The organism is Microbacterium alcoholitolerans (assembly GCF_050408615.1).
Classification (GTDB): domain Bacteria; phylum Actinomycetota; class Actinomycetes; order Actinomycetales; family Microbacteriaceae; genus Microbacterium.
In genome coordinates this window covers 1415908-1472222 of sequence record NZ_JBNTKD010000001.1, presented here as the reverse complement: position 1 = coordinate 1472222, position 56315 = coordinate 1415908, and the positions used below count along the sequence as shown (strand labels likewise).

Sequence of the window (56315 nt, the reverse complement as noted above, 5' to 3'; positions counted from 1 at the left end):
ATCGCCATCGTCGGCGGAGGGCTCGCAGCCGCCACCGCCGCCACAGAACTGCGTGCTCAGGGCTACGACGGGGACATGGTGATCTACGCGGCTGAGGACCATCTGCCGTACGAGCGACCGCCGCTGTCGAAGGCGGTCCTGCTCGGCGATGAGGAGGTCGCCTCGGCACAGGTGCACGACGCCGACTGGTACGCCGAGAACAGGGTCCGTCTGCAGCGGGGCGTGAAGGTCGTCTCGATCGACCCTGTCGCCCACACTCTGCGCGCTGAACCGGCCGGCGGAGGGGAGAGCGTCGAGCACCCTTACGACAAGCTGCTGCTGGCGACCGGCTCGGCAGCGCGGCACTTTCCGCTGGCCGATCGCGCTGCCGACCCGCTCTATCTGCGCACCATCGAGGACAGCACCCGACTGCGCGCGGCGCTCCGGCCGGGCGCGAAGATCGTGATCGTCGGGGCAGGCTGGATCGGACTCGAAGTGGCATCCGCCGCCCGACACCACGGCGCCGACGTGACGGTCTACGAAGTCTCCGACCTGCCGCTGGTGAACGTGCTCGGCCCCGAGGTGGCGCAGCTGTTCGCCGACCTGCACCGCGCCCACGGTGTCGATCTGCGGCTGAACACCCCGGTCGATGAGGCGGCGCTGGCGGCCGCGGATGTCATCGTGGTCGGTATCGGCGCGATCCCGTCGACCGAGCTGGCGGAGGCCGCGGGCCTCGACGTCGACAACGGCGTGCTCGTCGACGAGACGCTGCGGACCTCGGATCCGGACATATACGCCATCGGCGACATCGCGTCGCAGTGGCATCCGGTGCTCGGTCGGCGCATCCGCGTCGAGCACTGGGACACCGCGATCGAGCAGGGCAAGGTCGCCGCGTACAACCTTGTCGGCGGGCACGAGCAGTACGCGCACCTGCCGTACTTCTTCACCGATCAGTACGATCTCGGCATGGAGTACTTCGGCAGCGTCGGCCCCGAAGGCTACGACCGCGTCGACGTCGAGGGAGACACCCACGTCGCGAACGGCGGTGCCTTCCGGGCGTACTGGATGAAGGACGGCATCGTGCAGGCTGCGATGCACGCCAACGACTGGGATGCGTCCGACGCCGTCCGCGACAGCGTCGGGACGGTGCGATGACAGTGGACGCCGGGACGGTGGATGCCGGGATGCTGCGCCGCATCGGCGCGCGCGAGTTCGACTTCACCCGGCAGGTCGCCGTGATGGCCGTGGTCAACCGCACACCCGACTCGTTCTACGACCGCGGCGCCACCTTCGCCCTCGACCGCGCGGTCGACAGCGCGCTGCGCGCGGCCGACCTGGGTGCCGACTGGGTGGACGTCGGAGGCGTCCCGTTCGGGCGAGGGCCGGCCGTGTCGGTCGGCGAGGAGCTCGATCGGGTGGTGCCGGCCGTGGATGCCATCGCCGCCGCCCGCGCAGACCTGGTCATCTCGGTCGACACGAACAACGCCGAGGTCGCGGCCGCCGCGACCGCCGCGGGCGCCGCCATCATCAACGACACCAGCGGACTCGGCGATCCGTGCATGGCCGAAGTCGTCGCCGGCAGCGATGCGCACATCGTGCTCACCCACAGCGTCGGACCGCCCCGGGTCGAGAAGCCCGCAGCGCACTTCGATGACGTGATCGCAGAGGTGCGCGGATTCCTCGTCGAGCGGATGGCGCGCGCCGAGGCCGCGGGCATTCCGCGCTCACGGCTGATCGTCGATCCAGGGCACGACCTCGACAAGAACACGCAGCACTCGCTCGAGATCACCCGGTGCATCGCCGAGTTCGCCGACCTCGGGGCGCCGCTGCTGGTCGCGGTGTCGAACAAGGACTTCATCGGCGAGTCGATCGACCGCCCGCAGGGGGAGCGGCTGGCCGCATCGCTCGCGGCGATGACCGCCTGCATCCTCGGCGGCGCACGCATCGTGCGGATGCACGACATCGCCGAGACGGTGGACGCCGTGCGGATGACAGAAGCCATCCTCGGCATGCGCCAACCCGCCCGCCTCGAGCACAACACGCACCCGACGCACAATGTCTGAGGAGACCGCCGCCATGTCCGAACACGCTGTCATCGATCGGGTCTGGCCGAACCCGGCATCCGACCTCTCCGACGCGGACCTGCTCGAGAACGTGCGGTTCCCCGCAGACGGCACCTGGCTGCGCGCCAACTTCATCGTCAGCATCGACGGCGCGGCCACGAGGGACGGCCTCTCGGGAGGCCTCGGCGACACGGCCGATCGTCGGATGTTCGATCTGCTGCGCTACGAGGCCGACGTGGTGCTGGTCGGCGCGGGAACCCTGCGCGACGAGGCGTACGGCGGGCTCCGCGTCTCTTCCGAGGCGGCGGACTGGCGGGTGGCGCGCGGTGAGCCTGCGCAACCCGCGCTCGCACTGGTGAGCCGCAGCCTGGATCTCGACCCGGCGTCGCCGTTGTTCGCGGACGCCCCGGTGCGTCCGATCGTGTACACCGTGGCATCCGCCCCCGCCGACCGGCGCGCGGCGCTGGAGCCGGTCGCCGACGTCGTGACGATGGGGGAGTCGGATGCCGACCTCCGGCGCGTTCGGGAGGATCTGGCCGGCCGGGGAATGCGGCGGATCCATTCGGAGGGCGGGCCGCACCTGTTCGGCGCGCTGCTCGCCGCCGGCGTCGTCGACGCGCTGCACCTCACTCTCGCGCCGTCGCTGGAATCCGGGGCTGCGGGGCGCATCGTCCGCGGAGCCGAGGCGGTGCCGATGGGCGCGAGCCTGGCATCCGTCCTCCGCTCCGGCGACGAGCTGGTGCTTCAGTACCGGGTTCTGGGTTCCTGAGCCGGGTCCACGCGACCATCCCCGCGTTCGGGCGGGTGCGCTGCACTCTTCTGCATCTGCTGCATCGATCGATGGCGCGGATGCAGGAACCTGCAGCGCCAGCGTTCGGGCGGGCGCCGGGAAGCAGTCGTTCAGACCCCGAGAAGCGCGAGCGCCTCGTCGGCGACGAGCTGCGGTTCGGTGAACGGGATCAGGTGCTCGGAGTGCGCTGCGCCGACGAACCGCACCGACGGATGCTGCTTCGCGGTCACCTGGTGCGCGGCGATGAGCTCGGCGCGCTGCCGAGCTCCATGCTTGGGGCGGGTCAGCCCGGAGAGCACCGTGATCGGTGTGTCTCCCAGATCGACGGGGTCCTCGCGCAATGCGGTGAGCCCGGCGACGACGTGCCGGTACTCCTCCGCGGTCTCGCGCGCTGCGTCGACGGTCGTGCTCGCCTGCAGCACCGCCGCGCGCAGCGGCTCGTCCAGGTCGTCGACAAGACTGCCCATCACCGGGGCGAGCATCCGCAACCGGGCGAGCATCGGCAGCAGGCTTCGCTGCATCCCCACGCCGAACCGGAAGGTCCCGCCGAAGTACAGCGACGCGTTCTCGTCGCTCTGGTCGACCAGCAGGAGACCGGCGGGCACGTCGCCCTCGCCCTCTGCGCGCAGCGCCGCAGCCGCTCGGCGCACGATCGCCCCGCCCCAGCTGTGTCCGACGAGCACGAGCCGGCGATGCGGCACCGCGCGGATGACGGTCAGCAGGTCCGCCGTGAGCCGGTCGATGTCGCGCGTCTCCGCGTCGGGCGTGCTTGCACCGTAGCCTGCGCGCTCATATGAGACGACGCGCGCGTGCGCGCCGATCCGGTCGTGCACCGGCCCCCAGCTCAGACCGCTCACGCCGAGGCCCGCCTCGAGCACCACCAGGTCGTCGCCCCTTCCCCGGGTCATACAGCGCAGCATCCGACCGTCGTCCGTCTCGGCGAAGAAGTCGCGGCCGAGCAGGCCGGCGCCGGGCAGGGCGATGTCTGGTGCGTCGTGGGTCATGCGGCTCCTCGGGTCTGCGCCTCCATCCGACCACACATCCCGACGCGATGTCGTCGACGGCGGGTATGTTCGCCCTATGGTCGGCTTCTGGGAGTCCGGATCGCTGCGGCGCCAGCATCCGGTCGTCGCGGTGCGTCCGAACGACGACGCTCCCGCACCGGGCGGAGCGTGGCCGACGAGCATCCCGGCGGTCGCGCAGGTGCTGCAAGAGGGACTCGATTTCTCGCCGGGAGTGACGTTCCTCGTCGGCGAGAACGGCAGCGGCAAGTCGACGATCGTCGAGGGGATCGCGCTCGCCTATGGCCTGTCGCCCGAGGGCGGCTCACGTCACGCGCAGCACCGGACCAGGCCGTCGGAGTCGCCGCTGTCGGAATGGCTGCGCATCCAGCGCGGCGTCGGGGCGAATTCCTGGGGGTTCTTCCTCCGGGCCGAGACGATGCACTCGTTCTACACGTACCTCGAGCACAATCCGTCGCCGATGGGCGACGTCTCGTTCCACGAGATGAGTCATGGCGAGTCGTTCCTCGCGCTGCTCGACACCCGCTTCGACGAGCCCGGGTTCTACTGTCTCGACGAGCCGGAGGCGGCGCTGTCGTTCAACTCGACGCTCGCACTGATCTCGGTGCTGCGGCGGATCTCCGACGAGGGCGGCCAGGTGCTCTGCGCCACCCACTCGCCGGTGCTCGCCGCGCTGCCCGGCGCCACGATCCTTGAGGTCGGGGAGTGGGGGCTGAGGCCTGCGGAATGGGACGACCTGGAGATCGTGCGCCACTGGCGCTCGTTCCTCGGCGAACCGGATCGATACCTGCGGCACCTGCTCGACTGAGACGTGCCCGGAGCTGTGCGACTGGCTTCATTCCTCGTCAGGCTGATCGACGATCAGCAGGATTCGCTGCAGGTGCATCGCCGTGAGCACCCCGGGGCCGAGGATCGAATCGACGTCGATGCTGCGCTGGTGCACGGCCCTGATCAGTCGGTCGACGGCTTCGGATGCCTCCGTTCCGCGTCGTTCAGCCTCCTCGTCGTCGTCGGGCTTGTCATCGAGGTACTCGGCAACGGCATGACACGCCTCCGAGAGCGGCGCGACGATCTCGCCGTCGAGCGGGAGGGCGCCGCGGCGATCCCAGATCGTGTCCCCCAGGCATCCGGAGATGTCACGGATCTGGTACGCGACCTCGCCCAGCATCTCGAGCTGGGCGTGCTGCCCCTGACGATCGGCGGCGCGCCGCCACGCCCGCGGGTTGCCGCGCCTGCTCTCATCGGCCTCGGCGAGGGCGTCGCGCAGGTTCCGGGTCGTCTCGGCCAGCGCACCCGCATCCCTGTCCCATTCATCGTGCTCGGGGGGCCACGATTCGGCGACGGCGTCGCCGATGTCGTGCAGGTGGTTCGCCAGCCGCCGCTGAAACGCGTCGATCCTGCCGCCGGCGTCGATCGGCGCCGGCGGGATGAGCAGATTGATGAGCAGTCCGACCGCGATGCCCACCGCCATCTGCGTCATGTACCCGAGCGAGTAGTCGTCGGCGTCGGCGCCGCCGATGATGAGGACGAACAGTGCGGCGATCGGGACGTACTCCTGGCCGATGCCGAACCATCCGGTGCCCGAGATCAGGGTTCCCACGCCGACCGCGATGGCGATGGACCAGATGCTCGGCCCGACGGTGAGCAGGACGGCCGCTGCGATGCCGACGCCGACGACGAGCCCGAACAGGGTCTGCAGCCCCGAGCGCACCGACGACATCAGCGTCGGATACATGCTGATCAGCGCGCCCAGCGGCGCGTAGTACGGATAATCGTCGGCGACCCCTGGCATCAGCGGCGCGACGAGCCAGGCGATGCCGACCGCGAGCGCGGTCTTCGCCGCCAGCAGCAGGCGCGTCGGGCGCACAGCATCCCGCAGTGCCGTGCGCGCAGAGCGCGCGATCTGCGCCGGGCCCATCATGCTCCTGTCATCGGGTGCGTTCGAGCCGCGTCGCGCGGGCGAACGAAGTTCACGGTACGTCGGCGGCCGTGGTGCGGCACCGGGGTTGACAGCGGCATGCGTCATCCGGCCTGACCTGACGTCGGATCCTGCGAGAATGGGAGCCACCCCGAGCGACGATCCGAGGAGTCCACTGTGCGGTACATCTCCACCCGCGGCGGCATGCAGCCGCAGCCGTTCAGCGAGACGCTGCTCGAGGGGCTCGCCCCCGATGGGGGACTCGCGGTGCCCGAGCAGCTTCCGCACGTTGATGCCGAGACGCTCGAGCGCTGGCGCGCCCTCACCTACCCGCAGCTCGCCACCGAGGTGCTCTCGCTGTTCGCCACCGACATCCCGCGCGAGGACCTGGCGCGCATGACCGCCGCAGCCTACGCCGATTTCCCCGACGAGGTCGTGCCGTTGCGCTCCATCGGCGGCGGAATCACGCTGGTGGGGCTCTCGGAGGGTCCGACTCTCGCCTTCAAGGACATGGCGATGCAGTTCCTCGGCCAAGTGCTCGAGTACGTGCTCGAGAAGAAGGACCGCGTGCTGAACATCGTCGGCGCGACCTCGGGCGACACCGGCTCGGCGGCTGAGCACGCCCTGCGCGGCAAGGAGCGCGTGTCGGTCTTCATGCTCTCGCCGCAGGGTCGGATGAGCGCGTTCCAGCGGGCGCAGATGTACTCGCTGCAGGATGCCAACGTGCACAACATCGCCGTCGAGGGCGTGTTCGACGACTGCCAGCACCTGGTGAAGAGCCTCGCCGGCGACCTGGAGTTCAAGCGCGCCCAGAACCTCGGCGCCGTGAACTCGATCAACCTGGGCCGCATCGCAGCTCAGGTCGTCTACTACTTCTGGGCATGGCTGCGCGTGACGGATGGCGTCGAACCGGAGTTCCGCACCGGATTCGAAGTGTCGTTCACGGTGCCGTCCGGCAACTTCGGAAACATCCTGTCGGGCTTCTTCGCCAAGGGCATGGGCGTGCCGATCCGCCGCCTGGTGCTGGCCGCGAACGAGAACAACGTGCTCGACGAGTTCTTCCGCACCGGCATCTACCGCCCGCGTTCCGCCGCGGACACCCACGCCACCTCAAGCCCTTCGATGGACATCTCGAAGGCCTCGAATCTCGAGCGTTTCATCTTCGACCTGGTCGGTCGGGATGCCGGCGGCGTCGTCGACGCGTGGAAGGCGCTCGACGAGCAGGGCTTCTTCGACTTCTCCGCCGAACTGCCGCGCTTCGAGAGCGAGTTCGGCATCGTCAGCGGCACGTCCACGCACGCCGACCGGCTGGCGACGATCCGCTCGGTGCACGAGGAGTCCGGCCAGGTCATCGATCCGCACACCGCGGACGGTGTGAAGGTCGCCCGCGAACTCGTCGAGCAGGACGTCCCGATGCTCGTGCTCGAGACGGCGAAGCCGGAGAAGTTCGCCGAGACCATCACCGAAGCGATCGGCGTCACGCTGGAGCTCTCGCCCGAGCTGCGCGAGATGATGGATGCCCCGCAGCAGGTGACCGAGATGCCCGACGACGAGCAGGCGCTGCGCGCTTTCGTCGCCGAGCACGCCCTGCGCTGACGCGGCTCAGCGGGGCGGGTGCTCGCGCGGGTGCAGGAAGCCCGACGCCGCGCCGAGGGCGGCGCCGGCGAGCGTGTCGACGATGCGCTCGACCGCGACCGACATGTCGCCGACACTGCCGGTCGCAGCTCCGGTGAGCAGCAGCACCAGAGGCGTGATCAGCGTCAGCGCCAGCGCGTAGTGCCGCACCACGACGAGCTCGATCGAGAACTGCAGCGCGGCCAGCAGCAGCGCGAGCCACAGACCGATCGGATGCAGCAGAGCCAGCAGCGCGTACACGCCCGCGCCCGCGATCGTGCCGAGCAGCCGGTGCTGGGCGCGCTGGATCGCCGCCCGCCGTGCGGCGACCACTCCGACCACGGCGACAGCGGCGCCGACGATCCAGTACGCGCGCCCCGGATCGAGAAGCAGCCCGAGCAGCACGCCCGCGACGGCGACGATCGCCACCCGCAGCACCAGCATCCGGGCATCCACGTCCCAGGTCGGTCCGGGGAACAGCGCATGCAGCCGCTTGGCGCGGTGCGCGCGCACCCGCGGCAGCAGCAGCGGCGCCACCGAGACGAGGTACGCGAACAGGCAGCCGACGGTGATCGCCGCGACGTAGACGAGCGGCGTGACGGGCGACGAGGCCATCACCGCGGCGGACAGGCCGAACACGAGGATGAAGAACAGCGGCCCTGGCGGTCCGAGGCGGTAGCCGAATGCCAGGCCGGCGCTCACGATCGAGATGATCACGATGCCGACGTTCAGCAGCACCGGACTGTGCGCGACGGCGACGCCGAGTGCGGCGCAGATGATCAGACCCAGCGCGATCAGCGGAAGGATCCGCGCACGATCGACGACCGGCGACGACGTGGCGTACAGCACCGTGAAAGCGCCGGATGCGGCGATGTATCCCAGCACCGGCTGACCGAGCAGAGTCATCACCGCGATGGGCACGCCGATGCCGAGCGCGGCTTGAAGCCCGATCTGCCAGCGGGGCCCGCGCGAAGGGGCGAATGCGAACAGACTCACCCGTCCATTCTCCCGCGTCTCCCGCGCACGCGAGGTTGTGCGATCTCGCCAACCGACATGCCCGGCGGACGCCCGTGCATGTCGGCGGGCGCAGGGCGACGAGAGGATCCCCGCGTCGCGTGGCATCATCGTCGGATGCCCGTGATCGAGAGCACCGCTGCCTCTGAGCCCGTCCGCCCCGGCATCGCCGAGCGGCTTTCGCAGATGATCCAGCTGCCGACCGTGTCGGCCGAACTCGAGCAGCGCGGGCACGAGCCGTTCGCGGCCTTCGAGCGATTGATCGCCGAGCAGTATCCGCTGGTGCACCAGCACCTCGCCCTCGAGAAGCACACCGACTACGGCCTGCTGTTCCGTTGGAAGGGCCGCGGTGGAGCCGACGCTCCCGCCGTGCTGATGGCGCACTACGACGTCGTGCCCGTGGACGAGTCGGACGCCTGGACCCACCCGCCCTTCGAGGGGCGGATCGCCGACGGTCGCGTGTACGGCCGCGGAGCCCTCGACGACAAGGGTCCGCTCATCGTCGTGATCGAAGCCGTCGAGAATCTGCTCGCGAGCGGCTTCACGCCGGCAAGGGATGTCTACCTGTCGTTCGGCGGCAACGAAGAGACCTTCGGCACCGCCGCGCAGGCGATCAGCGACTCGTTCCGGCAGCGCGGCATCACCCCATGGATCGTCATCGACGAGGGCGGCGCGGTCGTCGACGCGCCGCTGCCGTTCGTGCCAGGCCGATCTGCGATGGTCGGCGTGGGCGAGAAGGGCGTGCTCAGCATCCGACTCACCGCGCGCGGCGACGGCGGCCACGCCTCGGCGCCGCCGACCCGCACCGCCGTGCGTCGCATCGCCCGCGCGGTCGAGCGGCTCGGACCCGGTACCTTCCGCGCGCGAGCACCGCGGGCGATCTCTCGGATGCTGTCGCAGCTGGCCGACCAGACGCCGGGACCCGCGCGTCACCTGCTGCGCGTGCTGGGAGCTGCGCCCTTCCTCACCGCCCGTGTGTTCGCCACGCTCGGCGGAGAGCCTGCGGCGCTGGTGCGCACCACCGTCGCCGCCACGATGCAGAGCGGCGGCACCGCCGCCAATGTGCTCCCGTCACAGGCATCCGCCACCGTCAACCTGCGCATCGCGCTGGGTGAGACGGTGGATGCCACAGTGCTGCGCGTCCGCGACCGGATCAACGACCCGCTCGTGGGCATCGAGGTGCTCGACGGCAGCGACCCGTCGCCGGAGTCCGACACCGACAACGCGCAGTTCGCCCTCATCGCCGAAGCGCTGAAGGTCTCGCATCCGGATGCCCCGGCCGTGCCGTACGTGATGATGGCCGCGACCGACTCCCGTTACTTCCACCGCTTCACCCCGGCGGTGTACCGTTTCGCACCCCTGGAGATGTCGAACGCACAACGTGCGGCGATCCACGGTGTCGACGAGAGCGTCGAGATCGCCGCGCTCGAACGCGGCGAGCGATTCCACCGCGAACTGCTGCAGCGGCTGCAGTGATCACATCCGTCCTTCACTTCGACTCGCTGGCGCTCGCTCAGTACAGGCGACAGGCTCAGGGACCCAACTGAAAGAGAGGCGCGATGACGCGCTCCGTCACCCTCGGCGCGCTTGCCAGCGTCGTCGGATTCCTCGCGTTCGTCGAGTTCACCAGCGGCGTGCTGCAGGGCTACTACACGCCGATGCTCACCGACATCGCCAGGCACCTCGGCATCCACGATGCCGACGTGAACTGGCTCGAGGGCACCCAGTTGATGCTGTCAGCCCTCGTCGTGCCCGCCTTCGCCAAGCTCGGTGACATGGTCGGCCACAAGCGGATGCTGCTGATCTCGACCGCGCTCACCGCCGTGGCCGCGCTGGTGCTGCCGTTCACCGACTCCTTCGCCGTCTTCCTGATCGGCTGGGCGCTGATGGGCTTCTACGTTGTCTGGCTGCCGCTCGAGATCGCGCTGATCTGGTCCCGTTCGCGATCCATGCAGTCGCGATCGATCATCACGGCACGAGCGGCCGGGATGCTGGTCGCTGCGCTCGAGGCCGGGGCGATCATCGGCGCCCTCGCCGGTGGGGCGCTGATCGACGTGCTGCCGCTGACGGTCGTGCTGCTGATCCCGGCGCTGCTGGTGATCGTGTGCTTCTTCGTCATCCTCTTCGGCGTGAAGGAGTCGCCTGAGGCCACCGGCGGCACGCTCGACACGGTCGGACTGGTGCTCATCTCCCTCGCGCTGATCGCGTTCACCGGCGGGCTCAGCATGCTGCGCCTGCCCGGCGGGCTGACCAGCTTCTGGTCGTGGGGCGTGGTGCTGCTCGGTCTGCTGCTCGTGATCCCGTTCGCGCTCTGGGAGCTGAGGCACGACGACCCGCTCATCGATGTCCGCATGTTCCGCTCGCCCGCGCTCGGGCCGGTCTTCCTCACCGCCGGGCTCTTCGGGGTCAGCGTGCTCGGTGCGCAGGCGCCCCTGTCGACCTTCGCCCGCACCGATCCTGCGGTGTACGGCTACGGGCTCGGCACGACGGGCTTCGCCACGTCACTGATCATCGGCATCTATCTGATCGCGATGATCACCGGAGCGCTGCTGTTCCCGGTGATCGCGCGAGTCACCACTCCGCGGGTGACGCTCATGGGGGCATCGGTGCTCGTCGGCGTCGGGTTCCTGCTCTTCCTGCCCTTCCACGACACGTACCTGCAGGTCATCGTGAACATGGTGATCGCCGGGCTCGGCTCCGGAGCGCTCGTGGCCGCACTGCCCGCCGCGGCAGCATCCGCCGCGCCATCGACGCAGACGGGTGTCGCGACCGGCCTGACGAACTCGGTGAAGACGGTTGGCGGCGCGATCGCCTCATGCGTCTTCGGCATCGCGCTGCTGGCCGGCGTCGCCGGCGCTGCCGGAGGGGCCGAGGGCACGGCGGGTTCACTCGCCGGCTACATGACGGTCNTCGGGAATACTCCCGGTCGGCGGCGCGGCGCACATTCACGCACGCGCAGCTGCGCGAGGCGATGAGCGGCATCGAGTTCCGTGACACGGATGCCTTCATCGACGAGATCCCACAGGCCTACAAGCCGATCGATCAGGTGATGGCCGACGCCGCCGACCTCGTGACGATCCGTCACACGCTGCGGCAGATCGTCAACGTGAAGGGCGACTGACGGCATCCCGTCGCCCCTGCCTGACCTGCAGGTCAGGCAGGGGCGACGGGATGCCGTCAGTCGCCCTTCACGTTGACGATCTGCCGCAGCGTGTGACGGATCGTCACGAGGTCGGCGGCGTCGGCCATCACCTGATCGATCGGCTTGTAGGCCTGTGGGATCTCGTCGATGAAGGCATCCGTGTCACGGAACTCGATGCCGCTCATCGCCTCGCGCAGCTGCGCGTGCGTGAATGTGCGCCGCGCCGCCGACCGGGAGTATTCCCGACCGGCGCCGTGCGGCGACGAGTTCAGTGAGAGCGGGTTGCCGAGCCCCTCGACCACGTACGACGCTGTGCCCATCGACCCGGGGATCAGCCCGGGTCGGCCGACATCGGCCTGTATCGCGCCCTTTCGCGATACCCACACCTGCTTGCCGAAGTGCTTCTCGGACTCGGTGAAGTTGTGGTGGCAGTTGATCCGCTCCTGCTCGTCGACTGTGATGCCGACGAACTCCGACAGCTGCCGCACGACCCGGTCCATCATCTCCTCGCGGTTCAGCAGCGCGAAGTGCTGAGCCCACCGCAGCTCCCGGATGTAGCCGGTGAACTCCGGCGTCCCCTCGACGAGATAGGCGAGGTCCGGGTCGGGCAGGTCGATCCACCACTGTTTGTTCAACCGCTGCGCGACGGCGATGTGGTGCTGGGCGATCTTGTTGCCCACGCCGCGCGACCCGGAGTGCAGGAACAGCCAGACCCGGTCGAGCTCGTCCAGCGACACTTCGATGAAGTGGTTGCCGGAGCCGAGAGATCCGAGCTGCAGCTTCCAGTTGCCGGCGTACGCCACGGGGTCGAAACCGCTCTTCTCGGCGAGGCCCTCGAGCTCGGCGATGCGCGGCTCGGCGGTGGCGACGACCTTGCGGTTGTAATGGCCGGCCGACAGCGGGATCGCCCGCTCGATCGCCTCGCGCAGCGGCGCGAGGTCGCGATTCGCGAGGTCGGGTGCTGTGAACTGCGTGCGGACGGCGATCATGCCGCATCCGATGTCGACGCCGACGGCGGCGGGGATGATCGCGCCGAGCGTCGGAATGACCGAGCCGACCGTCGCCCCCTTGCCGAGGTGAGCATCCGGCATCAGTGCCAGGTGCGGGTGGATGAACGGCATGCGTGCCGCGGTGTGCGCCTGATCGAGTGTCTTCTCATCGATCAGGGACGCCCATGACAGCAGCCGTGCGGAGAGCCTCTCCATGGTTCCTTTCCTTCGTGTGGTGTTTCAGCCACAGGCCCGGATCTCATGAAAAAAGCCCCGGACCTGACGGTGCGGGGCATGCGAACAGCGGATGCTGTCACACGGCTCGCGCCGGAGGGTACGACTGGTTGCGGTCGCTGCGCTTCAGTTCGAAGGCAGAGACCGCGGGAAGCTCGCGCACTGCGCTCATCCGTCGTCTCCTCGGCTGGTGCCGCGCCGGCCGGCGCAGCCTTGCAACCATAGGGGAGGGGCGGATACGACGTCAAGCACTCGATCGCGGGCGCGGGCGAAGAGGGCTACTCGCGGTCCAGCCCGAAGGTGCGCTTCACGAGCGCCTGAACATCACGGTTGATCCCATCGATGCGACCGTTGACCGCATCGAAGCGCGCGTTGACGGTGTCGAAGCGCGCGTTCATCTCTGTGCGGAGACCGCCGATCTGCCCGTTCATCTCGGTGCGGAGGCCGCCGATCTCGGTACGCAGAACGCGCACGAACAGGGTGGACACGACGGTGAGCATGCCGAACATCAGCGCACAGAAAGCGCCGATCATCGTCCAGATCTGAGCATCGTTCATGAATCCCACTCCCTCATCGTCGCACCGATGCATCAAGGATGCCAGCCGCGATGTTACGCCGAGCCGTGCGGCCGCCATCGGGGGAGAACTCTGCGATGCCGTCGATTGTGGAGGAACAACGCTCAGGCGTCATCCTTTGGCGGGTTGTGCATGAACTCGATCCGGATGCCGGCGTCGTCCTCGACGAACGACGCGTAGTACCGCTCGCTGAATCGCGGGTAGAGCTTCGGCTCGCGCACCGCGCTCCATCCGGCATCCGTCGCGATCGCGTGCATCCGATCCACCTCCTCGCGCGAGTCGACCGCGAACGCGAGGTGCTGCCAGCCGACCCGGCCGTGCACGTGCGGCTGGGCGTCATCTTCTCGCGGGGCGAACACGATGATCTCGGTCTCGCCGTCGCGATACCAGGCGGCCGAATCGGCTTTCGCGCCCTCCCATTCGAAGCCGAGTGCCTTCAGCACGGGGTCGAACTGCGCGATGCCGCGGGTGAGGTCGGTGACGGTGATTCCGAGATGGTCGAGGACAGGCATCCCGGCAGTCTGCCGAAATTCTGCGGCGGATGCCAGCGCCGCAGGCGATCAATGCGGGGCGTGGTATTCGTCTTCGCCGCGCTTCCAGTAGCCCTTGACGACGGCCTTGGCGGTGTCGACGCCCCAGCGCTCCAGCACCGCGCGACCGGGCTTGACGACCGACTGCTCGGCTGCGATGAAGCAGAACGGGTCGTCGCCGACAGCATCCGACGCCGTCAGGCCCTCGAGGAAGGCGACCAGCGCCGAACCGGCCGGCGCGTCGCCGCGGTGCAGCCACTCGACACGCACCGGCGCGTCGATGTCGACCTGGTCGGCCTCCGAGCGCGACTCGACGACGATCCGCGCCGGTGCGCCTTCGGGAATCAGTGCGGCGAAACGGCGGATCGCCGGGATGGCGGTCTCGTCGCCCACCAGCATCCATGCGCCGGGCTCGCCCGTGATCACCGCAGAGCCGCGCGGCCCGCCGACGCCGACGGATGAGCCCAGGGGAGCGGATGCCGCCCATGGCGCTGCCACGCCCTCGTCGCCGTGCACGGCAAACTCGACGTCGAGCCAGTCGTCGCCCCAGGCCAGCGGCGTGTACTCGCGGCTCGGCGAGGCGCGCATCTCCTCGACGGATGCCGGTATGGCGCCCTCCGCAGGGAAGAACAGCCGCATGTGATCGTCGGCGCCGAGTGAGGAGAAGCCCGCGAGATCCGAACCGCTCAGTCGTACCCGCACGTAATCCGGTGCGAGCCACTCGCGGCTGGCGAGAGTCACGAAGCGGAAGCGCAGGTCGAGACCCTGCCGTTCGATCGAGAAGCCGGATTTCACGTTAGTCATAAAGTAAGGCTAACCTAATTTCGGCGCCCGGGTCGTTCCGACCTCGACGCCACAGCGCACTCGCGCACCCTCATCGCAGAACAGGAGACTCTCCATGTCCGTGCCCAGAATCACCACGACCGTCGCGCTCGGCGCCGTCGCACTGCTCGCGCTCGCCGGCTGCAGCACTGCCGACGCCGCGGATACAGCGGACGCGAAGGCACCCGCTGCTGCCGAAGAGCACTTCCCGGTCACAGTGACGGACATGGCCGGCAACGAGGTCACGATCGAGAGCGCCGACAGCGTCATCGTCACCGACAACCGCCTGTTCCGCCTGGTCTCCGACTGGGGCATCGAGCTCTCCGCCGCCCCGCGCGCGCTGATGAGCTCCGAGAACCCGCTCGCCACAGACGAGAGCATCCTCGACCTCGGCACGCATGCCGAGCCCGACTTCGAGAAGGTCGTCGAGGCCGACCCCGACCTCATCGTCAACGGCTATCGTTACAGCAGTCACGCCGAAGACATGCAGAAGGCCGCGCCGGACGCCGCGTTCGTCGACATGACCAACGAAGAGCTCTCGGTGGACGAGTACCTCGTCGAGAGTGTCACCCTGCTGGGCGAGGTCTTCGGCAAGGAAGACGAGGCCAAGGCCGTGATCGACGAGTTCCACACCGCCGTCGACGAGGCCAAGGCCGCCTACGACCCCGAGGTCAGCGTGATGGGCCTGGTCACCAGCGCCAACGAGATCCGCTACTCGAACCCGGCCGACGGCCGCGGATCGAGCATCTTCTTCAACCTGGTCGGCCTGACCCCGGCGCTCGAGACCGACGGATCTTCGAACGACAAGGGCGACGACATCTCGATCGAGGCCATCGCAGAATCGAACCCCGACTTCCTGCTGGTGCTCGACCGCGAAGCGGCTTTCGCCGACAGCGAGTCGACGCCGGCTCTCGAGCTCATCAACAGCTCGACCGCGCTCGCACCCGTCCCCGCGGTCGAGAACGAGGCGATCTATGTGATGCCCGCCGACTTCTACCTGACTGAGGACATCGTCACCTACACGACCGTGCTCGACGACCTCGCGAAGTCCTTCGCCGCACTGTGAGCGACGGCCAGGTCTGCGTGAGCGACACCACGTCTGAATGAGCGAAGGCACCATGCTGCAGCCGGCGAGGCAGCGCGTCACGAATGTGGACGCGCTGTCTCGCCGTGCTCCGGCGACCGCGCCGAAGTCCCGGCTGCGCCGGAGTCTTCCGGTGATCATCGCGCTGATCCTCACCGCCGGGCTGCTGACCCTCTCGGTCTTCACCGGAGTCGCAGACATCACCGACACGGCCGGTCGCGGGCACGAGTTCACCTGGATCACCCGCGTGCCGCGCACGATCGCGCTCGTCCTGGCCGGTGCCAGCATGGCGATGGCCGGGCTGATCATGCAGCTGATGACGCAGAACCGTTTCGTCGAGCCGACGACCGTGGGCACCACCGAATGGGCGGGCCTCGGCCTGCTGCTGACCTACATCCTCATCCCGATGCCATCGCTCATGCTCCGCATGGTGATCGCCATCGTGTTCGCCTTCATCGGCACCTTGATCTTCTTCATGTTCCTGCGTCGGGTGACTCTGAAGTCATCGCTGATCGTCCCGATCATCGGCATCATGTTCGGAGCGGTCATCAGCGCCGTGTCCACCTTCATCGCGCTGCAGTTCGATCTGCTGCAGACGCTGGGAGCCTGGTTCGCCGGACGGTTCACCGGCATCGAGGTCGGCCGCTACGAGCCGCTGTGGATCGTGGCGATCGTCGCCGCGATCGTCGTCTTCGTCGCCGATCGCTTCACCGTTGCGGGGCTCGGCAAGGACGTCGCCACCAACGCCGGACTCAATTACGAGCGCGTGGTGCTGCTGGGCACCGGGCTCGTCTCCATCGTCAGCGGTGTCGTGACCGTCGTGATCGGCGCGCTGCCGTTCCTGGGGCTCATCGTGCCGAACGTCGTGTCGATGATCCGCGGCGACAACCTGCGCAGCAACATCTTCTGGGTGTTCCTGACGGGCATCTGGATCGTCACCGCGTGCGACATCATCGGTCGCGTGATCATCATGCCGTTCGAGGTGCCCGTCTCGCTGGTTCTCGGCGCTGTCGGATCCGTCGTCTTCATCTTCCTGCTGCTGCGCACGAGGAGGACCATTGCCCGCTGACACCACCGTGCCCGCTGAAACCACCGTGCCCCCTGAAACCACCGTGCCCGCTGACACCACCGAGGCCCGGGCATCCGCCCTTCCTGCGCCCAGCCACCACACCCGCCGCGTCGGCGCCTACACCAACAGCGCGCACCGCACGCGCTACCTGCTGGTCCTCGGCGGGCTCATCGTCCTCGCCGTCGTGCTGGTCATCCTCATGCTTTCGTGGGACAACCAGCATCCGCCCTTCAGCGAGAAATGGTGGCGCATCTCGCGCATGCGCTCCGAGTCGCTGATCGTGATCGCGCTGGTGACGCTGTGCCACTCCTTCGCCACCGTCGCCTTCCAGACCGCGACGAACAACAGGCTGATCACTCCGTCGATCATGGGCTTCGAGTCGCTGTACATCCTCATCCAGACCGCCGCTGTGTTCTTCTTCGGCATGAGCGGTCTCGATCAGATCGACGGCTTCGTGCAGTTCCTGCTGCAGAGCGCGATGATGGTGCTGTTCGCCGTGGCGCTGTACTCGTGGCTGTTCTCGGGAAAGCTCGGCAACCTCCATGTCATGCTGCTGGTCGGCATCATCATCGGCACCGGGCTGGGCACGCTCTCGACGTTCCTGCAGCGGATGCTGGATCCCAACGAGTTCGATGTGCTGCGCGCCCGCATGTTCGGAAACGTCGGCAACGCGAACACCGACTACCTCTGGTTCGTGATCCCCGTGTGCATCGTCACCGCCGGGTCGATCTGGCTGCTCGCTCGCCGCCTGAACGTGATCGCGCTGGGCAGCGAGATCAGCACCAATCTGGGCATGGACCACAAGCGACAGGTCATGCTCACCCTGACGCTGGTGACCGTCCTGATGGCGATGAGCACCGCGCTGGTCGGTCCGATGACTTTCCTCGGCTTCCTCGTGGCGACTCTCGCGTATTCGATCACCGACACGCACGATCACCGGCGCATCCTCCCCGTGGCCTGGCTGCTCGGATTCGTGGTGCTGGCCGGCGCTTACTTCCTGCTGCGCCACGTGCTGCCCATGGTCGACACCGTCACGATCATCGTCGAACTCATCGGCGGCATCGTCTTCCTCATCGTCGTTCTCAGAAGGGGGCGCCTGTGATCCGCCTGTCCAACGTCGTCAAGCGCTACAGCGCCGACGTCGAGATCGGACCGATCTCGATCGAGCTGCCCGCCGGCGGCATCGTCGCACTCGTCGGGCCGAACGGCGCCGGCAAGTCGACTGTGCTGACCATGATGGGCCGGTTGCTGTCGCCCGACGAGGGCACGATCGAGATCGACGGCCTCGACGTGCACCGCACGGCGACGAAGCAGGTCGCCAAGCGGGTGTCGATCCTGCGCCAGGAGAACCATTTCGTCACCCGGCTCACAGTGCGACAGCTGGTCGGCTTCGGTCGATATCCCTACAGCGGCGGGCGCCTGACCCAGCACGACGAGGACAAGATCTCCGAAGCGATCGACTTCCTGAACCTCACCGACCTCGAGCAGCGATTCCTCGATCAGCTCTCGGGTGGTCAGCGCCAGCGCGCGTACGTGGCGATGGTGCTGGCGCAGGACACCGACTACCTGCTGCTGGACGAACCGCTGAACAACCTCGACGCGCAGCACTCGGTGCAGATGATGCAGCAGCTGAGACAGGCCGCTGACGAGCTCGGTCGCACCATCGTCATCGTGCTGCACGACATCAATTTCGCCGCGGCCTACAGCGACTACATCGTCGCGATGGAGCAGGGCCGGATCGCCGTGCACGGCACGCCGGACGAGATCATCCGCGACGACGTGCTCAGCGCGGTCTTCCGGACTCCGGTCACCGTGATCGACGGCCCGAACGGACGCTTCGCCGCGTACCACCGCTGAGCTCCGCTCGTCAGCGGTTCCGGTGGTCCTCCGGCGCGAGGCGGGCGCCGCGGCGCGGGTCTCGGATGCCCGCGGCGAAGATCAAGCGGATGATCCGCTGACGGTGCCCCGCCCACGGGGCGAGGAGCTGCAGCATCCCGTCGTCGTCCGTGCGTGAGCCGGTCAGCGCGAAGCCGACCTCGTGAGCGAGGTGGAAGTCGCCTACGGCGACGGCATCCGGATCGCCGAGTGCGCGCAGCCGCGTCTCGGCCGCCGTCCACAGCCCGATGCCTGGCTGGCTGGCGAGCGCGCGGTCGCGCTCGGCGCCGTCGGATGCCCGCTGCAGGGCGCGCTGGATGCTGGGCGCACGCGTTGCTGCGTGGACGATCGTGCGCGACTGGGGCGGTTCGACACCCGCGCGATGCCACGTCCAGGACGGGATGGTGCGCCACACCTCAGGCGGTGGGGCGGCGAACATCGGGCGGGGTGTCGGGCCCGGTGCGCGCTCGCCGAAGCGGGTCACGAGGTGGCGCCACGCGCCGAAGGCCTGCATGCCGGTGACCTTCTGCTCGAGGATCGCGCAGGCCAGTGCGTCGAAGATGCGGTCGGTGCGCGGCAGCCGGATGCCCGGATTGCGCCGTGCGGCATCTGCGAGCTTCGGGTGCGACGAGACCTCGAAGCCGCTGAGGTCGTCCTCCGCGCCGCACAGCCGCGGCACGTCGTCGAGCGCGATCTCGGCACCTGGTCCCCAGGCGCTCGCGTGAATGCCATCCGGATCCTGCCGCAGACAGAGGGTCGCGATTCCGGCATCCGTGCGGAACGTCATCCAGATCCGCGGGCCGTCGATGACCATCGTCGGATCCGTGCCGCCGCGGCGCAGCATCCCGACCGTCTGCATGAGGTCGAGCGGATGCCCGGGGCGATAGACGGTCTGCTGAACCGGCCGGCTCTGCGCAGCATCCGTCGTCGAGGTCATGCACGCAACCCTACGTGCCGCGCCTGACACCGCGGCACGTCCGCCGACACCCCCATCTGTCACCCACACCCCTGCGTGCCGACGCCCATACCTGGGGGTGTGGTCGAGAACTGGGGGTCTCGGCGAAAGGGGAGGGGCAGGGGAGTGCCGCGCGCGGCTCAGAAGCGGTCGGGCGAGGGGGTGCCGTGGCCGTAGCGGATGACGACGTCCGCGTGGCGGTCGAAGCGGTAGCCGACGCCGCGCACGGTGCGCACGATGTCCTCATGACGGCCGAGCTTCGCGCGGAGGCGCCGCACGTGCACATCGATGGTGCGCTCGCCAGGGGCTTCCTCATCGCTGGAGGCCTGCCAGAGCGCGGACACCAGCTCGCTGCGCTCGATCGTGCGGCCCTCGCGGAGCACGAGGTACTGCAGCAGCTCGAACTCCTTGTAGGTGAACGCGGCGGATTCGCCGTCGAGCAGCACGCGCTTGCGGGAGATGTCGACGACGATGCCCGCGGTCTCGTCCTTGTCCTCCTCGACGGCGGCCTTCGCGCGGGCGATGGCGCCGGGCTCGTGCAGAGCGAGGCGGACGACGTCGAGGTCGCGGCCGCCGGCGGACTGCGGGGCGAGGGCCACGGTGGCGTGCGTCTCAGCGCCGGGAGCGAGTTCGGCGATCGTGCGACGCAGCGCATCGACCAGCACCGGGAGGCTCACACCGGCGGCGGCTGCCTTGATCTCGTCGATGCCGACGTAGAGGGCGAAACCGCGAGGAGATCTGACGGAGGGGAGGTCTGCAGCGGCGTCCTGCGCGGAGATCAGGCGGACGGGGGCGGTGACGGGACGCTCGAGGAGTGCGGAGTTCGACATGATGATGGATCCTTTGAGGAATCGTGAGCCGACGGGCTCTGAATGCGTTGCGCGAAGACCGGGCGGAGCCGGATCGGGGAGGAGCACACGGGTGCGGTGCTCAGGACCCGTACCCCACAGATAGTGGAAGTCCGGGTCAGAGAGGGCTGTTGCGCCTTAGCAACACATTCGGCAACACATGCCAACGCAGCCGGGCATCATCATCCCGGCAGTCCCGTTCGCCTCCTGGGCGGACATGGGGCGCGCGTTGGTGGTCATGGGGGCGATTATGACTGAAAGTGACGGGGCATGTCAAAACGTGACGATCCGGGGCCTGAAACACGACGTAACGTGGAGGCCATGACGGACTCCACAATGATCGACGGGTTCATCGTCACCGACGAGGCCGATGCCTCGCGGTACACGCTCACGCGCGACGGTGTGCTCGTGAGCGTCCTCGACTATCACGACGATGGCAGGACCAGGGCTCTCACCCGCGCCTTCACGATCCCGACCTTCCGCGGTCACGGGTACGCCGGCAAGATCGTCGCCGGTGCTGTCGCCGACCTCGAGCGCCGCGGCGATCGCAAGGTCGCGCCGGTCTGCTGGTATGTCGCGGAGTGGTTCGAGCAGAACCCGGATCACGCCGGGCTGCTGCGTCGGCACTGACACGGACGACGACAGGATCTGAACCGTGCAGGAGGCGTGCCGCGGCACGCCTCGGAGGGAATGTCGGTGCTTGTTCGTACGGTGAGAACATGCGAATCCTGCACACCTCGGACTGGCACATCGGCCGCACCTTCCACGGGCACTCGACCATGGATGCCCTGGCCGACGTCCTCGGCGCGCTGATCGATCAGGTGCGGGACAACGCCGTCGACGTGGTGATCGTCGCCGGCGACGTGTTCGATTCCGCGACACCGGCAGGGCCCGCCTACACGCTGCTCGGCGACACCCTCGCGGCGCTTCACGACACCGGAGCGAAGGTGATCGTGACCAGCGGAAATCACGACTCCGCCGCGCGGCTCGGGTTCCAGGCGCGGATGCTGCGCGACGGCATCCACGTGATCACCGACCCGCTGTCGGTCGGAACGCCGGTGACGATCGACGACGCCGACGGTCCGGTGCACTTCTACGGCATCCCGTACCTCGAGCCGGCGATCGTCCGCCAGCACTGGGCGGACGTGCCGCTTCGCACGCAGGCCCAGACCATGGTGCACGCCATGGGCCTCGTCGGCGCCGCGATGGCCGAGCATCCGGGACGGACGGTCGCCATCGCGCACTGCTTCGCCGCGGGAGTGGATGCCACGGTCGGTCTTGAACGCGAGGTGCGCCAGGGCGGCCTCGACGTCGTGCCGCTGGACGTCTTCGACGGGCCCGACTACGTGGCGCTCGGCCACATCCACGGTCGGCAGAAGCTCAGCGAGCGGGTGCGGTACGCCGGCGCCCCGCTGCACTACAGCTTCGGCGAGCAGCACAAGGAGCGCGGCTCGTGGCTGATCGATCTCGATGCGGACGGACTGGTTCAGGTCGAGTGGCTCGCGCTACCGGTGCCGCGGCGGCTGGTGACGCTCACCGGAACGCTCGATGAGATCCTCTCCGCCGAGAACGTCGCCGCGCACGCGGATGACTGGGTGTGCGCGGTCTACACCGATGCCGTGCCGCAGGCAGAGCCGATGCGTCGCCTGAAGCAGCGCTTCGCGCACTGCGCGATGGTGCAGCACCAGCCGACGACCGTCGATGCGCACCAGGAGCGCTCATACGCGTCCCGGCTGAAGACCGCCGTCTCCGACACCGAGCGCATCGAGGCCTTCCTCGAGCACGTGCGCGCAGGGCAGGGACCGAGTGAGCGCGAGCTCGAGCTTATCGAAGAGGTGCTCGATGAGCGCGTCATCGCCGAGGCCCTCGTCTAGTGCGTCTTCACCGGCTCGAGATCGAGGGGTTCGGTCCGTTCCTGCAGCGTCAGAGCATCGACTTCGACGGATTCGCGGACGACGGCATCTTCCTGATCGCCGGACGCACCGGGGCCGGCAAATCGAGCATCCTGGATGCCGTCTGCTTCGGCCTCTACGGCTCTGTGCCTCGATATGAGGGCGGCGACAAGCGGCTGCGCAGCGACCACTGCGAGCCGGACGATCCGAGTGAGGTGATCGTCGAGTTCAGCGCGGCCTCGGGACGATACCGGGTCACGCGCTCGCCCGAATACCTGCGCCCCGCCAAGCGCGGCGGCGGTCTGACGAAACAGGCGTCCGGGGTAAGGCTGGATACGCTCGGCGACGAAGGCTGGATCACGCTCGCGGCGAAAGAGCGCGAGGTCGCGCATGAGCTCGACGAGATCCTGCAGCTGAGCCGGGAGCAGTTCCTGCAGGTGATCCTGCTCGCCCAGAACCGCTTTGCGCGGTTCCTGCTCGCCGACAGCAAGGAGAGACAGGGGCTGCTGCGCCGACTGTTCGGCACCGAGCGCTTCGAAGATGTGCAGCGGCGGTTCGACGAGCGGCGGAAGGCCTCTGACAGCGCACTCGCCGCCGTCACCGCCACCGTGGATGCGCGCATCGATGAGGCAGAGCGCGTCGTGACGGCTTCCGAGCTGTGGGGCGATACCGGCACTGCGACGGACGCCCTTTCCGGTGCCGGGTCGGATGTGACGACGGGCACCACATCGACCCAGGATCGTATCGAAGCGCTGCGCTTGGCTCTCACGCGCGCTCAGTATCGGGTCGAGCGCCGCGCGGCAGACCGCGACGATGCCGAGAAACTCCTCGCGATGGCGGATGCTGCGCTGACCGACACCAGGGAACAACGCAGATCCCAGCAGGAGCGTGACCGGGCTCGGGCGGCGCTCACGCGGCTGGATGCGCAGCAGCCCGAGATCACACAGGCGGCGTCCGCGCTGGAGCGCGCACAGGCAGCCGAGTCGCTGCGCGCGACGATCACGGCGACGAGCCGGGCGCAGTCCGCGCACGACGCGGCCGGAGCCGCCCTCGAGTCCGCACGCGAGGCGTGGATGTCGACCGGGAACGAACTCGAACTGTCAGCTGAGGCGCTGGAATCCTGGGCTTCTGAGCGCACGCGCGAGAGCGGCGCATGGGCAGCGGCCGCCGAACTCGAAGCGCGCATGCCCGCACTGTCCGCCGAACTCGAAGACGCCCACGCGCAGGTGGAATCGGCAACCGCGCTCGTCGACGCCGGCGAGGTCGAACGGGCGGAACTGCCCGAACGGCTGGCAGCGCTCACCACCCAGCGCGACGCAGCGCGCAGGAAGGCCGACCGCGTCGAAGACCTCGCGCACGCTCTCACCGCGGCATCCGCACGGCACGATGCGGCCGAGCGGGCCGCTGCGATCAGCGATGACCTCGAGTTAGCGGAGAAGGCGCTGGTCGATGCGAGCGCGGCGGCCGCGGATGCCTGGGCGGCGCTGTCCCAGCTGCGCAAGCGCCGACTGGACGGGTTCGCCGGTGAACTGGCCACAGCGCTGGTGTCCGGGGAGCCCTGTGCGGTGTGTGGGGCGACGGAGCACCCCGCGCCGGCCGAGCACAGCGACCCGGTTTCGGCTGAGGATGTCGATGCGGCCGAAGCAGCCCGAGACACCGCGCAGGTCGCTGAGCGCACCGCCCACGAGCGAGTGGCGAGCGCGAAGGCCGACCTCGCCGCTGCGACGGCCACCGCCGATGGACGCACGGTCGAGACGGCCGAGGCCGAGGTCACCGCCGCCGCGCAGGCGCACGCCGAGGCCGACGCCGCCGCGCGCGAGCTCGAGTCGCTCGAGGCGCAGGTCGTGCGGACGGAGGAAGCACTGGCGGCGCTGAACCAGCGGCGCGAGCAGGCGGCCGCGACGCTGGCATCCGCCAAGGAGTCGCTGGCGCTCGTCACGCAGCGCGCGCAGCAGGCCACCACCCAGATCGCCCAGGCGCGCGGAACCTTCGCGACGGTCGCCGAGCGCATCGACCGGGTCGTCGCGCATGCCGCGATCGCTCGCGCGCTGGCATCTGCTCTCGGCGAGAGCGCACGCGCCGAGCACGCGCTCGCCGCGGCTGTGCAGGAGCAGGATGCCGCGCTCGTGGCATCCGACTTCGGGGACGTCACCGCGGCGCGCGGCGCCATGCGCTCCGCCGCCGAGCAGGAGCAGCTCTCCGCGCGCATCAACGCGCACTCGGTGCAGCGCGAGAAGGAGCGAGCGACGCTGCTGGAGCTCGAGCTGCTCACGCTGCCCGAGGAGGAGATCGACCTCGCCCCGGCCGAGACGACGGCGGCCGAGGCGCGCGCAGCGTGGAAGACAGCTGTCGATGTCGCCGGACGGGCCGCGAGCACGGCGGAGCAGCTGACCAGCCTCATCGAGTCCGCAGCGAACGCCCATCGGCACAGCGCGCAGCAGCAGACCGAGCACGACGTGCTGCGCGGCCTCGCCGACACCATCGCCGGACGGGCGGGCAACACGCACAAGATGACTCTCGAGACGTTCGTGCTCGCCGCCGAGCTCGAGGAGATCGTCGAGGCGGCCAACCGGCGGCTCGGCGACATGTCCGCAGGGCGCTATCAGCTGCGGCACTCCGACGCGCTGGCGTCGCGCGGTGCGGCATCGGGGCTCGGCATCGTCGTGTTCGACGCGTTCACGGGGCAGGAGCGTCCGGCGCAGTCGCTGTCGGGAGGCGAGACCTTCCTCAGCTCGCTCGCCCTCGCGCTCGGGCTCGCCGAAGTCGTCACGGCGCGTGCCGGTGGCATCCAGCTCGACACGCTGTTCATCGACGAGGGCTTCGGATCACTCGACGCCGACACGCTGGAAGTCGCGATGCGCACCCTCGACGAGCTGCGCTCCGGCGGGCGCACCGTCGGGATCATCAGCCACGTCGAGTCGATGCAGGAGCAGATCCCCGCCCAGCTCACTGTGCGCGCGCTGCCCGAGGGTCCGAGCGTCATCGTCTAGCGACGCCGGCGCTGAGCATCGGGGCGGAACGGGCGCCGGGCGCTCAGACGCCGTATTCGCGCCCGAAGAACTCCCACAGCTGAGCGCTGCACGCGGCCACCACTTCGTCCCAGACCTGCGTCGCGCCGTCCTGAGCGCGGTCCGAGACCACCCGGATGACGCGGATCGGCACGCCGAACTGCTGCGCGACCCACACGAATGCGAAGGTCTCCATGTCGACCAGGACGCCGCCGAGCGTGCTGATCCGCTCGACCGCATCCACGTCGTCGACGAAGATGTCGCCGGTCGCGATCGTGACGCCCGCGCGGCCCGTCTCCACCCGGGCGGGCAGCGACACGTGCTGCCCGATGACGCCCTCGAGGTCCTGCACATCGTGCTGGATGGCCGCGCTCACATCGTGGATGCCCGATGCGACGGCATCCGACACGGCGCCGGCCGTGCCGACGACGACGATCTCCTCGTACTGCTGCGCGTCCAGGGCGCGGGTGAGGCCGTACGTGGCCATCATCTTGCCGGGGCCGGTGACGACACGGTCGAAACCGGGGAGTTCGGCGGGGAACGCCTGGAGTTCGGAGCTGAGCGCAGCGACGAGAAGTTTCACGGTTCCATCCTGTCAGGTGGACACTGGTAGTCCACGAACGCCCAGCAGCCGACGATGAGGAGCACACCGTGACCATGCAGCAGCAGATCGCCGAAGACCTGGGCGTTCGCGCCGAGATCGATCCGGCCGCCGAGACCGAGGCCAGGATCTCGTTCCTGGTCGACTACCTGCGCTCCACGCGCGCGAAGGGCTTCGTACTGGGCATCTCGGGCGGGCAGGACTCGACGCTCGCCGGCCGGCTCGCGCAGCTCGCCGTCGAGCGGGTGCGCGCCGACGGCGGAGAGGCATCGTTCCTCGCCGTCCGCCTGCCGTACAAGGTGCAGCGTGATGCGGCGGATGCCGAGGCCGCGATCGCCTTCATCGCCGCCGACCGATCGGTCGAGGTGAACATCCAGCACGGCGTCGACGGCATCGAGTCCGACCTCGAGCAGGCGCTGACGTCGGAGCTGTCGGACTTCAACCGCGGGAACATCAAGGCCCGCATCCGCATGGTCACCCAGTACGCGCTCGCCGGGCACGACGGGATGCTGGTGATCGGCACCGACCACGCGGCCGAGGGAGTGACCGGCTTCTACACGAAGTTCGGCGACGGCGCGGCGGACCTGCTGCCGCTCGCCGGTCTCACCAAGCGTCAGGGCCGCGCGCTGCTGCGGCACCTCGGCGCCCCCGAGCGGCTGACGACGAAGGTGCCGACCGCTGATCTTCTCGACGGACAGCCCGGCCGCACCGACGAGGACGAGCTCGGCCTCACCTACGAGCAGATCGACACGTACCTCGAGGGCGGCGAGGTGCCTGATGGGGTCGCCGCGCTCATCGAGGCGAAATACCTCGGTTCGCGCCACAAGCGCCACCTGCCGGTCACCCCGCACGACGATTGGTGGCGCTGACGAGTCTCTCCTGCCTCCCACGAAGGGAGTGTCGGCGGCCGGCGATAGTGTCGGAGCAGGCAAGGGAGAGGTGGCGCGGTGCGGGTCATTGCAGCAGAGAATCGCGTGGTGTGGAGCGCCAGTGACCTGAAGCTCGCCGCGGAATGCGAGTTCGCGTGGATGCGCGCCCTCGATGCGAAGCTCGGTCGCGTCCCGGCGGTCGAAGAGCCCGAAGACGCCACGCTGCGGCGCGCCGCAGAGCTGGGCGACGTGCACGAGCAGGCGGTGCTGGCGAAGTACGTCGCCGAATTCGGCGATGCCGTCGATGGCGGCAGTGTCGTGTCGCTGCCGAAGGTGAACTCGACGGATGCCGAGGCGATGGCATCCGTCGTGGCCGAGACGATGCGCGCGTTGAGGTCGGATGCCACGGTCGTGTTCCAGGCGGCCTTCTCGACCCCGGAGTTCGTCGGCTTCGCCGACTTCCTGCGACGCGATGACGACGGCTCATGGCGTGTTCAGGACTCCAAACTCGCCCGCACGGCGCGTGCGACGGCGCTCATGCAGTTGGGGGCATATGTCGATCAGCTCGACCGCCTCGGCATTCCGCGCTCCGACGAGGTCGATCTCATTCTGGGCGACGGCACGGTCAGCACGCATCGCGTCGACGATCTGCTCCCGCTGTTCCACGTTCGCCGCACGCGGCTGCGCGCGCTGATCGCCGACCGCAGCGCCGAGGACGGCGCCGCCGGCGAGCCGCTCGCCTGGGGTGACGATCGAGGCGAGCTGCAGATCTCGGCGTGCGGTCGCTGCGCGACGTGCGAGGAGCAGGTGATCGGACACCGTGACCTGCTGATGGTCGCCCGGATGCGTCCGGCGCAGCGTCAGCGCCTGCGCGCGGCGGGAATCCTGACCGTCGATGACCTGGCGATGGCATCCGATGCCCCGCAGGGAATGAACGCCGACACGTTCGCGTCGCTGCGCGCGCAGGCGCGGCTGCAGACCGGTGCGTCGCTGGAGCCGGGTGACGTGCCGCCCTTCGAGCTCGTCTCGCCGAACGCGATCGGACTGATGCCCCGCCCCAGCCGCGGCGACGTCTTCTTCGACTTCGAGGGCGATCCGCTCTACACCGAGCCCGTTCCCGCGACGGACAGCGCTCAGTGGGGGATCGACTACTTGTTCGGCTGGATCGACAATGACGAGCAGTACTCCGCGCTGTGGGCGCACACTTTCGCGGACGAGAAGCAGGCGCTGCTGGACTTCCTCGAGTTCGTGAAACTGCGGCGCCAGAGCCACCCCGACATGCACATCTACCACTACGCGCCGTACGAGACCTCGCACCTCGCGGCGATGGCGGCGCGCCACGGGGTCGGCGAAGCGGACGTCGACAAGCTGCTGCGCGAGGGCGTGTTCGTCGATCTCTACCCGATAGTGCTGCGCTCCGTTCGGGTGGGCTCGCGCTCGTACTCGATCAAGAAGCTCGAGCCGCTCTACATGGGCGAAGAGGTGCGCACCAGCGACGTCCAGAAGGGCGATGACTCGATCGTCCAGTACGTGCAGGCGCGCGGCATGATCGACGCGGGACGACAGTCCGAGGGGGAGCAGATCCTCGATGACCTCGCCGACTACAACCGATACGACTGCGTCTCGACCCGGCGGCTGCGCGACTGGCTGATCGGGTTGGCCAAGCAGGAGGGCGTGCTGCCCGCACCGCCCGATGACCCTGAGACGCGCGCCTACGAGCCCGCGCCGCTCTCGCTCGCGCTGCAAGCCGAAGCGCTGAACGCCGAGCACGAGGGGCGCAGCGGCACGGAGTTCCGGGTGGCCGCCGCCGCGATCGACTACTACCCCCGCGAGGCCAAGAGCTTCTGGCAGGGCCACTTCCAGCGGATGCGCGAGCCGATCTCGATCTGGGAGTCCACTCGCGACGTGCTGCGCGTCGACGCCGACGTCAGCTCGATCGACGACGACTGGAACATCGGCGAGCGGCAGCGCACCCAGACGCGAGTCATCCGACTGCGCGGCGAGGTCGCGCCCGGAAGCACGATCGGAGTCGGCGGCAGTCCGTTTGCGCTCTACCCGGTGCCCGCACCGTTCGCGGTGGATGCGCCTTCGCGTGTGATCCATGTGCCGCACGCCGTCGAGGTCATCGAGGTGCTCGACGACGGATACGTCGTGCGCGAGCGGGCGATCGACGGCCAGACCTGGGACGCTCTGCCGCTCGCACTCGCCCCCGCGGCCCCTCCGCACGTCGCCTCGCAGCAGGGTGCGATCGAGGAGTGGGCAGCGTCCGTGCATCAGGCCGCTCCCGGCTTCCCGCAGGATGCCGCCACCGACATCCTGCGACGCATCCCGCCCCGCACAGTCTCGGGCGCTTCGCTGCCGGATGCCGGTGACGACACGATCGATGCGATCGTGCGGGCGGTCCTCGATCTCGATCGCAGCTATCTCGCCGTGCAGGGACCTCCCGGCACCGGGAAGACGTACACCGGATCGCGGGTCATCGCCCGGCTGGTGCGCGAGCACGGATTCCGCATCGGGGTGGTCGCCCAGTCGCACGCGATCGTCGAGAACCTGCTCGAGCGGATCGTCGCGGACGGCGTGCCTGCGGCGCAGGTCGCGAAGGCGCCGAAGGATCCGGATGCCACGACGCCGGGATACACGATCATCCGCAAGGACGGCATGGCCGGGTTCCTCGCCGAGCGTGCCGAAGGCGGCGCCGTCGTCGGCGGCACGGCGTGGGACTTCAGCAACACCCGCCGGGTCGATCGGCAGGGACTCGATCTGCTCGTGATCGATGAGGCTGGGCAGTTCTCGCTGGCATCGACGATCGCCGTGGCGGCGGGCGCGAAGCGTCTGCTGCTGCTCGGCGACCCGCAGCAGCTGCCGCAGGTGAGCCAGGGCACGCACCCCGAGCCGGTCGACACCTCCGCGCTCGGATGGGTGATGGACGGCTCCTCGGTCATCGACCCCGCCTACGGGTACTTCCTCGCTGAGTCGTGGCGGATGCATCCGGAGGTCGCGGCCCCCGTGTCGCGACTGGCGTACGCGGGCAGGCTCGCGTCGGCTGCCTGCACCGAGCAGCGTCTCGTCGACGGTGTCGAGCCGGGCCTGCACATCGTGCAGGTGCGCCACCGCGGCAACGCCACCCAGTCGGAGGAAGAGGCCGCGCGCGTCGTGCAGATCGTGCGAGACCTGATCGGACGCGAGTACACGGACGGCCCCGAGGACGCTCCGCCGCGACCACTGATCCAGAGCGACATCATCGTCGTCGCGCCGTACAACGCCCAGAAGCAGCTGATCCACGACGAGCTGACGGCGGCGGGATTCGCAGATGTCGCGGTCGGCACGGTCGACAACTTCCAGGGCAAGGAGGCGGTCGTCTCGATCACGTCGCTGGCCGCATCCAGCGGGCGCGATGCGCCCCGCGGCCCGGAGTTCCTGCTGCTGCAGAACCGGCTGAACGTCGCGATCTCGCGGGCGAAGAGCGTCGCCTACCTGGTTCACTCGCCCGCGCTGCTGGACGATCTGCCCTGGACTCCTGAGGGCGTCGCCCGGCTCAGCGCCTTCGCGCACCTCGTCGGCGCCGATCGTGACTGATCCGCATCGGATGCTAAGTTGCTAGCATGCAGAACCACGATCGCCCGCACACTGTCGATGACCTCATGCGCGCCTCGGCGTCATGGGTGTGGTTCCCGCTCGGCAGCGAGCAGGAGAAGTCCGAGCTGCAGCTCGTGCGCCACCCTGCGAGGTTTGGCGGCGGTGTCAAGGCGTCGCAGGTGGCCTCGACACTGGATGCCGCGGGCGTCCTCGATCATGCGATCGAGCGCACCCGCGCGTGGGGCGAGGCAGAGCTGACGTTCTGGACCAACGCCTCAGACAGCCCGGATCTCGAAGGAGAGCTGATCAGTCGTGGTGCCGAGCACTTCGACACCGTCGCCGTGCTGGCGCGCCCGATCGAGGGCATCCCGGTCGATGTGCCGCCGAACGTCACCGTCGAGATCGTGCGGACGATCGACCAGCTGCGCGAGGTGGATGCGATCAACGCCGCCGTCTGGGAGCATCAGCAGCCGCTCACCGGAGCCGAACTGGAGGAGGAGCTCGCCGAAGCGGAATCCGCTCTGGCATCCGACGAAGGCTTCCGCGTGCTCGCCCGCATCGACGGCGCGCCTGTGAGCACGGGAGGATGCAAGATCGCGGGCGGCTTCGTCGCGCTGTGGGGAGGCGCGACACTCGCCGAGGCGCGCGGCAAGGGCGCATACCGGGCGGTGCTCGCCGAGCGGATGCGGTTCGCAGCGGAACTCGGCGCGAGAACGGCTCTCGTCAAGGGCCGGATCTCGACCTCGGCTCCGATCCTCTCCCGCGCCGGGTTCAGGCATTTCGGAGACGAGCGCGGCTACACGCTGCGCGTCTGACCGCCGGCAGCGGCGTGGATCAGACGGTGCCGTAAAGGCGGTCGCCGGCGTCGCCGAGTCCGGGCACGATGTAGCCCTTCTCATCCAGGCGCTCATCCAGCGCACCGAGCACCAGCGTCACGTCCTGATCGCCGACGAGCTGGCGGATCGCCTCGACGCCCTCGGGCGTGCCGAGCAGGCAGATCGCGGTGACGTCCTTCGCGCCGCGATCGAACAGGAACTGGATCGCCGCACCAAGCGAGCCGCCCGTGGCCAGCATCGGATCGATGGCGAAGCACTGCCGGTCGCTCAGGTCTTCGGGCAGACGCTCGGCATAGGTGGTGGGTTCGAACGTCTCGTCGTCGCGCACCATGCCGAGGAAGCCGACCTCGGCCGTCGGAAGCAGCTTCACGAGACCCTCGAGCATGCCGAGCCCGGCACGCAGGATCGGCACCACGATGGGCCGCGGCTCGGAGATCTTCACACCCATGGTGGTCGTCACGGGGGTGGTCACCTCGATCGGGGTAACCTTCACGCCGCGCGTCGCCTCATATGCGAGAAGCGTCACCAGCTCTTCCGTCAGCTGACGGAAGACGGGCGATGGGGTGTTCTGATCCCGCAGCACCGTGAGCTTGTGAGTGATGAGCGGGTGATCGGCCACATGAACGCGCATGAATACAGGTTACTTGCCAGCGGCCTTCGCGTGCGCGCGGGCCGGCGGCACGGCCGGAGCCCGCACATTATGCTCGACGCATGACCGCCGCCTACGACGCCCCGATGCACCGCGCGCTCGCGTTGGCGGCCGAGGCCGGCGACGCGGGAGACGTGCCGGTGGGCGCGGTCGTTCTCGACGCGACGGGATGCGTGATCGCCGAGGGACGCAACCTGCGCGAGCAGACGCACGATCCGACCGGTCACGCCGAGATCATCGCGCTGCGCGCCGCCGCCGAGCACCTCGAATCGTGGAACCTCGAAGATCACACCCTGGTCGTCACCCTCGAGCCGTGCGTGATGTGCGCGGGGGCGATCCTGCAGGCGCGCATCGGTCGCGTCGTGTTCGGCGCGTGGGACGAGAAGGCGGGGGCGGCCGGCTCGATGTACGACCTGTTGCGCGATCGCCGACTGCCGTACCGCGCAGAGGTCGTCGGCGGGGTGCAGTCGGATGCTGCGATCATCCTGCTTCAGAAGTTCTTCGACGCTCGTCGCTGAACTCAGCCCGATCGCCAGCATCCGTCAACCGGTCGATCATCATCAGGTACCCCTGGGCGCGCTGGTCGAAATAGCCGATGTGCCGCGCCCCGCGCTCATCGACGCTGGTCTGCGACGCATGCCCCTCGACGGCGACACCCACGACCGTGCTGCCGTCGATGCCCGGTGCCTCGCCGCCGTCGCAGTCGAAGCCGACCACGCCGGGGATGTCGCGCGGATCGACCGGATGCTGGCCGAGCCGCCCCAGCGGAGCGATGCTGTCGTCGGCGCTCTCGGTGGCGTACACCACCACCTCACCGCGGGCGATCGCGTCGCCGAGCGCGACGCTCGCGGCATGCGTGAATCCGGCCGACGCGAACGAGAACGCTGTCCGGACATCCTCGGCGATGTTCATCGCGAACAGCTCGCCGAGCAGCGTCGACGAGTAGGAGTAAGTGACCAGTGCGATGTGCGCGCGCGGATTGCGCAGCATCAGCCGATCGATGTCCACCGCCAGATGCGCGGCACCCACCGTCGCATGCCGAGTCTCCAGCGCCGACACGTGCGTTCCGGAATCCCATGCGAACCAGGCGATCGTGGCAACCCTGCGCGGCCTGCCTCGCACCACGCTCGAGCGGATCACATCCGCGCAGATGCGCTGGGTGGCCGCGGCCCACGACGCGAACTCGCCGAGTCCGGTCTCGATGCCGTGCAGCACGTACGTCACGAGCTCGGCACTGTCCAGGTCGCCGAAAGACACCACCGCGCGGGGCTCGCCTCCGACCATCGAGAACGACTGCAGCATCGCCTGCGGGTCGCCGTCCAGCACGGTCTGCACCAGCTGCAGCTTGCCCCGGGTCTCATCGGGAAGCGCGAGATCACCCAGCGCCGCGCGGAACGCGTCGATCACGTCGGCGTCAGTCGGAGGACTTCAGCACGAAGGCATCCGTCGGCGGCTCCGGGTCGAGCGACGGGCGGTACACGTCCGGCTCCAAGTAGATCACCCGGGCCGCCGGCACGGCGTCGCGGATGGATCGCTCGATCTCGTTGATGTCGTCCGCGGCCTCGCGCACCGTCTTGTCGGCCTTCAGAGCGATCTTCGCCGCGACCATCAGCTCATCCGGGCCCAGATACAGGGTCTTGATGTGGATGAGCTTCTCGACGTCGGGACCGCTCGTGATCGCGTCGACGATCAGGTCGTGATCGGTGCGGTTGGCGCCCTCGCCGACCAGCAGGCTCTTCGTCTCGATGCCGAGGACGATCGCGATGACGATCAGCAGCAGGCCGATCATCAGGGTGCCCAGCGCGTCGTACATGGAGTCGCCCGTGATCACGGTCAGACCGACGCCGAACAGGGCGAAGGTCAGGCCGATCAGAGCGCCCGCGTCCTCGAGGAGCACGACGGGCAGCTCGGGCGCCTTGGACCGGCGGATGAACGACATCCACGACTGACCCTTCTCGCGCACCCGGTTGCTCTCCTTGACGGCGGTGCGCAGCGAGAACGACTCGAGTCCGATCGCGATCACCAGCACCACCAGGGGCAGCCACCACCACGTCTGGTCCAGCTCGTGCGGATGGATGAGCTTCTGCACGCCCTCGTAGACGGCGAACAGGCCACCGAGGGAGAACAGGATGATCGACACCACGAACGCCGAGACGTACCGCTCGCGGCCGTAGCCGAACGGGTGGTCGCGGTCGGCCTCGCGCTTGGCCTTGCGGCCGCCGCGCATCAGCAGGAGCTGATTGCCGGAGTCGGCGACCGAGTGGATCGCCTCGGCCAGCATCGATGCCGAGCCGGAGAGCAGCCACGCGACGAACTTGGCCAGGGCGATGCCCATGTTCGCCAGGAATGCCGCGATGATCGCCTTGCTGCCGCCGGATGCGCTCATGGCTCGAGTCTACGATGACGGCCCGGATCGTAGGATGGCGGCATGGTCGATTCGCTGCCTTCGCTCGCGTTCCTCGGTGCCGGTTCGATGGGAGGGGCGATCCTGCAGGGGGTCATCGCCTCCGGCGCCTCGATCGACGACGGCATCGTCGTGACGAACCGCTCGCGTGAGAAGGCGGATGCCCTGGCATCCCTCTCCGGTGTGAAGAGCGTCGCGCTCGCCGAGGATCCCGACGGCAACAAGGACGCCGCGGCATCCGCCCGCATCGTCCTCGTCGGCGTGAAGCCGGCGATGGTGCCGGATCTGCTGCGCGAGATCGCGCCGGCACTGCGCGAGGACGCGATCGTCGTCAGCCTCGCAGCCGGCGTCACCCTTGACACGTTCTCGGATGCGCTCGGTGCCGATGTGCACGTGATCCGCTCGATGCCGAACACCCCGTCCACGGTGCGCCGCGGCGTGACCGGCCTTGCCGCCGGAGCGGCTGCGACCGCCGAGGACATGGCGATCGTGCGCGCGCTGTTCGAGACCGTCGGCGCCGTGATCGAGGTGCCCGAGTCGCAGATCGACGCGCTCTCGACGGTGTCCGGATCGGGACCGGCCTACGTGTTCCTCCTCGTCGAGCAGCTCACGAAGGCGGCGGTCGGGATGGGCTTTTCGGATGCCGATGCGCGCCTCATGGCCGAGCAGACCTTCATCGGAGCGGCGGCACTGCTGGAGGCATCCGACGTCGATCCGGCCGAGCTGCGCAGACGTGTGACCAGCCCCAAGGGCACGACCGAGCGGGCGATCGCCGTGATGCAGGACGCCGGTCTCGACGACATGTTCGCCCGCGCGACCGCTGCAGCGCTCGCCCGCGCGAAAGAGCTCGCCGCAGGCTGAGCGGACCTAGCGGTCGAGGCCGGCGAACCGCTCGATGTCGCTGTTCGTGCCCGACACGATGATGAGGTCGTGATTGGTGACGACCGTGTTCGCCTCGGCATAGCGGAACGGCTTGCCCGGGCTCTTCACGCCGACGACGGTGACGTTGTACTTCGTCCGCACACCGGACTCGTTCAGACCGGTGCCCCGGATGAACTTCGGCGGATACATCTTCGCCAGCACGAAATCGTCATCGAAGCGGATGAAGTCCAGCATACGGCCGCTGACGAGATGCGCGACGCGCTCACCCGCCTCGCGCTCGGGGTAGATGACGTGGTTCGCGCCCACTCGGGCGAGGATCTTGCCGTGCGACTGCGAGACCGCCTTCGCCCAGATCTGCGGGACCTTAAGGTCGACGAGGTTGGCCGTGATGAGCACGGATGCCTCGATGAGCGACCCGACGGCGACGACCGCGACCTGGAAGTCCTGTGCGCCGATCTGGCGCAGGGCGTCGATGTTGCGGGCATCCGCCTGCACGGTGTGCGTGACGCGATCCGACCACTTCTGCACGAGCCCGAGATCCTCGTCGATCGCGAGCACCTCGCGATCGAGCCGGTCGAGCTCGCCGGCGCACGCCGCACCGAAGCGTCCGAGTCCGATCACGAGCACCGGGGCGTCGCCCCGCACCATCTCAACCAACGATCGGCCTTTCGACGGGCAGCGAGTACAGCTGCGATCGGGATGTCGCAGCGACCGCCGCGGCGAGAGTCACTGTACCAACGCGCCCCATGAAGATGGTCGCGGCCAGCACGTACGAGGCGCTGTCGGGCAGGGTCTCGGTGAGGCCGGAAGAGAGCCCCACCGTGCCGAACGCCGAGATCACGTCGAAGAGCACATCGATGATGTCGGCCTTCGTGATCTGCGCGATCACGATCGTCGACAGGGCGACTATGGTCGAGCCCCAGGCGACGACGCTGAGGGCCACGCGCTGCACGTCGCTCGGGATGCGACGGCCGAACGCCTCGACGGACTGGCGCCCGCGCGCCTCGGACCAGACGGCGATCGCGAGGACGGCGAGCGTGGTCACCTTGATGCCGCCGGCCGTCGACGCCGAGCCGCCGCCGACGAACATCAGCATGCAGGCGGCGAGCATCGACGACCCGTTGAGGTCTGATATGTCGATCACGTTGAAGCCGCCCGAGCGGGTCATCGCCGAGAGGAACAAGGCGTTCATGGTCGTCTCAGAGGCATCCATCGAGCCGAATGTCTTCGGGTTCGCGTACTCGAGCACGAGGAACACAGCCGCGCCGACGATGAACAGCAGCACGGTGGTGATGAGGGTGAGCTTCGAGTGCAGCGGCCAGCGCTTGACGTGCCAGACGTGCTTGGCGAGCGTGTAGATGACCGGGAAGCCGATGCTGCCGAGGAAGACACCCGTCATCAGCAGGATCAGCACCAGGTAGTCGTCCGCGAACACCGTGACGCCGCCGTCGTTGGGGGTGAACCCGGTGTTCGTGAACGCCATGGCCGCGTAGTACGGCGCCTCCCACAGTGCGGAGAACGGGTCGATGCCCGTCCAGATCAGTGCCGGGTACAGCAGGATCGCGAGCGTCCCCTCGATCACGAGCGTCGAGAGGGCGACGGTCGTCAGCAGCTGACCGACCTCGCCCAGCCGCACCGTCTGACTCTCGTTGACCGGTCCGCCATGCGCACGCATCGGGTTCGTGTCGCCGGCCGCGAGCAGCTTCGCCCGCAGACCGAGCCGCTTCGAGATGACCAGGCCCAGCAGCGAGGCCAGGGTGAGCGCGCCCATGCCGCCGATGTTCACGCCGACGAAGATGACCACATTGCCGAACGCCGACCAGTGACTGCTCATGTCGACCGTCGACAGGCCCGTGACGCAGATCGTCGACATGGCGGTGAAGAACGCATCGCTCAGCGGCGTGATGGTGCGCGACTTCGACGAGATCGGCAGTGAGAGCAGCACGGTGAAGACCAGGATGAGCGTCGCGAAGATCAGGATCGCGAACCGCGACGGCGATGACGTGATGATGTACTTGACCCGTCGGCCGGCCGTTCGCAGGCTGCCACGAGGGGATGATGCCGACACCATGCCAGACATCCGTCCCCCTTTCCGCTGCGTGTGACCCTTCGCCGAGCCTTCGTCATGGTACTCCGTGCCTGTGCCGACTACCCTGATGGCATGACCGACATCTTCGACGTGATCGCAGACGGCACGAGGCGCGACATCCTCCAGCTGCTGCTGAGCGAGTCCACGCAGAGCGATGCCGGCACCAGCGTGACGCAGATCGTGAGCGAGCTCGGCATCAGCCAGCCGACCGTCTCGAAGCATCTGAAGGTGCTGCGCGAAGCGCAGCTGGTGACCGTGCGTGAAGACGGTCAGCGCCGGTTCTACAGTCTTGCGGTCGCACCGCTCGAACAGGTCGACGACTGGCTGGTGCCGTTCCTCGTCGACGCGTACGGCGATCAGGCTCCCGACATCGACGTGCCCTACGCGCCGCTTCCCTCCGCGACCGTCCACGCCGCCGAGACGGTCGGCCGCGTCGCGGCATCCGCGAAGCACGCCATGGCCTCCGCGTTCAAGCGTCTCGGCAGCTGACAGGGGGTCGGCTCAGCGGCGTCCTGCCTGCCGGCGGAACAGCCACGCGCCCCAGGCCACGGCCAGGGTGAGGATCAGCAGGCACCAGAACACGGCCCAGATCGGTTCGGAGTCGACGGTCGTGCCCATCAGCAGCGCCCGGATCGTCTCGACGATGGGCGTGATCGGCTGGTGCTCGGCGATCGGCCGCAGCCAGTCGGGCATGCTGTCGACAGTCACGAAGGCGCTGGAGAGGTACGGCAGGAAGAGCAGGATGAAGCCGTAGCCGTTCGCGCCCTCCGGCGATCCGGCGGCGAGGCCGATGGCGGCGAACAGATAGGTGATGGCGAGGATGTACAGCGCGATCAGCGCTCCCATCAGCATCCACTCTCCGAGCGATGCTGTCGGGCGGAACCCGACGAGCACTCCCACGCCGATCACCAGCGAGGTCGCGATGAGGTTGCGGATCAGGCTCGCCACGACGTGACCGGTGAGCACGGCCCCTGCGCGCAGCGGCATCGTCCGGAACCGGTCGATGATGCCGCTGCGCATGTCGTTGGCGACGTAGACCGCGGTGGATGAGGCGCCGAAACCCGCACAGGTGAGGATGATCCCTGGCACGACGTAGTCGACGTACGCACCAGAGGGGTCGATCGCGCCGCCGAACACCCAGGTGAACATGAGCATGAGCATCACGGGGAGCATGATCGCCATCAGCAGCGATTCGCCGTCGCGCAGCGAGTGGCGCAGGCTCCTGCCCACGAACACGCCCTCGGCGGTGAAGCCGCGCAGGCGCGGGCGGATCGCGGGCGGCGATGGTGCGCTCGGCGCCGTCGGTGGGGACGTCAGCGTCATGCGGACTCCTTTGCAGCGGCGCCGACGAGGTGTTCGGTGCGGGGACGGTCGGGCTCGGTGATGGCGAGGAAGACGTCATCGAGCGTGGGACGATGCAGGCTGACGGCTCCGGTCACGCCCTGCCGGTCGAGTTCGTCGATGGCGCGGCGAAGCTCGGCGATCGTGCCGTCGGTCGGAACCCGCTTCAGCAGGACGCCGTTCTCGTCGTGGACCTCGACGCTCTCACCGCCGACGCGCGCCTTCAGCGCGGCGGCGGATCCGGATGCGGCGATGCGTCCATCGTGGAGCACGGCGATCCGGTCGGCGAGCTGGTCGGCCTCTTCGAGGTACTGCGTCGTGAGGAACACGGTGGTGCCGGCGTCGGCCAGCGATCGGATGATGGCCCACAGGTCGCGGCGGCTGCGGGTGTCGAGCCCGGTCGTCGGCTCATCGAGGAAGAGCACCTCCGGGGTCACGACGAAGCTGAGTGCGAGATCCAGCCGGCGCCGCATGCCACCGGAGAAGGTGCGCACCGGTCGGGCTGCTGCGTCGGTCAGCCCGAAGCGCTCGATCAGGTCGGCGCCGCGGCGCCTCGCCGCGCGTCCTCGCAGCCCTGAGAGCCGCGCGAACATGATGACGTTCTCCGTCGCGGTCAGCGCATCGTCGACCGCAGCGGACTGACCCGTGAGGCTTATGCGCTGGCGCACCGCCACCGGGTGCTTTCGGACGTCGAATCCTGCGATCGTGGCGGTCCCCGCGTCGGCGCGCGTGAGCGTACTGAGGATGTTGATCGCCGTCGTCTTGCCGGCCCCGTTCGGACCGAGCAGCGCGAAGATCTCGCCGCGCTGGACGTCGAGGGTCAGCCCGTCGAGGACGGAGCGGCCGGCGTAGGTCTTATGCAGGTCGGTGACGCTGATCACCGATGTGGACGTTCGCGGAGGTGCCATCGCAGGATCCTTTCTGTGTATGTCTCAAACTGTTTATGACGCTAACACACTGTTTATTAGGTACACAACCTAAGCTGGGGGAGTGACATCCGAAGAGATCGAGCTGCCCCGCGGCATCGCCCTGGCTTGGGGCGTCGCAGCCAATCCGCAGCGCGGACCGAAGCGTGAGATGAGCGTCGAGCGCATCGTCGAGACCGCTGTCGCGCTCGCGGATGCCGAGGGCATCGGCGCCGTCTCGATGGCGGCCGTCGCCGCGAAGCTCGGCTTCACGCCGATGTCGCTGTACCGCTACGTCAGCGCCAAGGACGACCTGCTGCTGCTGATGCAGGAGCACGCGACCGGCCTGCCGTCAGAGGAGCACCGCGAGCAGGCGGGCTGGCAGCAGCAGCTGCGCTTCCTCTTCGACGCGCAGGTGCGCATCTACCTCGAGCATCCCTGGATTCTGTCGCTGCCCATCACGGGCGCGCCGATCACCCCGAGCAGCTCCGCATGGTTCGACGCCGCGCTGGCCGCACTCGAGGGCACCCCGCTCGCTGACACGGAGCGGGTCGCGGTGGCACTGAGCGTCATGGGGCAGGCCCGCTGGTACGGCATCGTGCTCGCCGGCTACGCCGAGCAGTCGCGCATCACCGGACTGTCGGCGCAAGATGTCTCGGAGCGGGAGGCCGCACTGTTCGATCGCGTGATCACGGCCGAGGAGTTCCCCGCGCTGCGCCATGCGATCGACGCCGGTGTCTTCATCGATCAGAGCGACCCGTTCCGCTTCGGGCTGCAGCGCATCCTCGACGGTGTGCAGGCGTACATCGACCGACGCAGTGCCGGGGATGAGCCCCGCCCCGAACCGGACTGGGTCGACGTCCTGCCCGAGGAGGTGCTCGGGGACAAGCGTGTGCGCGAGGCCCGCAAGGCGGTGCGCGAGGCCGAGAAGGCGCTGCGCGCCGCACGCAAGATCGAGCGCATCGCGCTGCGGGATGCTGGTGAGAAGGCCGCCAGAGACGCGGCGAAGTGATGCCGGGTGTGCGCGTGCGGCGTGTTCACAGTCATCACATGAGTCACAGCGGTTTACAGGCGTCGCAGCTACCCCATATGCTGTGCATCAGCAGAAAGGGGTATATGGGGATGCCCGACGTTCAAGACGTTCGTTTCCTGACGGTGGCCGAGGTCGCCGAGCTCATGCGCGTGTCCAAGATGACCGTGTACCGTCTCGTGCACTCCGGGGAGCTGCCGGCGATCCGCTTCGGACGCAGCTACCGCGTGCCCGAGTCGGCGGTCGTCGACGCGATGCGCAAGCCCATCTCCGACGTAGGATGAGGGAGTGAACGGTCACCCTCGACCGTTTGCTAGAATCGTCCGAGGCATTTTTTCCGTGCCCGTACCCGGGTGCCGCCTTCGTGGCATCCAGCCCCTGACTTAGTGAGGTTTCCGTGGGTTCAGTCATCAAGAAGCGCCGCAAGCGCATGGCGAAGAAGAAGCACCGCAAACTGCTTCGCAAGACTCGCCACCAGCGCCGCAACAAGAAGTAAGCGGCACGACACCAAGCGCCTGTCCTCGGACGGGCGCTTCGTGTCTGTCGACATCGACCCCGCTCCTCAGGAGGATGCCGTGAAGTCCATCACCATCGACGAGCTCGCCGCACGCGCGGACGTGCCGCTGATCGACGTCCGCGAACGCGATGAGTTCGCCGCCGGCCACGTGCCGGGTGCCGTGAACGTCCCGCTGTCGGAGCTCGGCGACCGACTCGGCGAATTGCCCGGTGAGGCGTTCGACGTGATCTGCCAGGCGGGCGGACGCTCGGCGCGCGCAGTGCAGGCGCTCGAAGCGCGCGGATACGACGCGACCAACGTGGACGGCGGCACCGGGGAGTGGATCGCCAGCGGCCGCGCGGTCGACAAGCCGTGACCACACTCACCCTGATCGGCAAGCCCGACTGTCACCTCTGCGATGTCGCAAGGGAGATCGTCGACGCGGTCGTCGCCGACCTGCCGGATGCCACAGCCGACCGCATCGAGGTCATCGAGCGATCGATCAACGACGACCCGACACTGTACGAGCTGTGGTGGGAGAAGATCCCCGTCGTCCTGATCGACGACACGCTGCACGCGCACTGGCGCGTCGCACCGGACCGACTGCGCCAGGCGCTCGAGGAGGCGTCAGAGTGCGATGTACTGAGCGACCGGAGGGAGTCGAAGTGCCTGTACTGAGCGACCGGAGGGAGTCGAAGTGATCCGTCACGTCGTGAGCTGGAAGCTCGCCGAACCGGATGCCGCCGTGCGCGGCGAGCAGGCCCGCGAGGTCGCGGCCAGGCTCAACGCCCTGATGGGCGTCATCCCGGAGCTCCGCGCAGTCACCGCCGGCGCGAACGTCGCGTACCCCGACGTCAACTGGGACGTCACGCTCGTCGCCGATGTCGACTCGCTCGACGCGCTGGAGGCCTATCAGGTGCATCCAGCCCATCAGGAGGTCGGCACCTACATCCGCAGCGTCGTGGCATCCCGCGTCGCCGTCGACTTCGAGATCTGAGCCCGAGTCGCCGACAGCTGCCGGTGGCAAGCGAACGGAGGCACGGCGACCGCAACGCAAATGTGATCCGCGCGAGGATGCGAGAGATGGGCATCCGACGTCGTTGCATGTTTAGATGAACGCATACCCGTTCGCGGGCGAACGTCCGCCGCAACCCACAAAGGAGTGGCCATGAACCGCCGTCCCCTTCTCTTCAGCGCTGCGCTCCTCGCAGCCGCGACCCTCGCCCTCACCGGCTGCGCCGGTGGCGACGGCGGTGCCGGCGATGAGCCGGCAGCCGACGGCTCGCTCGAGCTCGTCGAGCCCGGCAAGCTCACCGTCTGCTCCGAGGTGCCCTACCCGCCGTTCGAGATGGAGGACGGCGAGGGCGGATACACCGGCTTCGACCTGGATCTCGTCGCCGCGATCGCCGAGAAGCTCGAGCTCGAGGTCAGCATCCAGGACGTCGGCTTCGACGGTCTGCAGTCCGGCACCACGCTGATCGCCGGCACCTGCGACTTCGGCGCCTCGGCCATGACGATCACCGAGGAGCGCAAGGCGAACATCGACTTCGCCGACCCCTACTACGACTCGCTGCAGTCGCTGCTGGTGAAGGCGGACTCGGGCATCGAGAGCATCGAAGACCTCGAGGGCAAGAACGTCGCCGTGCAGCAGGGCACCACCGGTGAGAACTACGCGACCGAGAACGCCACCGGCGCGACGCTCGTGCAGTTCCCGGGCGATGCGGAGATGTGGCCGGCGCTGCAGGCTGGGCAGGTCGTCGCGATCCTGCAGGATCTGCCGGTGAACATCGAGCACGAGAAGGCCGACTCCGACTACACGGTCGTCGAGGAGTACAACACCGACGAGCAGTACGGCTTCGCCTTCCCCAAGGGCGAGCGCACCAACCTGCGCGAGGCCGTGAACGAGGCGCTGCAGGAGCTGCGCGACTCGGGCGAGTACGACACGATCTACGACAAGTACTTCTCCGCCGAGTAAGCCGGAGAGGCGAGGAGTAGCAGTGGCGTTGCGCAGACGAACCCGGGGGCTGGTCTACCGGGGCACGATGTACGCCGTGTTCATCGCGGCGGTGGCCCTGATCATCATCGCGACGGACTGGCCGAAGGTCAGTCAGCAGTTCTTCAATCTCGAGGTCGCGGCGAAGCTGTTCCCCGACATCATCATCGTCGCGCTGCGCAACACCATCCTGTTCACCCTGATCGCTTTCGTCGGCGGGCTTCTCCTCGGCATCCTGTTCGCCTTGATGAAGCTGTCGGTGATCGCCCCTTTCCGCTGGTTCGCGACCGCCTGGATCGAGCTCTTCCGAGGGCTGCCGGCACTGCTGACGATCTTCGCGATGGCATTCATCCTGCCGATCGCCTTCGGCATCAAGCCGCCCGGCGGTCCTGTGGGCGCGGGACTGATCGGTCTGATCCTGGTCGCATCGGCCTACATGGCCGAGGTGATCCGCTCCGGAATCCAGGCGGTGCCCAAGGGGCAGACCGAGGCGTCGCGCTCTCTGGGCATGTCACCGATGAAGACGATGTTCTGGGTCGTGCTGCCGCAGGGATTCCGCATCATCATTCCGCCGCTGACCAACGAGTTCGTGCTGCTGCTGAAGGACACCTCGCTGCTCTTCATCGCGGGCACGTTCCTCTGGTCGAAGGAGCTCACCACCTTCGCCAGGGACGCGAACACGACCTACGCGAACGCGACGCCGTTGATCATGGCCGCGATCCTCTACCTGCTGGTGACCATTCCTCTCACGCGCTTCACCGCGTGGCTGGAGCGACGAATGGCGAAAGAACGATGAGCACCGACCTTATCGACGTCCACGCACCCGCGATCGAGATCCGGGGACTGGTGAAGTCCTTCGGCGACAACGAAGTGCTCAAGGGCATCGATCTGACCGTCACCGCAGGTGAGGTCGTCTGCGTCATCGGCCCGTCAGGATCAGGAAAGTCGACGCTGCTGCGCTCGGTCAACCTGCTCGAGGAGCCGACCGGCGGCAAGATCCTCATCGAGGGCATCGACATCACCGACGAGGAGACCGACATCGATCGGGTGCGCACGCGCATCGGCATGGTGTTCCAGAGCTTCAACCTGTTCCCGCACATGACGGTGCTCGGCAACCTGACGCTCGCCCAGCGCAGGGTGAAGAAGCGCTCCAAGGAGGAGGCGGAACGGGTCGCGAAGGAGATGCTCGAGCGTGTGGGCCTCGCCGAGAAGGCGAACGCCTACCCGAACCATCTCTCCGGCGGACAGCAGCAGCGCGTGGCGATCGCCCGTGCGCTGTGCATGAAGCCCGACATGATGCTCTTCGATGAGCCCACCTCCGCGCTCGACCCGGAACTCGTCGGCGAGGTGCTGCAGGTGATGCGTCAGCTCGCGGATGAAGGAATGACGATGCTCGTGGTCACACACGAGATGGGCTTCGCCCGCGAGGTCGGATCCCGGCTGATCTTCATGGACGGCGGACACATCGTCGAGCAGGGAGATCCGCGCGAGGTGCTGGCCAACCCCCAGCATCCGCGCACCCAGGACTTCCTTTCGCGCGTGCTCTGAACGCGGTGGAGATCGGCGCTTTCCTCGGCCTCGAGCAGCTCACCTGGGGCGTGCTCATCCTCATCGTCGTCGCCGCGTTCGCGGCAGGCTGGGTCGACGCCGTCGTCGGCGGCGGCGGGCTGCTGCAGCTGCCCGCGCTGCTGCTGATCCCGGGCATCAGCCCCGTGCAGGCGCTGGCGACCAACAAGCTCGCCTCCGTCTTCGGCACCGCCACCAGCAGCGTCACCTATTACCGTCGCGCGAAGCCCGACATCCGAACGGCCCTGCCGATGGCCGGCATCGCTCTGCTCGGCTCATTCGGCGGAGCCGCCGTCGCGACCGTGCTGCCGGCCGCGGCATTCAAGCCGATCATCGTCGTCGCCCTGCTGGCTGTCGCCCTGTTCACCGCGCTCCGGCCGCAGCTGGGCGCGGCCACGATGCTGCGCTTCCATGGACACAAGCACCACATCGCCGCGGGTGCCGCCGGACTCGTCATCGGGTTCTACGACGGACTGATCGGACCGGGTACGGGAACGTTCCTGGTGATCACCCTGGTATCGCTGCTCGGCTACGACTTCCTGCAGGCCAGCGCGAAGGCGAAGATCGTGAATCTGGCGACCAACTTCGGGGCGCTGCTGCTGTTCATCCCGCACGGTGCGGTGCTGTGGCTGCTCGGCGGAATCCTGGCGGTGGCGAACATCGCCGGCAGCTACCTGGGGTCGAGGATGGCGATATCCCGTGGCTCGAGGTTCATCCGCATCGTCTTCCTCATCGTCGTCGTGCTGCTGATCGGCAAGCTCGGCGTGGACGTGTGGAACGAGAACGTCGCCCCCGCCCTCGCTTCCCTGTGAGGGGGCTGTCAGCCGAGCGTCTCCCCGCGTAGACTCCGAATCGTCGCCGGTTCGGAGGGGCGGTCTCAACATCGATCGAGGAGGGGCAATGACGTCTCAGCGCAGGAAGACGACACTGATGGGGGCGGCCGGTCTCACCATCGCGGCACTCGCATTGAGCGGGTGCTCCGGATCTGGCGACGACGGCGGACAGGTCACGCTCGAGCTGCAGTCGGCGATGGGTGAGGACACTCCGCGGTTCGAGGCCCTCTCAGCGCTCGCGCAGGCCTACGAGGACGAGAATCCAGACGTCAAGATCGATGTGGTCCCGATGGGCAAGGACTACGAGGGCGACATGAAGGTGCGCATGGCATCCGGTGACCTGCCCGACCTCTGGGCCACGCACGGGTGGTCGCTGCTGCGCTACAGCGAGTTCCTCGAGCCGCTGCAGGAGCAGCCCTGGGCCGATGAACTCAACCCGGTGCTCGACACGACGATGAAGAACGACGACGGCGAGTTCTTCGCGCTGCCGCTGACGACCGACGTCGCGGGCATCCTGTACAACCAGAAGGTGCTGAGCGACCTCGGGGTCGATCCGGCGTCGCTCGGCACGATCGACGCCTTCGACGCTGCGCTCGGCAAGGCGAAGGATGCCGGAGTCGTGCCGATCTCGAGCTCCGGCAAGGACGACTGGTTCGCCGGCAACGTCGCCGACTGGCTGGCATCCGGCTCGTACGACGAATCCGAGTCCGACGAACTGGCGGGCGGGACCTTCGTCGACAGCGGTTTCGAGGCGATGTATTCCAAGATCGAGGAGTGGGCCCAGGCGGACTACTTCAACCCCGACTTCTCCGCCGCGACCAGCGACGACATCGCCACAGCGCTGGGGCAGGGCACCACCGCGTTCGTGATGATCCAGAACAACCTGGTTCTCAGCGCTCAGCAGTTCGTCCCCGACGCCGAACTCGGTTTCATCCCGGTCCCGGCTGTCAACGGCGACCCCGAGTACCTCATCGGCGGTGAGGGCGTCGCTCTCGGCGCCTGGCGCGACGGCGAGAACAAGGAGCAGGCGCTGGACTTCCTGAACTTCCTGGCCCAGCCCGAGAACATCGGCGACTTCGCCGGCCAGGACGGCAACCCCGCCGGCCTCACCGGCGTCGACGTCGACCTGGGTGCTCTCGCTGACAGCTACGATCAGTTCTTCACGCCGGGAGACGTGCGCATGGTGCCGTACTTCGACCGCGCGTACCTGCCCAACGGCATGTGGAACACGCTGATCAGCACGACCAGCGGCATCGTCACAGGGCAGACCGACGTCGACGCGGCGGTCTCGCAGGTGAAGGCCGACTACGGCACCCTGTACGGGCAGCAGTAGCCGTGGCGGGGCGAGCGCGCTCGCACAGCCTGTATCCCCGACGACTGAACTGGCTGTACGTCCCGGCGCTGGCGCTGTTCGCGGTCTTCGCGATCTACCCGCTGATCAGCGGCATGAGCCTGTCGCTGACCAACTGGAATGGCTACAGCCCGGGCAGGGCGTTCGTCGGATTCGACAACTACCTGCGTCTGCTCGGCGACGAGGTGTTCCGCACGGCGCTGCTCAACACGTTCGTCTACGGCGTCGGCAGCACGATCATCCAGCAGATCCTCGGGCTCGGACTCGCGGTCGTGCTGGATCGGATCGTGCGCGGAGCGTCGGTGCTCCGCGCTGTCATCTACCTGCCGGTCATGGTGTCGCCGGTCGTGCTGGGCACCATGTACTACCTGATCTTCCGCTACAACAACGGAGCTCTGAACGATCTGCGGTCGCTGTGGGGTGCGGACAAGGTGGCGTGGCTCGCCGACGCCTCGGTCGGCGTCGTCGTGATCGTGGCGGTCAACTCGCTGCAGTTCGTCGGCATCTCGATGGTCATCTACCTCGCCGGGCTCCAGGCGATCCCCACCGAGTACTACGAGGCGGCTCAGCTCGACGGCGCGGACTGGTGGCAGAGCTTCCGCAGCATCACCGTGCCGCTGCTGCAGCCGGCGTTCGCGACGAGCATCGTGCTGAACCTGATCGGCGGGCTGAAGCTCTTCGATGTGATCCAGGTGCTCACCGGCGGGGGCCCGGGCAGCTCGACGCATTCGGTGTCGACGCTGATCGGCGAGACGTACTTCTCGAGCCAGGCGGCAGGCTATGCGGCATCCATGGGTGTGGTGCTGTTCATCCTCATCGCCGCGGCGACCTTCGTGCTCAACAGCCTGCTGAACCGGAAGCGGGTCGAGCAGTGAAGGGCGCATCGGCGCCCTCGAGGGTGCTCATCTACGTCGCGCTGGGATTCGTCGCGCTGCTGCAGCTGCTGCCGTTCTACTTCGGCATGACCACCGCGGCGAAGCCGAAGAGCGACCTCTCGTCGCCGTGGACGATGCCCGGCGACATCTACTGGACGAACTTCGTCACGGCCCTGGAGCAGGGGCGCATCCTCACCGCGATCGGCAACAGCGCGCTCGTCACCGTGATCTCGACCGTGCTGGTGTGCGTGCTCGGGGCGCTGACCGCGTACCCGCTGGCCAGGCGCATCACCCGGGGCAACCAGCTCGTCTACGCCGGCATCATCGCGCTGATCATGATTCCGCCGCTGTCCGTACTCGTGCCGTTGTACACGCTGATGAAGGACATCGGCGGGCTGAACACGCACTGGGGCATCATCCTGGTGATGGTGACGGGCAATCTGCCGCTCGCCGTCTTCCTCTACACCGCGTTCATGCGCAGCCTGCCCATCTCCATCGAGGAGGCGGCGACGGTCGACGGCGCGAGCGCGCTGCAGGTGCTGCTCCGGGTGGTGTTCCCGATGCTGAAGCCGGTCACGGCCACCGTGGCGATCCTCGCGGGTGTCGCGATCTGGAACGAGTTCGCGCTCAGCACGTACTTCCTGCGTGACCCGGACACGCGCACGATCGCCCCCGCGGTGGCGAGCTTCTTCGCCTCACAGGGCAGCAACCCCGGCGCGGCGGCCGCGGCATCCCTGCTGTCGGTGGTGCCGGTGCTGCTGGCGTATCTCTTCCTGCAGCGCAACTTCATCAAGGGCATGGTCGCCGGCGCGATGAAGTGAGACGGATGCCCGTTGACATTCGCCGACACCCCCAATACGCGCCGAGACCCCTGCGTATGGGCACCCATACGCAGGGGTCTCGGCGGCAGGCAGGGGTCTCGGCGTCAGGCGGAGGCAGCCTCGTCGGCCGCGTCATCCTCGGGCTCGTAGTCCACACCGGCCTCGGCGCGCTGCTCGGGCGTGATCGCCGCGGGTGCCTCGGTGAGCGGGTCGAAGCCGTTGCCGGACTTCGGGAACGCGATGACCTCGCGAATCGAGTCGGTCTTGGTGAGGTGCTGCATCACGCGGTCCATGCCCAGTGCGATCCCGCCGTGCGGGGGAGCGCCGAACTTGAACGCCTCCAGCAGGAAGCCGAACTTCTCGTCGGCCTCCTCTTCGCTGATGCCCATGACCTTGAATACGCGCTTCTGCACGTCCTCACGGTGGATGCGGATCGATCCGCCGCCGAGCTCGGAGCCGTTGCAGACGATGTCGTACGCGTAGGCGAGGGCGGATGCCGGGTCGCTGTCGAACGTGTCGGCGAACTCCGGCTTCGGGCCGGTGAACGCGTGGTGCACGGCCGTCCATGCTCCGGCGCCCACTGCGACGTCGCCCGATGCGACAGCATCCGACGCCGGCTCGAACATCGGCGCGTCGACGACCCAGGTGAACGCGAACTCGTTCGGGTCGAGCAGGTCGAGGCGGCGTCCGATCTCGACGCGCGCGGCACCGAGCAGGGCGCGCGAGTCCTTGGCCGAGCCGGCGGCGAAGAACGCGCAGTCACCGGGCTTCGCGCCCACGAGCTCGGCCAGACCCGCCTGCTCAGACTCGGACAGGTTCTTGGCGACCGGACCGCCCAGCGTGCCGTCCTCGTTGAACAGGACGTACGCGAGGCCGCGGGCGCCGCGCTGCTTCGCCCAGTCCTGCCAGGCGTCGAGCACCTTGCGCGGCTGCGAAGCGCCGCCGGGCATCAGCACCGCACCGACGTACTCCGACTGGAACACGCGGAACGGGGTCTCTGCGAAGTACTCGGTCGCCTCGACCAGCTCCAGCTCGAAGCGCAGGTCGGGCTTGTCCGAGCCGTACTTCGCCATCGCGTCGGCGTAGGTCATCCGCGGCAGCGGAGTCTGCACGTCGACGCCGATGGTCTTCCACATCGCGACGATGAGGGACTCCATCATCTCGATGACGTCCTCCTGGTCGACGAAGGCCATCTCGATGTCGAGCTGCGTGAACTCCGGCTGACGGTCGGCGCGGAAGTCCTCGTCGCGGTAGCAGCGCGCGATCTGGAAGTACTTCTCCACACCGCCGACCATCAGCAGCTGCTTGAACAGCTGCGGCGACTGCGGCAGGGCGTACCAGCTGCCGGGGTGCAGGCGCGCCGGCACCAGGAAGTCGCGGGCGCCCTCGGGCGTCGAGCGGGTCAGCGTCGGGGTCTCGACCTCGACGAACTCGCGGCGGTGCAGCTCGTCGCGGATCGCCTTGTAGACGTCCGAGCGCAGGCGCATCGCCGCCGCCGGCGCCGGACGGCGCAGGTCGAGGTAGCGGTGCTTGAGGCGCGCCTCCTCACCCACTGGGTCGGACTCGGCCAGGCCGCTGGAGACCGGGAAGGGCAGCGGAGCCGACTCGTTGAGCACGACGACGTCGGATGCGATGAGCTCGACGTCTCCGGTGGGAAGGTTCGGGTTCTCGTTGCCGGCGGGGCGACGCGAGACCTCACCTGTCACCTGCAGCACGAATTCGCTGCGCAGGGGGTGGGCCACCTCTTCGTCGCGGATGACGACCTGGGCGATGCCCGTGGCATCCCGAAGATCGATGAACGCGACTCCTCCGTGATCGCGGCGACGATCGACCCAACCCGAGAGGGTGACGGTCTGACCGATGTGCTCGGCTCGCAGCGAGCCTGCCGTGTGTGTGCGAAGCACGGAACTTCCTCCTGATCGGGAAATGGAACCCGCTCAGTCTACGGGGCGGTCCTTGACGCGGCTTGCCGGTAGACATATTCTTTCCATATGGAAAGTGACCGCTGGCCTGATGGAGCGATCTCGCGGGCCGAAGCCGATCGGATGCTGCGCTCCGCCGACGCGATCCGTGCGCGAGCGGCATCCGTTCCCCGTAGCCACGCGCTGCTGCAGCTCATGTACTCCGTCATGCTCGCCGCGTACATGGCGCTGTTCGTGTACACCGGCTCGAACGAGGGTGGCGCGAGCGTCTTCGGCGGAACGACGATGGCCCTCGTGCTGCCACCGATGATCGTCTCCACCGGGCTCGTCTACGGCGCGGCCGAGCGCCATGGCGGGCGCCTGCGATCCACCGGACGCCATTGGACGGCCATCGGCGTCTTCCTGGCGCTGCTCGTGGTCATCCTCGTCTGGGGGATCGCCGGCGGGGGCTACCCCTGGTGGCTGGCGCCGGTGTCCGCCGTCGTCACGATCGTACTGTTCGGCTCCCGGCCGGCTGCCGCGCTCGTGCGCGGCTCCGGGACGCCACAGCGGACGACCGCCGAGCGCGAACCGCTCTCGCCGGGGCCGCGCACCGTCACGATCGTGATGGGCGTCTACTTCGGGATCGTGTGCATGACGCTGCTCGTGCCGTCCGCGATCTGGGCGGTGACGGCGATCGGGATGATGGCCGTGATCATCGCGCTCTCGGCGCAGACCGCGTCGTGGGGGCTGATGCGCACCGGCTGGGAGTGGGCGGTGCCGCAGTGGCTCGCCTTCGCCATGGCGGTGGCAGTGATGTTCCTGCTCGCCTTGCTCGTCATCGTCGGGGATGTCATCACTCCGCTCATCGCCGTCCTCGCCGGAGGCGTTGTGGCGGCGGCGATGGTGGCATCCGCTCTTCTCCCGGGCCGCAGCCATGTCGCATCCGAGGCATGATCTCGATCCGGCGCTGATGACGCCGGTGCGCCTGTCGCTGCTGGCGGCGCTGTCGGGCGATGTCGAGCTGGACTTCGCCACCCTGCGGGATCTGATCGAGGCCGACGATTCGGTGGTGTCGAAGGGCATCGCGCATCTCGAGAAGGTCGAGTACGTCAAGGTGACGAAGGGCTACGTCGGAACACGACCGCGAACCTGGGTGGCAGCGACGGCGACGGGCCGCCGCGCGCTGGAGCGCCACCGCGCCGCGCTGCGATCGATCATGGGCGACACGGGCTCATAGACTGGCGGCATGCCCGCGTCTCGTCTGCATCTGGTCCGACACGGCGAAGTGGAAAACCCGCACCGGGTGCTCTACGGGCGGCTTCCGGGCTACCACCTGAGCGAGTCGGGGCGGCAGATGGCGCGGGCGGCCGCCGAGCATGTGGCATCCCTCGGGCATCCGGTCACGTCGCTGCGGTGCTCTCCGCTGGAGCGAACGCAGGAATCCGCCGAGCCGTTCACCGAGCTCTTCGGCCTCGAGCCGACGCTCGATGAGCGCATCATCGAGCCGACCAACGTCTTCCAAGGCCTGCGCATGTCGCGCGCGCTGCGCAACCCGTGGAACTGGCGCCACCTGCGCCGGCCGTCGGTCCCCAGCTGGGGCGAGCCGTACGTCGCGATCGCGGAGCGGGTGCAGGCGGCGATGGATGAGGCCTGGCACGCGACGGATGCCGGTGACGTCGTGTTCGTATCGCACCAGGCCCCGATCTGGATCACGCACCTTTCGATCGCCGGTCTTCCGCTGCGCCATGATCCGCGCACCCGCCGCTGCGCGCTGTCGAGCGTGACGAGCTTCGAGCGCGTCGGTGACGTGTGGCGCGAGCTGGACTACGCCGAGCCCGCAGCGCAGGGGGTCGATCTCGGCGCGGTCTGACGCTCCTCACGCCGACGCCCGCTTCAGGCCCGCATCCGTCAGGCGACCAGCTCCTGGACGACAGCCGCGGCGGCCATCTGCCCGGCCGCGGCCGCCATCATCACCGACGCCATCGCGCCAGGAAGGCTCGCCCGGTGCGCGATGTCGCCGGCGGCCCATACGCCGGGAAGTGACGTCCGTCCGAAGTCGTCGATCTCGATGCCGCCGCTGGGCAGCATCCCCAGGCCCAGCTGCCGCGCGAACGGCGCGCGCTGGCGTGCCGTGGCGGAGGTGACGAACAGACCCGCGACTTCGACCGGCTCGCCGGCGTTCACCGTCACCCCGTCTGCGTGAGCGGCGACCGACGCGACCGGGGCGCGATGCAGGTCCGCGCCGAGTGAGGACAGTGCGGCGGATGCCTCGTCATCCAGCTCCCCGTCATCGAAGACCGTCAGCGCGCCGACGATCGGGCGCAGCATCCGCACGATGTGCTCGACACGCGGGCTGCCGCCGAGCACGCCGATGCGGCGGCCGGCGAACTCGTGCCCGTCGCAGAACGGGCAGGTGAACGCATGCGTTCCCCAGATCTCCGCCAGACCGGGGACGGGCGGTAGGTCGTCCGCCATGCCCGTGGCGAGAATCACACGTGTCGCGCGCTCGACCGTGCCGCCGTCCGCAGGCACGGCCTCGAACCCTCCCTCCACCACGCTGACGCGCTCCACGGCGCCCTGGCGCAGCGCGACGCTCTCGTACTCGCCGAGCTGCGCCCGCGCGACGGCCCGGAAGTCCGCGGGAGCCGTGCCGTCGTTGGCGAGAACGTTGTGCATGCGCTGCACCGTCCCGTTGCGATACTCCCCGGAATCGAAGACCAGAGCGGAGCGATGCATCCGCCCGAGAGTGAGGGCGGCCTGCAGACCGGCGGGGCCTGCGCCGATGATGATGACGTCACGCATGGGGTCCTCCTGGAGGGTTGTCGCTTGCTTTTCCCGCCAGTCTGTGACTTCATGTCAACATGAAGTCAAGTCCTTCGTCGAGGTGGTCGGTCGGAGATGTCGCAGGCCGCTTCGGCTTGCCCACCAACGTGCTGCGGCACTGGGAGTCCGTCGGCCTGCTCTCGCCGCAGCGCGATGCGGTCGGCCGTCGTCGCTACGGTGAGGGGGACGTGGTCCGGGTCGCCGTGATCCTGCGCAGCAAGGCCTCGGGAATGAGCCTCGACCAGATCGCGCATCTGTTCGAGCGCGACATGTCGGGCAGGCATGAGGTGCTGCAGGCCCACCTCGACGATCTCGACCGGCGGATGGCCGAGATGAAGCATTCGAAGGCGATGACCGAGCACGCGCTGCGCTGCTCGTCGCACGACATCGCGACCTGCCCGCGGTTCCGCGCCGAGGTGATCGACGTGCTCGACGGCTTCACCGCGTTCGACGCCGATCCCGCGCACCGGCACGCGCCAGCGGACGCGCTCCGCATGGCGTGAGCGGCTTCACATGGAGGTGCGCTGTGTCAGAGCGCGCATAGGAAACGTGCGTACGATTCCCAGCGTGTCCTCACCTGTTCACCTCCGTCACGGTGCGCGGCGCAACGGCTCGCTGAGCGCCCGTCGCTCGCTCCGCGTCGTCGCGGTCGCGCTCGCCGCGGCACTGGCCGTCGGCCTCAGCGCCTGCGCTCCCGATCCGGCGACCGAGGCGTTCCTGAACGGTGATGAGAAGGCCTACACCTCGGCCGACTTCCGCACCCTCGAGATCCCCGCCGACAAGCGCGATGAGCCTGTCGTGTTCGGCGGTGTCACCGAGCACGGCGAGGATTTCTCCAGCGAGGACATCAGCGGCGACGTCACCGTCGTCAACTTCTGGTACGCCGGATGCGGACCGTGCCGCATCGAGGCGCCTGACCTCGAGGCGGTCTGGCAGAAGCACCAGGATGACGACGTCACCTTCATCGGCGTGAACATCTACGACCAGCCCGACACCGCCAAGGCCTTCGCCGCAACCTACGGCATCACCTACCCGAGCCTGATCGACGCGACCACCGGCGAGGCGAAGCTCGCGTTCGCGAAGGTCACGTCGGTCCAGGCGCCGCCGACCACCCTCGTGCTCGACAGGCAGGGCCGCGTCGCCGCGCGCATCATCGGTCCGATCGAAGGCACCTCCATCCTCTCGACCATGATCCAGGATGTGCTCGAGGAGAAGGCGTGAGCCCTGAGGTCGTGATCGGCGCCGGTGCTCTCTGGCTCGCGATCCCGCTCGCGATGCTCGCCGGCCTCGTGTCGTTCGTCTCCCCGTGCGTGCTGCCGCTCGTGCCCGGTTACCTCGGCTTCATCGGGGGAGCGGTGGGCGCGAGCCCCTCGGGTCCCTCGATCGACTCAGAGACTCAGAACGGAACACGGACCCGGACCACGACGCGCAATCGGATGCTGGTCGGCGTCCTGCTGTTCATCCTCGGCTTCACGGTCGTGTTCGTCGGGATCACCGCGCTCAGCGGCACCTTCGGCGTCTTCGTGCTGGAGTGGTCCGGACTCATCACACAGATCCTCGGCGTGCTGATCATCGCGATGGGGTTCATCTTCCTGGGCTACTTCGGCTTCGCGCAGCGTGAGATGCGGATGCAGGTGAAGTCGACGACGGGCCTGATCGGCGCTCCGCTGCTGGGCGTCGCACTCGGCCTCAGCTGGGCGCCCTGCATGGGCCCGACGCTCACGGCCATCGTGGCGCTGTCCTTCAACATGGGCACCCCGTGGCGGGCATCCCTGCTCGGTGTCGCGTACTCGCTCGGCCTGGGCATCCCGTTCCTGCTCGTCGCGCTCGGCTTCGGCTGGGCGACGCGCGCCGTCGGATTCGTGCGCCGCCACATCCGCGTGGTGAACATCGTCGGCGGCGTCCTGCTGATCGTGCTCGGTGTGCTGATGGCCACTGGAATCTGGACGGAGATCATGTCGAAGCTGACGGCGGTGATGACGAGTGTCATCCTCCCCCTCTGAGTCCATGGGCGACGGCTCGTCGGCATCCACCGACCCGCGTCGCCCTTCCGACCACATCGACTCGGTCGAGTCGGATGCCGAGATCAACCAGCCCAAGCTGGGCTTCACGGGCTGGCTGCGGTGGGGCTGGCGCCAGCTGACCTCGATGCGCGTCGCGCTGGTGCTGCTGCTGGCGCTCGCGATCGCCGCGATTCCCGGCTCGATCTTCCCGCAGCGCAGCGCCGACCCAAACGGCGTCGTGCAGTACAAGCAGAACAACCCCGAGCTGTTCCCCGTGCTCGACGGCATGAGCATGTTCGACGTGTACTCGTCGCCGTGGTTCTCGGCCATCTACCTGCTGCTGTTCGTCTCGCTGATCGGCTGCATCATCCCGCGCATCAAGCACCACGCGAAGGCGCTGCGCGCGAAGCCGCCGCGGACGCCGGCGCGCCTGGCGCGGCTCGATGACCACCGCTCCGTGGAGCGCGTGTCGTCGGATGCTGATACCGAGGCATCCGCTTCGATCGACGTCGCCGAGAAGCAGCTCAAGGCACTCGGCTACCGCGTCGCCCGCTACGACCGCGGCCGCACCTGGTCGGTGTCGGCCGAGCGCGGCTACTGGCGCGAGACCGGCAACCTGCTGTTCCACATCGCGCTGGTCGGCGTGCTGGTCACCGTCGGCCTCGGCAGCGGCTTCGCCTACACCGGGCAGAAGGTCGTCATCGAGGGGGCGACGTTCGTGAACACCCTGATCGACTACAACTCGATCAACCGCGGACGCTTCGTGACTGACGACGCCCTCAAGCCCTACGCCATCACCCTCGACTCGTTCGACGTCACCTATGAGGACTTCGGAAAGCCCGGTGCCGGTCAGGCCGGCAACTTCGCCGCCAACATCAGCGTGCACGAGCCCGGCGACGCCGCGGCCGGTGTCGAGCCCCGCGACACCGAGGGCAAGGTGGAGGTCAATTACCCGGTGCACGTGGCCGGCGACAGCATCTACCTGCTCGGCAACGGCTATGCGCCGACGATCACGGTGCGCAACGCCGAGGGCGAGAAGATCTTC

The 56315-nt window shown here is 68.4% G+C and carries 58 protein-coding genes and 2 pseudogenes (2 of these 60 only partly in view); 41 read left to right on the top strand and 19 right to left on the bottom strand.

Annotated elements, in window-relative coordinates:
* The 3 genes in view from ACQUSX_RS07000 to ACQUSX_RS06990 are tightly spaced (at most 13 nt apart) and all read left to right on the top strand, a layout consistent with a single transcriptional unit that may run on beyond the window.
* On the top strand, positions 1–1134 hold the 3' portion of the coding sequence (locus ACQUSX_RS07000) for an NAD(P)/FAD-dependent oxidoreductase (protein WP_428906228.1). 6 nt of this gene lie to the left of the window's left edge; the window shows 1134 of its 1140 coding nt (coding positions 7–1140); its start codon lies beyond the left edge, outside the window; its stop codon occupies positions 1132–1134.
* Complete coding sequence (gene folP, locus ACQUSX_RS06995; RefSeq protein WP_428906227.1) at positions 1131–2042, top strand: dihydropteroate synthase; 912 nt, start codon at positions 1131–1133, stop codon at positions 2040–2042. The genes ACQUSX_RS07000 and folP overlap by 4 nt, the downstream gene beginning before the upstream one ends.
* 13 nt (positions 2043–2055) lie before the next feature.
* Positions 2056–2811 carry a pyrimidine reductase family protein gene (locus tag ACQUSX_RS06990; RefSeq protein WP_428906226.1) on the top strand — a complete coding sequence of 252 codons (756 nt, stop codon included), beginning with the start codon at positions 2056–2058 and terminating at the stop codon, positions 2809–2811.
* Between the two features lie 131 nt (positions 2812–2942).
* Here ACQUSX_RS06990 and ACQUSX_RS06985 read toward each other — a convergent pair whose 3' ends face one another.
* Positions 2943–3836, bottom strand: a complete 894-nt coding sequence (locus tag ACQUSX_RS06985; RefSeq protein WP_428906225.1) for an alpha/beta hydrolase — start codon at positions 3834–3836, stop codon at positions 2943–2945.
* Between the two features lie 76 nt (positions 3837–3912).
* Here ACQUSX_RS06985 and ACQUSX_RS06980 point away from each other — a divergent pair, with 76 nt between their 5' ends.
* Positions 3913–4662, top strand: coding sequence for an AAA family ATPase (locus tag ACQUSX_RS06980; protein ID WP_428906224.1), 750 nt, complete (start codon positions 3913–3915; stop codon positions 4660–4662).
* Positions 4663–4689: 27 nt separating this feature from the next.
* On the opposite strand, the gene ACQUSX_RS06975 is transcribed toward ACQUSX_RS06980, so the two are convergent.
* A complete protein-coding gene (locus ACQUSX_RS06975) occupies positions 4690–5775 on the bottom strand; it encodes an FUSC family protein (RefSeq protein ID WP_428906223.1) in 1086 nt (361 codons plus the stop codon).
* Between the two features lie 174 nt (positions 5776–5949).
* Here ACQUSX_RS06975 and thrC point away from each other — a divergent pair, with 174 nt between their 5' ends.
* On the top strand, positions 5950–7368 hold the full coding sequence (gene thrC, locus ACQUSX_RS06970; RefSeq protein WP_428906222.1) for a threonine synthase: 1419 nt from the start codon (positions 5950–5952) through the stop codon (positions 7366–7368).
* Between the two features lie 6 nt (positions 7369–7374).
* Here thrC and ACQUSX_RS06965 read toward each other — a convergent pair whose 3' ends face one another.
* Complete coding sequence (locus ACQUSX_RS06965) at positions 7375–8382, bottom strand: FUSC family protein (protein WP_428906221.1); 1008 nt, start codon at positions 8380–8382, stop codon at positions 7375–7377.
* Between the two features lie 135 nt (positions 8383–8517).
* On the opposite strand from ACQUSX_RS06965, the gene ACQUSX_RS06960 reads away from it, so the two are divergent.
* The 3 genes and pseudogenes from ACQUSX_RS06960 to ACQUSX_RS06950 form a co-directional block, all read left to right on the top strand.
* Positions 8518–9876 (top strand): M20/M25/M40 family metallo-hydrolase, encoded by a 1359-nt coding sequence (locus ACQUSX_RS06960; protein WP_428906220.1) that lies wholly within the window; start codon positions 8518–8520, stop codon positions 9874–9876.
* An 83-nt stretch (positions 9877–9959) separates the two neighbouring features.
* Positions 9960–11309 (top strand): annotated as a pseudogene (locus tag ACQUSX_RS06955) (MFS transporter); the annotation flags it as partial.
* Positions 11300–11521: pseudogene (locus ACQUSX_RS06950) on the top strand (RtcB family protein); the annotation flags it as partial. The pseudogenes ACQUSX_RS06955 and ACQUSX_RS06950, both read left to right, overlap by 10 nt.
* Before the next feature lie 56 nt (positions 11522–11577).
* On the opposite strand, the gene ACQUSX_RS06945 reads toward ACQUSX_RS06950, so the two are convergent.
* The 4 genes from ACQUSX_RS06945 to ACQUSX_RS06930 form a co-directional block, all read right to left on the bottom strand.
* The gene (locus tag ACQUSX_RS06945; RefSeq protein WP_428906218.1) at positions 11578–12747 is read right to left on the bottom strand and encodes an RtcB family protein; all 1170 of its coding nucleotides are present in this window, start codon (positions 12745–12747) and stop codon (positions 11578–11580) included.
* A 296-nt stretch (positions 12748–13043) separates the two neighbouring features.
* Complete coding sequence (locus ACQUSX_RS06940; RefSeq protein WP_428906217.1) at positions 13044–13322, bottom strand: hypothetical protein; 279 nt, start codon at positions 13320–13322, stop codon at positions 13044–13046.
* A gap of 122 nt (positions 13323–13444) precedes the next feature.
* Complete coding sequence (locus tag ACQUSX_RS06935) at positions 13445–13852, bottom strand: VOC family protein (RefSeq protein ID WP_428906216.1); 408 nt, start codon at positions 13850–13852, stop codon at positions 13445–13447.
* A 48-nt stretch (positions 13853–13900) separates the two neighbouring features.
* Entirely contained in the window at positions 13901–14674 is a 774-nt protein-coding gene (locus ACQUSX_RS06930) for a siderophore-interacting protein (RefSeq protein WP_428906215.1), read from the bottom strand.
* 94 nt (positions 14675–14768) lie between these two features.
* Here ACQUSX_RS06930 and ACQUSX_RS06925 point away from each other — a divergent pair, with 94 nt between their 5' ends.
* The 4 genes from ACQUSX_RS06925 to ACQUSX_RS06910 are packed head-to-tail and all read left to right on the top strand — an operon-like array spanning position 14769 to position 18702.
* A complete protein-coding gene (locus ACQUSX_RS06925; RefSeq protein ID WP_428906214.1) occupies positions 14769–15758 on the top strand; it encodes an ABC transporter substrate-binding protein in 990 nt (329 codons plus the stop codon).
* A 37-nt stretch (positions 15759–15795) separates the two neighbouring features.
* A complete protein-coding gene (locus ACQUSX_RS06920) occupies positions 15796–16845 on the top strand; it encodes an ABC transporter permease (protein WP_428906213.1) in 1050 nt (349 codons plus the stop codon).
* The gene (locus ACQUSX_RS06915) at positions 16835–17947 is read left to right on the top strand and encodes an iron chelate uptake ABC transporter family permease subunit (protein WP_428906212.1); all 1113 of its coding nucleotides are present in this window, start codon (positions 16835–16837) and stop codon (positions 17945–17947) included. Before ACQUSX_RS06920 ends, ACQUSX_RS06915 begins: the two co-directional genes overlap by 11 nt.
* Positions 17944–18702 carry an iron ABC transporter ATP-binding protein gene (locus ACQUSX_RS06910; protein ID WP_428906211.1) on the top strand — a complete coding sequence of 253 codons (759 nt, stop codon included), beginning with the start codon at positions 17944–17946 and terminating at the stop codon, positions 18700–18702. Before ACQUSX_RS06915 ends, ACQUSX_RS06910 begins: the two co-directional genes overlap by 4 nt.
* A 10-nt stretch (positions 18703–18712) precedes the next feature.
* Here ACQUSX_RS06910 and ACQUSX_RS06905 read toward each other — a convergent pair whose 3' ends face one another.
* Both ACQUSX_RS06905 and ACQUSX_RS06900 read right to left on the bottom strand, forming a co-directional pair.
* Positions 18713–19657: a DNA-3-methyladenine glycosylase family protein gene (locus ACQUSX_RS06905; protein ID WP_428906210.1), complete on the bottom strand. Its 945-nt coding sequence runs from the start codon at positions 19655–19657 to the stop codon at positions 18713–18715.
* Positions 19658–19815: 158 nt separating this feature from the next.
* Positions 19816–20505 carry a winged helix-turn-helix domain-containing protein gene (locus ACQUSX_RS06900; protein WP_428906209.1) on the bottom strand — a complete coding sequence of 230 codons (690 nt, stop codon included), beginning with the start codon at positions 20503–20505 and terminating at the stop codon, positions 19816–19818.
* A 339-nt stretch (positions 20506–20844) separates the two neighbouring features.
* Between ACQUSX_RS06900 and ACQUSX_RS06895 the strand changes: the two genes are divergently transcribed.
* The 3 genes from ACQUSX_RS06895 (at position 20845) to ACQUSX_RS06885 (ending at position 25405) form a co-directional block, all read left to right on the top strand.
* A complete protein-coding gene (locus tag ACQUSX_RS06895; protein ID WP_428906208.1) occupies positions 20845–21153 on the top strand; it encodes a GNAT family N-acetyltransferase in 309 nt (102 codons plus the stop codon).
* Positions 21154–21242: 89 nt separating this feature from the next.
* Positions 21243–22397, top strand: a complete 1155-nt coding sequence (locus ACQUSX_RS06890; RefSeq protein ID WP_428906207.1) for an exonuclease SbcCD subunit D — start codon at positions 21243–21245, stop codon at positions 22395–22397.
* Positions 22397–25405, top strand: coding sequence for an AAA family ATPase (locus ACQUSX_RS06885; RefSeq protein WP_428906206.1), 3009 nt, complete (start codon positions 22397–22399; stop codon positions 25403–25405). Before ACQUSX_RS06890 ends, ACQUSX_RS06885 begins: the two co-directional genes overlap by 1 nt.
* Positions 25406–25448: 43 nt before the next feature.
* Here ACQUSX_RS06885 and ACQUSX_RS06880 read toward each other — a convergent pair whose 3' ends face one another.
* Complete coding sequence (locus ACQUSX_RS06880; protein WP_428906205.1) at positions 25449–26006, bottom strand: phosphorylase family protein; 558 nt, start codon at positions 26004–26006, stop codon at positions 25449–25451.
* Positions 26007–26080: 74 nt separating this feature from the next.
* Here ACQUSX_RS06880 and nadE point away from each other — a divergent pair, with 74 nt between their 5' ends.
* The 3 genes from nadE (at position 26081) to ACQUSX_RS06865 (ending at position 31284) form a co-directional block, all read left to right on the top strand.
* On the top strand, positions 26081–26893 hold the full coding sequence (gene nadE / locus ACQUSX_RS06875; protein WP_428907607.1) for an NAD(+) synthase: 813 nt from the start codon (positions 26081–26083) through the stop codon (positions 26891–26893).
* Positions 26894–27052: 159 nt separating this feature from the next.
* Positions 27053–30469: a TM0106 family RecB-like putative nuclease gene (locus ACQUSX_RS06870; protein WP_428929981.1), complete on the top strand. Its 3417-nt coding sequence runs from the start codon at positions 27053–27055 to the stop codon at positions 30467–30469.
* Positions 30470–30495: 26 nt separating this feature from the next.
* A complete protein-coding gene (locus tag ACQUSX_RS06865) occupies positions 30496–31284 on the top strand; it encodes a GNAT family N-acetyltransferase (protein WP_428906204.1) in 789 nt (262 codons plus the stop codon).
* A gap of 19 nt (positions 31285–31303) precedes the next feature.
* Here the strand turns inward: ACQUSX_RS06865 and upp are convergent, their stop codons facing one another.
* A complete protein-coding gene (upp, locus tag ACQUSX_RS06860) occupies positions 31304–31936 on the bottom strand; it encodes a uracil phosphoribosyltransferase (RefSeq protein ID WP_428906203.1) in 633 nt (210 codons plus the stop codon).
* A gap of 80 nt (positions 31937–32016) precedes the next feature.
* On the opposite strand from upp, the gene tadA reads away from it, so the two are divergent.
* Complete coding sequence (gene tadA / locus ACQUSX_RS06855) at positions 32017–32472, top strand: tRNA adenosine(34) deaminase TadA (RefSeq protein ID WP_428906202.1); 456 nt, start codon at positions 32017–32019, stop codon at positions 32470–32472.
* On the opposite strand, the gene ACQUSX_RS06850 is transcribed toward tadA, so the two are convergent.
* The gene (locus ACQUSX_RS06850; RefSeq protein WP_428906201.1) at positions 32435–33361 is read right to left on the bottom strand and encodes an alpha/beta hydrolase; all 927 of its coding nucleotides are present in this window, start codon (positions 33359–33361) and stop codon (positions 32435–32437) included. The two genes, tadA and ACQUSX_RS06850, sit on opposite strands and share 38 nt — an antisense overlap.
* Before the next feature lie 7 nt (positions 33362–33368).
* Positions 33369–34340 carry a cation diffusion facilitator family transporter gene (locus tag ACQUSX_RS06845; protein ID WP_428906200.1) on the bottom strand — a complete coding sequence of 324 codons (972 nt, stop codon included), beginning with the start codon at positions 34338–34340 and terminating at the stop codon, positions 33369–33371.
* A gap of 42 nt (positions 34341–34382) precedes the next feature.
* Here ACQUSX_RS06845 and proC point away from each other — a divergent pair, with 42 nt between their 5' ends.
* Positions 34383–35219: a pyrroline-5-carboxylate reductase gene (gene proC / locus ACQUSX_RS06840; protein WP_428906199.1), complete on the top strand. Its 837-nt coding sequence runs from the start codon at positions 34383–34385 to the stop codon at positions 35217–35219.
* A gap of 6 nt (positions 35220–35225) precedes the next feature.
* On the opposite strand, the gene ACQUSX_RS06835 is transcribed toward proC, so the two are convergent.
* Positions 35226–35888, bottom strand: a complete 663-nt coding sequence (locus tag ACQUSX_RS06835) for a potassium channel family protein (RefSeq protein ID WP_428907606.1) — start codon at positions 35886–35888, stop codon at positions 35226–35228.
* Between the two features lies 1 nt (position 35889).
* Entirely contained in the window at positions 35890–37320 is a 1431-nt protein-coding gene (locus ACQUSX_RS06830) for a TrkH family potassium uptake protein (protein ID WP_428906198.1), read from the bottom strand.
* 81 nt (positions 37321–37401) lie between these two features.
* Here ACQUSX_RS06830 and ACQUSX_RS06825 point away from each other — a divergent pair, with 81 nt between their 5' ends.
* Positions 37402–37818, top strand: a complete 417-nt coding sequence (locus ACQUSX_RS06825) for an ArsR/SmtB family transcription factor (protein ID WP_428906197.1) — start codon at positions 37402–37404, stop codon at positions 37816–37818.
* 12 nt (positions 37819–37830) lie between these two features.
* Here ACQUSX_RS06825 and ACQUSX_RS06820 read toward each other — a convergent pair whose 3' ends face one another.
* Positions 37831–38652: an ABC transporter permease gene (locus tag ACQUSX_RS06820; RefSeq protein WP_428906196.1), complete on the bottom strand. Its 822-nt coding sequence runs from the start codon at positions 38650–38652 to the stop codon at positions 37831–37833.
* A complete protein-coding gene (locus ACQUSX_RS06815; protein ID WP_428906195.1) occupies positions 38649–39578 on the bottom strand; it encodes an ATP-binding cassette domain-containing protein in 930 nt (309 codons plus the stop codon). Before ACQUSX_RS06815 ends, ACQUSX_RS06820 begins: the two co-directional genes overlap by 4 nt.
* 82 nt (positions 39579–39660) lie before the next feature.
* Between ACQUSX_RS06815 and ACQUSX_RS06810 the strand changes: the two genes are divergently transcribed.
* The 13 genes from ACQUSX_RS06810 to ACQUSX_RS06750 all read left to right on the top strand — a co-directional run bounded on the left by ACQUSX_RS06810 (position 39661) and on the right by ACQUSX_RS06750 (position 48540).
* A complete protein-coding gene (locus ACQUSX_RS06810; RefSeq protein WP_428906194.1) occupies positions 39661–40587 on the top strand; it encodes a TetR/AcrR family transcriptional regulator in 927 nt (308 codons plus the stop codon).
* Between the two features lie 110 nt (positions 40588–40697).
* Positions 40698–40889: a helix-turn-helix domain-containing protein gene (locus ACQUSX_RS06805; RefSeq protein WP_428906193.1), complete on the top strand. Its 192-nt coding sequence runs from the start codon at positions 40698–40700 to the stop codon at positions 40887–40889.
* A 113-nt stretch (positions 40890–41002) separates the two neighbouring features.
* Positions 41003–41101 (top strand): 30S ribosomal protein bS22, encoded by a 99-nt coding sequence (locus ACQUSX_RS06800; RefSeq protein WP_003792170.1) that lies wholly within the window; start codon positions 41003–41005, stop codon positions 41099–41101.
* Positions 41102–41180: 79 nt separating this feature from the next.
* Positions 41181–41477, top strand: a complete 297-nt coding sequence (locus ACQUSX_RS06795; RefSeq protein ID WP_428907605.1) for a rhodanese-like domain-containing protein — start codon at positions 41181–41183, stop codon at positions 41475–41477.
* Positions 41474–41779, top strand: a complete 306-nt coding sequence (locus ACQUSX_RS06790; protein ID WP_428906192.1) for a glutaredoxin family protein — start codon at positions 41474–41476, stop codon at positions 41777–41779. Before ACQUSX_RS06795 ends, ACQUSX_RS06790 begins: the two co-directional genes overlap by 4 nt.
* A 19-nt stretch (positions 41780–41798) precedes the next feature.
* Positions 41799–42098 (top strand): Dabb family protein, encoded by a 300-nt coding sequence (locus ACQUSX_RS06785; protein WP_428906191.1) that lies wholly within the window; start codon positions 41799–41801, stop codon positions 42096–42098.
* 171 nt (positions 42099–42269) lie between these two features.
* Positions 42270–43076, top strand: coding sequence for a basic amino acid ABC transporter substrate-binding protein (locus ACQUSX_RS06780; RefSeq protein WP_428906190.1), 807 nt, complete (start codon positions 42270–42272; stop codon positions 43074–43076).
* Between the two features lie 22 nt (positions 43077–43098).
* Positions 43099–43890 (top strand): amino acid ABC transporter permease, encoded by a 792-nt coding sequence (locus ACQUSX_RS06775; RefSeq protein ID WP_428906189.1) that lies wholly within the window; start codon positions 43099–43101, stop codon positions 43888–43890.
* Entirely contained in the window at positions 43887–44642 is a 756-nt protein-coding gene (locus tag ACQUSX_RS06770; protein WP_428906188.1) for an amino acid ABC transporter ATP-binding protein, read from the top strand. Before ACQUSX_RS06775 ends, ACQUSX_RS06770 begins: the two co-directional genes overlap by 4 nt.
* Positions 44643–44647: 5 nt before the next feature.
* Positions 44648–45472: a sulfite exporter TauE/SafE family protein gene (locus tag ACQUSX_RS06765; RefSeq protein WP_428906187.1), complete on the top strand. Its 825-nt coding sequence runs from the start codon at positions 44648–44650 to the stop codon at positions 45470–45472.
* 88 nt (positions 45473–45560) lie between these two features.
* Entirely contained in the window at positions 45561–46826 is a 1266-nt protein-coding gene (locus tag ACQUSX_RS06760; RefSeq protein ID WP_428906186.1) for an ABC transporter substrate-binding protein, read from the top strand.
* Positions 46827–46828: 2 nt separating this feature from the next.
* The gene (locus ACQUSX_RS06755; RefSeq protein WP_428906185.1) at positions 46829–47719 is read left to right on the top strand and encodes a carbohydrate ABC transporter permease; all 891 of its coding nucleotides are present in this window, start codon (positions 46829–46831) and stop codon (positions 47717–47719) included.
* Positions 47716–48540 (top strand): carbohydrate ABC transporter permease, encoded by an 825-nt coding sequence (locus tag ACQUSX_RS06750; RefSeq protein WP_428906184.1) that lies wholly within the window; start codon positions 47716–47718, stop codon positions 48538–48540. The genes ACQUSX_RS06755 and ACQUSX_RS06750 overlap by 4 nt, the downstream gene beginning before the upstream one ends.
* A gap of 104 nt (positions 48541–48644) precedes the next feature.
* Here the strand turns inward: ACQUSX_RS06750 and aspS are convergent, their stop codons facing one another.
* Entirely contained in the window at positions 48645–50444 is a 1800-nt protein-coding gene (gene aspS / locus ACQUSX_RS06745; RefSeq protein WP_428906183.1) for an aspartate--tRNA ligase, read from the bottom strand.
* An 87-nt stretch (positions 50445–50531) separates the two neighbouring features.
* On the opposite strand from aspS, the gene ACQUSX_RS06740 reads away from it, so the two are divergent.
* Genes ACQUSX_RS06740 through ACQUSX_RS06730 form a run of 3 tightly spaced genes read left to right on the top strand, consistent with a single transcriptional unit; the run spans position 50532 to position 52314 of the window.
* Positions 50532–51398 (top strand): hypothetical protein, encoded by an 867-nt coding sequence (locus tag ACQUSX_RS06740; protein ID WP_428906182.1) that lies wholly within the window; start codon positions 50532–50534, stop codon positions 51396–51398.
* Entirely contained in the window at positions 51379–51681 is a 303-nt protein-coding gene (locus ACQUSX_RS06735; protein ID WP_428906181.1) for a transcriptional regulator, read from the top strand. The genes ACQUSX_RS06740 and ACQUSX_RS06735 overlap by 20 nt, the downstream gene beginning before the upstream one ends.
* A 9-nt stretch (positions 51682–51690) precedes the next feature.
* The gene (locus tag ACQUSX_RS06730) at positions 51691–52314 is read left to right on the top strand and encodes a histidine phosphatase family protein (RefSeq protein ID WP_428906180.1); all 624 of its coding nucleotides are present in this window, start codon (positions 51691–51693) and stop codon (positions 52312–52314) included.
* Between the two features lie 38 nt (positions 52315–52352).
* Here the strand turns inward: ACQUSX_RS06730 and ACQUSX_RS06725 are convergent, their stop codons facing one another.
* Positions 52353–53246 carry an NAD(P)/FAD-dependent oxidoreductase gene (locus ACQUSX_RS06725; RefSeq protein WP_428906179.1) on the bottom strand — a complete coding sequence of 298 codons (894 nt, stop codon included), beginning with the start codon at positions 53244–53246 and terminating at the stop codon, positions 52353–52355.
* A gap of 59 nt (positions 53247–53305) precedes the next feature.
* Here ACQUSX_RS06725 and ACQUSX_RS06720 point away from each other — a divergent pair, with 59 nt between their 5' ends.
* From ACQUSX_RS06720 to resB, 4 genes are all read left to right on the top strand, one after another.
* On the top strand, positions 53306–53770 hold the full coding sequence (locus ACQUSX_RS06720; RefSeq protein ID WP_428906178.1) for a MerR family transcriptional regulator: 465 nt from the start codon (positions 53306–53308) through the stop codon (positions 53768–53770).
* Positions 53771–53834: 64 nt separating this feature from the next.
* On the top strand, positions 53835–54488 hold the full coding sequence (locus tag ACQUSX_RS06715; protein ID WP_428906177.1) for a TlpA family protein disulfide reductase: 654 nt from the start codon (positions 53835–53837) through the stop codon (positions 54486–54488).
* Positions 54485–55270, top strand: a complete 786-nt coding sequence (locus tag ACQUSX_RS06710) for a cytochrome c biogenesis CcdA family protein (RefSeq protein ID WP_428906176.1) — start codon at positions 54485–54487, stop codon at positions 55268–55270. Before ACQUSX_RS06715 ends, ACQUSX_RS06710 begins: the two co-directional genes overlap by 4 nt.
* 4 nt (positions 55271–55274) lie before the next feature.
* Positions 55275–56315, top strand: partial view of a cytochrome c biogenesis protein ResB gene (gene resB / locus ACQUSX_RS06705; protein WP_428907604.1) — the 5' portion only. 687 nt of this gene lie beyond the right edge of the window; only the first 1041 of its 1728 coding nucleotides appear in the window; it begins with the start codon at positions 55275–55277; its stop codon lies off the right edge, out of view.

Coding starts and splice junctions, on each gene's coding strand:
- ACQUSX_RS06895 (WP_428906208.1), top strand. CDS start 20,845: ATGACGGACTCCACAATGATCGACGGGTTCATCGTCACCGACGAGGCC.
- ACQUSX_RS06725 (WP_428906179.1), bottom strand. CDS start 53,246: ATGCGTGACGTCATCATCATCGGCGCAGGCCCCGCCGGTCTGCAGGCC.
- ACQUSX_RS06930 (WP_428906215.1), bottom strand. CDS start 14,674: ATGACTAACGTGAAATCCGGCTTCTCGATCGAACGGCAGGGTCTCGAC.
- ACQUSX_RS06815 (WP_428906195.1), bottom strand. CDS start 39,578: ATGGCACCTCCGCGAACGTCCACATCGGTGATCAGCGTCACCGACCTG.
- ACQUSX_RS06830 (WP_428906198.1), bottom strand. CDS start 37,320: ATGTCTGGCATGGTGTCGGCATCATCCCCTCGTGGCAGCCTGCGAACG.
- proC (WP_428906199.1), top strand. CDS start 34,383: ATGGTCGATTCGCTGCCTTCGCTCGCGTTCCTCGGTGCCGGTTCGATG.
- ACQUSX_RS06780 (WP_428906190.1), top strand. CDS start 42,270: ATGAACCGCCGTCCCCTTCTCTTCAGCGCTGCGCTCCTCGCAGCCGCG.
- ACQUSX_RS06945 (WP_428906218.1), bottom strand. CDS start 12,747: ATGGAGAGGCTCTCCGCACGGCTGCTGTCATGGGCGTCCCTGATCGAT.
- ACQUSX_RS06940 (WP_428906217.1), bottom strand. CDS start 13,322: ATGAACGATGCTCAGATCTGGACGATGATCGGCGCTTTCTGTGCGCTG.
- ACQUSX_RS06935 (WP_428906216.1), bottom strand. CDS start 13,852: ATGCCTGTCCTCGACCATCTCGGAATCACCGTCACCGACCTCACCCGC.
- ACQUSX_RS06920 (WP_428906213.1), top strand. CDS start 15,796: ATGAGCGAAGGCACCATGCTGCAGCCGGCGAGGCAGCGCGTCACGAAT.
- ACQUSX_RS06870 (WP_428929981.1), top strand. CDS start 27,053: ATGCGCGCCCTCGATGCGAAGCTCGGTCGCGTCCCGGCGGTCGAAGAG.
- ACQUSX_RS06905 (WP_428906210.1), bottom strand. CDS start 19,657: ATGACCTCGACGACGGATGCTGCGCAGAGCCGGCCGGTTCAGCAGACC.
- ACQUSX_RS06825 (WP_428906197.1), top strand. CDS start 37,402: ATGACCGACATCTTCGACGTGATCGCAGACGGCACGAGGCGCGACATC.
- ACQUSX_RS06845 (WP_428906200.1), bottom strand. CDS start 34,340: ATGAGCGCATCCGGCGGCAGCAAGGCGATCATCGCGGCATTCCTGGCG.
- ACQUSX_RS06925 (WP_428906214.1), top strand. CDS start 14,769: ATGTCCGTGCCCAGAATCACCACGACCGTCGCGCTCGGCGCCGTCGCA.
- ACQUSX_RS06890 (WP_428906207.1), top strand. CDS start 21,243: ATGCGAATCCTGCACACCTCGGACTGGCACATCGGCCGCACCTTCCAC.
- ACQUSX_RS06820 (WP_428906196.1), bottom strand. CDS start 38,652: ATGACGCTGACGTCCCCACCGACGGCGCCGAGCGCACCATCGCCGCCC.
- ACQUSX_RS06960 (WP_428906220.1), top strand. CDS start 8,518: ATGCCCGTGATCGAGAGCACCGCTGCCTCTGAGCCCGTCCGCCCCGGC.
- ACQUSX_RS06990 (WP_428906226.1), top strand. CDS start 2,056: ATGTCCGAACACGCTGTCATCGATCGGGTCTGGCCGAACCCGGCATCC.
- ACQUSX_RS06720 (WP_428906178.1), top strand. CDS start 53,306: ATGAAGTCAAGTCCTTCGTCGAGGTGGTCGGTCGGAGATGTCGCAGGC.
- folP (WP_428906227.1), top strand. CDS start 1,131: ATGACAGTGGACGCCGGGACGGTGGATGCCGGGATGCTGCGCCGCATC.
- nadE (WP_428907607.1), top strand. CDS start 26,081: ATGCAGCAGCAGATCGCCGAAGACCTGGGCGTTCGCGCCGAGATCGAT.
- ACQUSX_RS06740 (WP_428906182.1), top strand. CDS start 50,532: ATGGAAAGTGACCGCTGGCCTGATGGAGCGATCTCGCGGGCCGAAGCC.
- ACQUSX_RS06985 (WP_428906225.1), bottom strand. CDS start 3,836: ATGACCCACGACGCACCAGACATCGCCCTGCCCGGCGCCGGCCTGCTC.
- ACQUSX_RS06980 (WP_428906224.1), top strand. CDS start 3,913: ATGGTCGGCTTCTGGGAGTCCGGATCGCTGCGGCGCCAGCATCCGGTC.
- ACQUSX_RS06975 (WP_428906223.1), bottom strand. CDS start 5,775: ATGATGGGCCCGGCGCAGATCGCGCGCTCTGCGCGCACGGCACTGCGG.
- ACQUSX_RS06805 (WP_428906193.1), top strand. CDS start 40,698: ATGCCCGACGTTCAAGACGTTCGTTTCCTGACGGTGGCCGAGGTCGCC.
- upp (WP_428906203.1), bottom strand. CDS start 31,936: ATGCGCGTTCATGTGGCCGATCACCCGCTCATCACTCACAAGCTCACG.
- ACQUSX_RS06730 (WP_428906180.1), top strand. CDS start 51,691: ATGCCCGCGTCTCGTCTGCATCTGGTCCGACACGGCGAAGTGGAAAAC.
- ACQUSX_RS06835 (WP_428907606.1), bottom strand. CDS start 35,888: ATGGTGCGGGGCGACGCCCCGGTGCTCGTGATCGGACTCGGACGCTTC.
- ACQUSX_RS06760 (WP_428906186.1), top strand. CDS start 45,561: ATGACGTCTCAGCGCAGGAAGACGACACTGATGGGGGCGGCCGGTCTC.
- ACQUSX_RS06900 (WP_428906209.1), bottom strand. CDS start 20,505: ATGTCGAACTCCGCACTCCTCGAGCGTCCCGTCACCGCCCCCGTCCGC.
- ACQUSX_RS06735 (WP_428906181.1), top strand. CDS start 51,379: ATGTCGCATCCGAGGCATGATCTCGATCCGGCGCTGATGACGCCGGTG.
- ACQUSX_RS06865 (WP_428906204.1), top strand. CDS start 30,496: ATGCAGAACCACGATCGCCCGCACACTGTCGATGACCTCATGCGCGCC.
- tadA (WP_428906202.1), top strand. CDS start 32,017: ATGACCGCCGCCTACGACGCCCCGATGCACCGCGCGCTCGCGTTGGCG.
- ACQUSX_RS06770 (WP_428906188.1), top strand. CDS start 43,887: ATGAGCACCGACCTTATCGACGTCCACGCACCCGCGATCGAGATCCGG.